This window comes from Cryobacterium sp. 10C3 (assembly GCF_034314285.1).
Taxonomy (GTDB): domain Bacteria; phylum Actinomycetota; class Actinomycetes; order Actinomycetales; family Microbacteriaceae; genus Cryobacterium; species Cryobacterium glucosi.
Genome location: NZ_JAVIWF010000002.1, coordinates 3,036,997 through 3,093,155 on the forward strand (window position 1 = coordinate 3,036,997; position 56,159 = coordinate 3,093,155).

The following is a 56,159-nucleotide window of genomic DNA, read 5'->3' on the forward strand; positions in this document are numbered from 1 at the left end:
TCGAACGCCCCGTGGCAGAACGGGACCCGCAGGAAGCGCTCGAAGGCGCCGTCGACGCCGAAGCGGGGACCGGCCGGCACGAGAAGGCCGTGGTTGCGCGCGGCGAGCGCGAGCTGGGAGCTCACGGGTCGCCCGAGGTTGACCCACGCCGTGAGGCCGCCGTCGACGTGCGGCACGGTCCACTCGGGGAAGCGCGCGGCGAGGAGCGCCTCGAGGTGGTCGCGCCCGGCCCGGAGCTCGCGGCTGCGGCGCTCGAGTATCGCCGGCATCTCCGGGAGCATCCGGGTGACGATGAGTTGCTCGAGGATCGGCGTGCCCATGTCCGTTGCCGTGCGCGCGGCAACCAGCCGGCGGATCAGCGCGGGCTCCGCCCGGATCCAACCGATGCGCAGGCCGCCCCAGATGGTCTTGCCCACCGAGCCGACCGTGACGACCGTGGCGGGGACGCTGGCGCCAGATCCGCTTCCATAGCCGTTCATTCCTGCATTTCCCGGCTCGCCCTGCGCGTATGCCGCGAACGGCATGAAATCGTCGGTCCGGTCGATGCTGAGCTCGCCCATGGTCTCGTCCGCGATGAGGACCGTACCCTGCCGGGCGGCGGCCTCGATCACGCGGGTCCGTTGCTCGGCGGGCATCGTCTGCCCGGTCGGGTTGTGGAAGTCGGGCATCAGGTAGCCGAGCACGGGATTGCTGCCCCGGAGGGCCTGGAGCAGGGCGGGCTCGTCCCAGCCGGACGAGCCGTCGCCCACGCGCGCCGTCACGCTCACCGGCACGAGCCGCGCCCCGGCCGCGCTGAGCGCCTCAACCGCGTGCGGGTAGCTCGGCTGTTCGATCAGCACCCGGTCGCCGCGGCTGACGAACACCCGGGCGAGCAGCGAGATCGCGTGCTGGGCTCCGATCGTCACCATGATCTGGTCCGGGTCGGTCGGGAGCCCCCGCTCCCGGTAGCGTTCGGCGATCGCGGCGCGCAACTCCGGGATGCCGACCGGATCGAAGCCCGGACCGTTCAGGTGACGCGAGAGGTCCTCTGCTGCCCGCGCGGCGACATCCGCCAGCCCGCCGAGGGCCGACATCGTCGCCTTGCTGAGATCGAGGACGCCGCTGTCGCCCGACGCGCTCCCTGAGCCAGGGCCGGCCGCCGCGCCGGAGCCCGCGCCGGAGCCCGCGCCGGAGCCCGGCAGCCGCACCACGCTGCCCGAACCGCGCACGCTCGAGAGCAGCCCCGCGGCGCGCAGCTCGCGGTAGGCGGCCGTCACAGTCGTGCGGCTCAGCCCGAGGCGCACGCCCAACTCGCGTTCGGCGGGCAGGCGGGTGCCGGCGGTCAGGCGGCCGTCGAGGGCGAGCAAGCGGATGCGATCGGCGAGCCCCCGGTATGCGCTCCCGCCGGTGCGCCACTCGCCGAGCTTCGACTCGAGGGCACGGGCGCTGAGCTGAGTGTCCGACATGAGGCCACTCTAGACAGATTGGCTACTTGATAACAGTCCACTCGTGCAATTGGATTGGTTTCCATGACCCGTCGTCTCATTCAGCTGCTTATTGGCCTCTTCCTGTACGGCATCGCGATCGCGCTGATGGTGCGCGGCGCGATCGGCGTCGCTCCCTGGGACGTGCTCACCCAGGGCATCGACGGCCACACCCACCTCGGGTTCGGCCTGCTGACCGTCATCCTGAGCGGCGTCGTGCTGCTGTTCTGGATCCCGCTGCGCCAGAAGCCGGGCGTCGGCACCGTGATCAACGCGCTCCTCGTCGGCCCGTCGGTGGATGTCGGCCTCTGGCTGGTGCCCGCCGGCCTCGACCTGTGGCTGCGCGCGCTGCTCTTCGCGGCAGGCGTGCTGCTGCTCGCCGTCGCGACCGGCCTCTACATCGGGGCGCACCTCGGCCCCGGACCCCGCGACGGCCTGATGACCGGCCTGCACCGGCGCACCGGCTGGCCGATCTGGATCGTGCGCACCGGCATCGAGGGCACCGTGCTCGCGCTCGGCTGGGTGCTCGGCGGCAACGTCGGCATCGGGACCGTGCTGTTCGCGGCGCTCGTCGGCCCGCTCTGCCAGTGGACCATCCCCCGCCTCGCGCTGCCGCTCCCCGCGCCTCGGACGCCCTCGCCCGCTTCGGCCCTGGCCGACGCGCGCTAGAGGTTGCGGTCGGCGTAGGCCAGGAGGGCCGCGCGGACGAAGGCCGCCCCGGCAGGGCCGCCGTAGTTCGCGGCGAAGCGCTCGTCGGAGACATACATCTCGCCGAGGCCCGTGAAGTACTCCTTCGAGGGTCCCGCGCCGCCCGGCCCGCCGCCGGGGACGCCCGGGATGGCACGCAACCAGTCGAACTGCCGCTGCGCGAGGGCCTGGGCCTCGGCTCCCGCCGGGTCGAGCCGGCCCGATGCTCCGGAGGCTCCGGAGAAGGCGGCCGCCGCGCGCCAGTCCGCGAGGAGCTGCGCCTGCCGCTCCTGCCACGCCGCCTTCTCCGCGGCGCTCATCCCGCGCCACCAGGAGTCGCCGCTCGCCCAGGCCGCGGCTCCCCAGCGCTGCTCGACCTCCTCCTTGTGTTCCGTGGGATCGAATCCGTCGAACATGTTCTCTGCCATGAGTTGTTCCTTTCTGTTCAGGGTGGTGATGGTGTCCTCGACCGAGCCGATCTGGCGATCGAGGCGGTCACGCTCGCCGCGCAGCCAGGCGAGGTGCGCGCCGAGGGCGCGGGCGGCATCCGTTTCGTGGTCGAGCACCTCGCGAATGGCGGGCAGCCCGAGCCCGAGGGCGCGCAGCATCAGGATGCGCTGCAGGCGCACGAGCGCCGCCGCGTCGTAGTAGCGGTAGCCGTTGGCGCCGATCCGGCTCGGCGGGAGCAGCCCGAGGTCACCGTAGTGCCGCAGCGTGCGGCTCGTCGTCGACGCGAGCCGCGCGATCTCCTGGATCGACCAGTCCATGTTCAGTCCCCGTCCGTTGTGATCTCCACGATAATTCTTGACGTTGCGTCAAGGTCAAGCGGGCTCCCGAATCCGATTCGGTACCATGTGGCATGCACGACACGACCGAGGCAACGGATGCCGCGGCGCGGCCCCGCGCGCGCCTGGCGCTCCGGCTCGTGCCCGCGGCCCTGATCTCTGCGTCCGCGGTGCTGCTCTTCGGACTGCACACGCCGGTCTCGATCCCCGCGGGCTACCTGCTTCTCGGACTCGCCCTCGCGACGGCCCTCGTCATCGACCGCCCGCTCGCCCGCGACCTCGCCCTCATCGCCCTCGGCCTGCTCCTGATCAGCACCATCTCGCTCGCGGCCAACATCGACTACCCGAACATGGCGCTGATGGGGGCCGTGCTCACGCTCGCGGTACTCCTGCCGTACCTGGTCTCGCGCTACCTCTACCGCGAGCGGGCGATCCGGTTCCCGATCCGCACCGGGCGACCCTGGACATCCGCAGCGCTCGGGTACCTCGTCGTCGTGATCGCGCTCGGCTATGCGATTCTGCCGACCTATTTCATCCGCTCCGGCGCCTTTCACAACTGGCCGACCGTCACCGCGCCGGACGAGATCGGGCGGCTCTTCGTCGGCGTCGGTTTCGTCGGAATCTGGGACGAGCTCTTCTTCATCTGCACCGTGTTCGCCCTGCTGCGCCGGCACTTCCCGGACTGGCTCGCGAACCTGCTCCAGGCGGTGATCTTCACCTCATTCCTCTGGGAACTCGGCTACCGCAGCTGGGGCCCGCTGATCACCTTCCCCTTCGCACTCCTGCAGGGCTTCACCTTCGCGCTGACCAGGTCACTCGGCTACGTCATCGTCGTGCACCTGCTCTTCGACCTCGTCGTCTTCCTCGTGATCGTGCACGCACACACCCCGGCCTGGCTGCCGATCTTCCTCTACTGACGCGCACCCGCCCGCGCGCGCCCGCGCCCGCGACCGCGACCGGGAAGGTGCTCGGGGTTGCGCACCGCCGAAACGCGATATATCGTGAATCACACCAGACGCGATATAACGCGAAAAAGTTTCCGGCGTCCGCAACGGACGCCCACAGAAGGAGCACACAATGGCACTCGAAAAATGGCTGGTCGCCCCCGGGCAGACCCGGGTGATCGACGTCGAACTCGTCAACCGGCTCAAGGTCGGGCTGATCGGCGGCAAGGTCGACATCATCGGCCACGACGAACCGTTCACCCGCGTCGAGGTGCACAGCGTCAGCGGCAAGGACCTCCGCATCTCCCTCGACGGAGACACCCTCGAGGTCGACCACCCGCAGCTGCGCTGGGACAACTTCATCGAGGTCTTCGCCTCCTTCCGCGGCAGCGCCCGGGCGGACGTGAGCATCACCGTCCCGCGCGACGTCGCCCTCAAGCTCGGCGTGGTCTCGGCCGGCGCGCTCATCACGGGCCTCCGCAGCGACCTCAAGCTCAACACCGTCTCCGGTGACCTCGTCGTCGACGGCGTCACGGGCGACATCGAAGTCAACGCGATCAACGGCGAGATCTCGGTCAGCAACCACTCCGGCGACATCACCACGCACACCGTTTCCGGCGATGTCACCGCGAGCGGCAGCATCCGCCGGTTCAGCGTCGACGGCGTCGCGAGCAACGTGTTCCTCGACCTCGAGGGCTCACCGGACACCGTCAACACGAACACCGTGAGCGGCAACCTCACCGCACGCGTCGAGGCCGGCCTCCCGATCAAGTACCACCTCAACACCATCTCGGGGGTCCTCCAGCTCGACGACCAGACCGTGAAGGGCACCCTCGGCAAGGGCTACGAGTCGAGTACGGGCGTGCTCGCGGGCAGCTGGCTCGAACTGCACGCGAACTCCGTCTCCGGTGACATCTCGATCGTCCGGCGTCCGGCCGCGGCGGCGGATGCCCCGGCGAGCGCCCCGAGCGCAGCCGCCGGGTTCGAAGCGCCGGGCGAGGCCCCGGCGGACACCGCAACGGGGGCCTCGGCATGACTCCCGTCTTCGCCCACGGCAGCCTGCGGCTCTACCTGCTGAGCCTGCTCGCCGAGCAGCCGCGGCACGGTTACGAGCTGATCCAGGCGCTCAGCGACCGGTTCGGCGGCACGTATATCCCGAGCGCGGGCACGATCTACCCGCGACTGGCCAAGCTCGAGGAGGAGGGCCTCGTCACGAAGTCGACGGACGGCCGCAAGACCGTCTACGAGATCACCGACGCCGGACGCGCCGAGCTCCTCGCGCGCGGGGGCGACCTCGACGCACTCGAGGACGAGGTCACCGACTCGGTGCGCCGGCTGGCAGACGAGGTCCGGTCCGGGGTCGCCGCGGCGATGACGAGCCTGCGCACCGATCTCGCAGCTGCCGCCAGGCGGGCCAGGGACGACGCGGGCTTCGGAGCGGGCGGCCGGGCACGTGGGGGTTCGAGTCCCACCACCGGTTCCGCCGTTCCGGGCACGGCCGCGGGTGCCGATGCCAGTGCCAGTGCCAGTGCCAGTGCGAGCTACCCGGGCGCGGACGGCCCAGCGGATACCGCCGGTTCCGCCGGCGCGAGCGCGGGCTCGGCGGCTCCAGGCGGCCAGACCCCGCCGGCCGGGACCACGTCGGGCACCTCGACGGACCGTCGCCTCGAGTCCAATCGCGCCCTGCACGAGGCCGATCTCGTGCTCAACGAGTTCCGCCAGCAACTCCGCGCGGACCTGCGCAAGCAGGCCGTGCACGCCCGGGTGCCCGCCGCGACCGTCTCGGACCTGCGCGCCCGCCTCGCCGAGGTGCGCGCCGGCATCCTGGACGCCCTGCCCCGCTGACCCCCGCCTCGCCCGTCCGCGAGAGCGTACTTTGGCCCTTAAACCAGTGTCTTAAGGGCCAAAATCGTACTCTCGCGGAAGGGTACGCACGTTTCTGGGGAAGGGTCGGGGGCGGCGTGCGGGATCAGGGGGCTGCGGGGGCGGGGTGGTGGATCTGGGTGCGTTCGCCCGAGCGGTCGATCTCGTGCCGGCTCATCAGCTCGCCGCAGATCGGGCAGGTCGCCTCGGCGCGCTCCGCCTGCTTCTGCTCGGTCGTCTCCGTCGTATACGGGCCGAGCGGCGGCGGCCCGATCCAGGGCAGCAGCGTGCGATTCAGCCAGGACACGGCGCCCGCGAGGCCGTGTTCGCCCGACGGCCTGTCGTCAGAATCGCCCGGTTCGCCGGTTCCTCGTCTCGATGCGCGTGTCATAATGGTTAGTGTACTAATCAATTACGATTAGTGCACTAATCAATTCCGTCGAGACGGTCGCGACGGGGAACAGCAGAGGCGCGGGACCAACCGATGACAGACGATTCCCCGGGCACGACCGGTTCCGCGACAGTGCCCGCGTCCGCGCCCGACCTGCTCCGCCTCGAGGACCAGGTCTGCTTCGCCCTCGCGATCGCGTCCCGCAGTGTGATCTCGGTGTACCGGCCGATCCTCGAGCCGTACGGCCTCACGCATCCGCAGTACCTCGTGCTGCTCGCCCTCTGGGAACGCAGCCCGCGTTCGGTCTCTGACCTCAGCGCCGAGCTGCGCCTCGAACCCGCGACCCTCTCCCCGCTGCTGAAGCGCCTCGAGACCGCCGGCCTCGTCGGCCGCAGTCGCAATGCGCACGACGTACGTGTGCTCGACATCACGCTGACGGATGCCGGTCGAGCACTCCGCGAGGACGCCCTCACGATCCCGCCGCGCATCATCGACAAGCTCGGCATGAGCCTGGATGAGCTCACCGCGCTGCGAACCTCGCTCTGGCGGGTGATCGACGCGGCACAGTCCCCTGACCCGCGAAAGCGGGTGAATCGTCGCTTTCGCTGCGGCATACCGACGATTCACCCGCTTTCGCGGAAGGTGGGGATGCGCGGGGTGCGGGAAGCGGGGGTAACCCAACTCGCGGGCGGCTCGGCTTATTCCCGGAAGTTTGACAGTCGTGTCCAACGGAGTAGTGTCATCCCTCGTGACACCAGACGGCTCCCAAGCGCCAGAAACTCGCTCCGCGAAGCGGTGGATCATCGGCGAACCACTCTCGACCGAGCATCTCGAGGGTCAGCTGCTGCCCAAGCACCTCGCCCTGCCGATCTTCGCGAGCGACCCGCTGTCGAGCGTCGCGTACGCCCCGCAGGAACTCCTGATGATCCTGACCCTGGGCGGGCTCGCCTTCCTGAGCTTCGCGCCCTGGGTCGCGGCCTGCGTCGTGCTCCTGCTGGTCGTCGTCGTCGCGTCCTACCGGCAGCTGATCAAGGCGTACCCCTCCGGTGGCGGGGACTACGAGGTCGCCTCCAAGAACCTCGGCGAACGCGCAGGCCTGCTCGTCGCATCCGCCCTGCTCGTCGACTACGTGATGACCGTCGTCGTCTCGGTCGCGAGCGGCGTGGACAACATCATCTCGGCCGTGCCGCAACTCGTGAACTTCCGGGTCGAACTCGCCGTCTTCTTCGTCGTGATGCTCGCCGCCGTCAACCTGCGCGGCGTGCGCGAGTCGAGCAAGGCCTTCGCCTTCCCGACCTACCTGTTCATCGCGAGCGTGATCCTGATGGTCGTCGTCGGCCTCGTGCGGGTCATCTTCGGTGATGCGCCCGTCGCGGAGTCCGCGAGCTACGGCGTGCACGCCGAAAACCTTGCCCAGTCGGCGTTCATCCTGCTGCTGTTGCGCTCCTTCGCGAGCGGATGCTCCGCCCTGACCGGCGTCGAAGCGATCGCCAACGGTGTTCCGGCCTTCAAACACCCGAAGGTCAAGAACGCCCAGCGCACCCTCGTGCTGATGGGCGGCATCGCGATCGTGATGTTCATCGGCCTCACGACCCTCGCGCTGATCGCGAAGGTGCACTACGCGGAGAACCCCTGCGACCTGATCGGCTGGGCCGAGTGCGCCACGTCGCCGCAGCGAAGCCTGATCGCCCAGATCGCCGCGGCGACCTTCGGGAACAACTCGATCATGTTCTTCGTGCTGCAGGCCGCGACCGCCGCCGTGCTGCTGCTCGCCGCAAACACGGCGTTCAACGGCTTCCCGCTGCTCGGCTCGGTGCTCGCGAAGGACTCCTACGCACCGAAGTCGCTCAGCACCCGTGGCGACCGGCTGATCTACTCGAACGGCGTCGTACTCCTCGCCCTCTTCGCCTGCCTGATCCTGGTCGTCTTCCAGGCCAACCTGACGGTGCTGATCCAGCTGTACATCATCGGCGTCTTCGTATCCTTCACCCTCGGCCAGACCGGCATGGTCAAGCACTGGCTCACCCTGCTCAAGACGAACCCGCCGAACCGGGCCTCGATCATCACGAGCCTCTCGATCAACGGCTTCGGCGCCGCCCTGACCGGCGTGGTGCTCATCGTCGTGACGATCACCAAGTTCACCCACGGCGCCTGGCTCGTCTTCGTGATGATGCCGGTTCTGTTCACCCTGATGCTCGGCGTGAACCGCTACTACCGGGACGTCGCCAAGGAGATCGAAGTCGACCCTGACACGACCTTCGGCTCCACCGGTGACCACGCGATCGTGCTCGTCGGCAAGATGCAGAAGCCCGTGCTCAAGGCACTCGACTACGCGATCGCCGCCCGGCACGAGGGCATCGAGGCCGTGCACATCTCGATCGACGAAGAAGAGACCAAACAGTTGCAGCGCGACTGGGTCCGGCAGAACATCCAGGTGCCGCTGCGCATCGTCGAGTCTCCGTACCGGGACATCAGCTGGCCGTTGATCAGCTACATCAAGGAGCGCCGCGCCGCGCACGGCTCCGAGGTCGTCACCATCTACACCCCGATCTACATCGTCGGGCACTGGTGGGAGAACCTGCTGCACAACCACAAGGCCCGTCGCCTCCGCCAGAAGCTGATGCTCGTGCACGGTGTCACGATCGCGCTCGTGCCCTGGCTGCTCGACTCCTCCGAACTCATCTACGGCCGCCGGTCCCGCCCGATCCCGGGCCAGGACCGTCGCGGCGAGCCGGTGCGCCCGCGCCCGATCCCCCGGCGCCCGCTCGCCCCGGCGACCTCTGCTCTCGAGATCCAGGCCGCTGCCGCTGCGGCGGCAGCGGCGAAGAACGGCTCGGGTGCGGCATCCGCTGCCGGAGCCTCTGGCAAGGCGGGAGCCGCCGCGGGTCGCCCTGGGCAGCCCGCCCGCCCCGGCGCCCGGCGCCGGAAGCGCAAATAACCCGGTGCGGAACGCACTGGCCGTGTTCGCCGGCGGCATCATCGGCACGGCCCTGCGGCTCGGCATCGACCGTGCGCTGCCGCACAGCGACACCCAGTTCCCGACCAGCACCCTGATCATCAACACCGTCGGGGCGTTCGTACTCGGCTGGCTCGTCGCCGGCCTCTGGACCCGCCCCGCGGTTCCAGCCTGGCTCAAGCTCCTGCTCGGCCCTGGCGTGCTGGGCGCCTTCACGACGTTCTCGGCCGTGATGGTGTCCCTCGTCTCCCTCGGCGCGGCCTCGTCGTGGCCGCTCGCTGGGCTGTACCTGCTGGCGACGTTGCTGCTGGGGTTCCCGGCGGCCGCGCTCGGCGTCTGGCTCGGCGGGCGCATCCGTCACCACCCCGCAGCGGATGCAGGGGCCCGGTCATGAACGCCCTCGTCTTCGCCGCCGTGCTGTCGCCGGCGGCGGTGCGGCAGCCGTGGTGCGGTACTTCGTATCGCGCGCCCTCCCGGTGGGACCGGGCCGCCTGCCGATCGGCGTGCTGATCGTCAACGTGGCCGGGGCGCTGATCGGCGGCGTGATCCTCGGGCTCGCCGAGCGCGCCGTGCTCAGCAGCGACCTCCGGCTCGTGCTCCTGACCGGGGTCTGCGGCGGCCTGACGACGTTCAGCACCTGGAGCGTCGAGACGATCGACCTCGCACTCAAGGGCCGCTGGCGCTCGGCCGTGCTCAACCTCGTCGGCACCCTGCTTCTCGGCATCGCGGTCTGCGCCGCCGGCTACCTCCTCGCCCGCTGACCCTGCCCCCTCCCGACTCCCGCCCACGTCGCACCCGCCGTCAGGGAGGGTGCTCAGGGGGCGAGCAGGAGGGCGGGTCAGAGCAGGGCGACGACCTGGCGGGCGATCACCCGGCCGGCCCGGTGCGCGCCGACCGTGCTCGCCTGCGGCCCGTACCCGGCGAGGAAGATCCTCGGGTCGGTCCAGCTCGCCCCTGATCCGACGACGAGCCCGCCGCCCTTGGCGCGGAGTTTCAGCGGGGCCAGGTGCCGCACCTCCGGACGGAACCCGGTCGCCCAGATGATCACGTCCGCTTCCGTGAAGCTGCCATCGGCCCAGCGCACCCCGGTCGGCTCGATGCTCGCGAACATCGGCCGGGCGGTGAGCACCCCGCGCTCGATCCCCGCGGCGATCCGGCGACTCACGGGCACGCCGGTCCCGCTCACGATGCTCGGCAGCGCGCGACCGGACCGGGCGGCCTCGTCCTGGGCGGCGACCGCGGCCGACGCCCCCTCGAGGTCGAGCTGATCGGTGTGCACCCAGTCGATCGGGCGCCGTGAGGCCCAGGTCAGTTCGGCGGCGACGTGTTCGAGCTCGAGCAGGAACCCGATGGCGGATGTCCCGCCGCCGACGACGACGACCCTCCGGCCGGCGAAATCCTCGGCCGCCCGGTAGCCCGAGGTGTGCAGCTGCTGTCCGGCGAAACTCGCTGCTCCCGGATAGTGCGGCACGAACGGGGCGCCCCAGGTTCCTGAGGCGTTGACGAGCAGGCGGGCGGTCGTCTCGTGGTCGCCGAACCCAGGCGACGCGCTTCGGATCACGAGGTCGGCACTGCGATTGAACACGGCGGTGACAGTGACGGGTCGAACGACCCTGAGGTCGAAGTGCTCCTCGTACCTGCGGTAGTACTCGGTGACGACGTCCCTGGCGGGGCGGTCACGGTCGGCCGTCGCAAAGCTCAGGCCGAGTTCGCTCATGCCGGGCAGGTCGTTCACCCGGTGCGCCGACCCGAGACGGAGTCCCGCCCAGCGGTGCTGCCACGCGCCGCCCGCGTCCGGGCCGCGGTCGAAGAGCACGAAGTCGCGCCCCGGGATCAGCTCGAATTTGCGCAGGTAGTAGGCGACCGCGAGGCCGGCTTGCCCCGCTCCGACGATGACGACGGGAACGCTCGCGTCACTCGACATCGCGTCCCCCTCTTCACCAGCGTACGTCCGGCGTAAGATCACTGTGTGCGCCGCGGTTCGCCCTCCGAGCCACAAGCGGGCCTTCAGGCCCACCATGCTAAACTAGCGCCTAGTTTTCACCATTCCGTTCGGCAACTCCCGGGTGACTCATTCCTCACCTGGCCTGGCATCGTTAGGGGGTCTCGCATGGGGCGCGGCCGTCAAAAAGCAAAGCACACCAAGGTCGCCCGTGAGCTGAAGTATTTCAGCCCGGACACCAACTACAACGCGCTCGAACGCGAGCTCACGGGGCATCCCGTGGACGACGAGCGTCTCGACGAGGATCTGGCCAAGTGGCCGGAGTACGAGCCGGGTACCTCCGAGGAACCCGACCGATACGTCGACACCTACGCGACCGAAGACGAGCAGAAGCGCGCCTGACCGCCGTTCCCTGTACCGGGCGCCACTCTCGGCGCCCGTTTTGTCTGTGCAGGCATCCGCACCGCGCTGACCGCGCGGTACCCAGCGAGTTGGCAGCATTCGCTCATAGGCGCTGCGCGAAAGTGACCTTTCCGGTCGAGATTTCCCGCTCTACCGGTCGCTCTCGACCGGAAAGGTAACCCTCGGCACCGGCGGATGCCGCGGCGCGGGCGCGTCAGGCCGCGTAGCCGCCGACCAGGCGCACAGCGCCGCCGTTGACGCCCTTGGCACCCTGCACGAAGCCGGTGAGGTCGTGCGGGGCCGTGGACACGCGTCCGGCGACCCAGGCCGGGATGCCGTCGGCCGCGAGGCTCGCGATGACCGAGGACGCGGCATCCGCTGCGACGACGGCGAACATGCCGACGCCGAGGTTCCAGGTGCCTTCAGAACTCTCGAGGGTGCTGCCCGCGAAGGCGCTCAGCACCCGGAACACGGGGGCGGGCGACCAGGTCGACCTGTCCACTTCGACCCACGCGCCGATCGAGAGGACCCTGGCGAGGTTCGCGGCGATGCCGCCGCCCGTGACGTGGCTGAGCGAGTGCACCGCGCCGGCGAGTTCGGGGTCGGCGAGCACGCTCAGCAGCGGTCCGGTGTAGAGCCGGGTCGGCTCGAGGAGGACTTCGCCGACGACCCCGCCGAGTTCGTCGGACGTGTCGGTGTAGCCGATGCCCCGTTCGGCGAGGATGTGCCGGACGAGCGAGAAGCCGTTGGAGTGCAGGCCGGAGGAAGCGAGCGCGACGACGACGTCACCCGCGCGAACGCGCTCGGCGCCGAGCACCTGGTCGCCCTCGACGACACCGGTGGCCGCTCCCGCGACGTCGTAGTCGTCGGGGCCGAGGAGCCCCGGGTGCTCCGCGGTTTCTCCGCCGATGAGGGCGGTGCCGGTCTCGGCGCAGGCGCGGGCGATGCCGCCGACGATCTCGGCGATGCGCTCGGGCACGACCCGGCCGCAGGCGATGTAGTCGGTCATGAAGAGCGGGCGGGCGCCGACCACGACGATGTCGTCGACGACCATGCCGACGAGGTCCTGGCCGATGGTGTCGTGCTTGTCGATGGCCTGGGCGATCGCGACCTTGGTGCCGACGCCGTCGGTCGAGGTCGCGAGCAACGGGCGCTTGTACGCGGTGAGGAACGAGGCGTCGTAGAGCCCGGCGAAACCGCCGAAACCGCCGAGCACCTCTGCGCCGTGGGTGCGCGAGACGGCCGCCTTCATCAACGAGACGGCGAGGTCACCCGCCTCGGTGTCGACTCCGGCTGCCGCGTACGATGCGTTGCTCATTCTTGTCTTCCTGGATCGCCGATCATGAACTGTCCCTGGGTGCCGCGCACGGGGTTCGCGTGCTCGCCCGCATCGAAGCCGGGTCGAGGAGCGGTTCGTATTCCGCGTCGGGGCCCGGGTCGCATCCGTCTGATGTGCGGGAGGCCTCTGCTGCGGCGACGGATGCGTCGCTCGCGACAACCGGCGACCCTGCGGACGCCGTCGACCGCGTCGAATCGGTCGACCCGACCGGGGCGGTGCGCTCGAGCAGGTTCTTGCCGAGGTGCAGGGCGTCGGGCAGCGGGATCGGGTAGACGCCCGTGAAGCACGCGGTGCAGAGCCGCTCGCGCGGCTGCTCGGTCGCGGCGATCATGCCCTCAGGCGAGAGGTAGCCGAGGGAGTCGGCGCCGATGGCCTGGCGCACCTCGTCGACACCGAGGCCGGTCGCGATGAGTTCGGCCCGGGAGGCGAAGTCGATGCCGTAGAAGCACGGCCAGGTGATCGGCGGGCTCGAGATGCGCACGTGCACCTCGGCGGCGCCGGCCTCGCGGAGCATGCTGACCAGGGCGCGCTGGGTGTTGCCGCGCACGATCGAGTCGTCGACGACGATGAGGCGCTTGCCCTTGATCACGGCCTTGAGCGGGTTGAGCTTGAGCTTGATGCCACGCTGGCGGATCGTCTCTGACGGCTGGATGAACGTACGGCCGACGTAGGAGTTCTTGACGAGGCCCTGGCCGAACGGGATCCCGGATGCCTGGGCGTAGCCGATCGCGGCCGGGGTGCCGGACTCGGGGGTCGGGATCACGAGGTCGGCCTCGACGGGGTACTCGGCGGCGAGGCGGCGGCCCATCTCGACCCTGGCCTCGTGCACGCCGCGGCCGGCGATCGTGGTGTCCGGCCTGGCGAGGTAGACGTACTCGAAGACGCAGCCGGCGGGCTTGGACTCGGCGAACCGCTGCGAGCGGAGGCCGTTCTCGTCGATCGTGATGAGCTCGCCGGGTTCGACCTCGCGGACGAAGCTCGCCCCGACGATGTCGAGGGCAGCGGTCTCCGAGGCGACGACCCAGCCGCGCTCGAGCCGGCCGAGGACGAGCGGGCGCACGCCCTGGGGGTCGCGGGCGGCGTAGAGGGTGGTTTCGTCCATGAAGACGAGGCAGTAGGCGCCTCGCAGGCGCGGGAGCACCTCGAGCGCGGTGGCCTCGAGGGTGTGGTCGAGGTCCCCGGTGAAGAGGGCGGTGATGACGGCGGTGTCCGTGGTGTTGCCGCGGGCGAGTTCGCCCTCGACCTTCGGGTAGCGCTCGTGCACGAGCTGGAGCAGCTCGGCCGTGTTGGTCAGGTTGCCGTTGTGCGCCAGAGGGCGACGGTTCCGCTCGAGGTGCGGCCGAGGGTCGGCTGGGCGTTCTGCCAGCTCGAGGATCCCGTTGTCGAATAGCGGGTGTGCCCGACCGCGATGTGACCGATGAGGGTGCTCAGCGCCGCCTCGTTGAAGACCTGGGCGACGAGGCCCATGTCCTTGTAGATCAGGATCTTGCTGCCGTCGCTCGTCGCGATTCCGGCCGATTCCTGGCCGCGGTGCTGCAGGGCGTACAGCCCGAAGTAGCTGAGCTTGGCCACCTCTTCACCGGGAGCCCACACGCCGAAGACGCCACAGGCATCCTGTGGCCCCTTCTCGCCCTGCAAGAGATCGTGACCGAGAAGTCCGTCGCCACCAGCCAAATCGATGCCTCTTAACTATCTTTACAGCGTATTAGCGCTGGATGTTGGGGGGTCGTCTGCCTCGGAGGGAGCGTTCGTCTCGCTCACGCCGTAGACGCCCAGTCTATCGACGACGACCGTCTGGACCGAGCGAACGGTGAATCGGTCGATCACGATCGCCACGAGCGCACCGAGGGCGAGGCCTACGACGACCCCGACGAGGAGGAGGAATCCGAAGACCTGGAGGAGTCCGAATTCGGCCGTCTGGGGAAGCCGACGGTGAGGATCAGCGCGGTGACCGCCCCGAGGACGGCGCCGACGATCATGAAGTTGAGGTAGCGCGGGGAGCGACGCACGGTCGCCGCGGCCTGGCCGACGAGGATCTCGGGGACGGCCGTGCCCGGGGCGGGCTGCACGGGGGCGATGTCGTTCCCTGGCTGCTCGGTTGCGCTCATGGGGACATTCTCGCACGCGCGCCCCGGGAGTGCGCCGGGAGCCGGCACGGGGCGGGACGTGGCGCGGGTGCGACACTGGACGGGTGAACAGGATTGCGGTGCTCGGAAGCGCGAACATGGACCTCGTCGTGCGCCAGCCGCGACTTCCCCGGCCGGGCGAGACGATCTTCGGCCACGACTTCGCCCTTGTGCCCGGGGGTAAGGGACTCAACCAGGCGGTCGCTGCCGCCCGGCAGGGTGGCGCTGTCGACTTCCTCGGCGCGGTCGGACGCGATGCCTACGGGACGGAACTCCGGGCGCTGCTCGTGGCCGAAGGCATCCGCGTGGACGGTCTCGACACAGTCGACGGGCCGACAGGCACCGCGCACATCACGGTGCTCGATTCCGGCGAGAACTCGATCGTCGTCGTCTCCGGCGCGAACGCCGCCGTGACGGTGCTCGACCCGGGGCAGCGCGCGGTCATCGCGGCGGCGGACTTCCTCGTGCTGCAGTGCGAGCTTCCGGTGTCAGCGCTCGTTGAGGGACTCGCGGTCGCTCGGGCGTCGGGCACGTTCACGGTTTTCACGCCCGCTCCGGTCGTGCCGCTGCCTGCGGAGTTCCTCGCGGGCGTCGACCTGGTCGTGGCCAACCGTCTCGAGGCCGAGGAGCTCACGGGTGAAGCGGATGCCGCGCGCGCGGCAGAATCCCTGAGCGCGCGCCGCGGCTGGGCGATCGTCACCCTCGGCGACGAGGGGTGCGTTGTCGCCCGCGGCGGCGTCGCACTCGGGCTCGCGCCGGCCCGGCCGGTGCGCCCCGTGGACACCACCGGGGCCGGGGACACCTTCGTCGGCGCGCTCGTCGCCCGGCTCGCCGAGGGTCCCAGGGGTGCTGTGGCTGCTGCAGGTGCTGAAGTGGCTCCGGATGCCGCGGTCACGGGCGCCGCGGAATCCGGTACCGGGGGTGCTCGCGTCGGGGTTTCGGAGGAGGCGATGATCGACGCCATCCGCTGGGCGACGGTCGCGGCATCCGTTTCGGTCACCCGGGCCGGCGCGACGGCATCGATGCCGACCCGGGCCGAGGTGGCCGCGATCCTCGCCTGACCCCTCGCGAGAAACGCGGGAGGCGCGGTTACGGGGTGAGGCGCAGCGGCAGGTGCGCGGCGAGGTCGGCGCGCTGTCCGCTCGCGTGGATGCGCCCACTCGCGAGACCGTCGGACCAGGCGAGCTCGCCGGTCGCGAGGGCGAGCCAGGTCGCGGCATCTGTTTCGACGACGTTGGGCGGGGTGCCCCGGGTGTGCCGGGGGCCCGCGATGCACTGCACGGCGCCGAACGGCGGCACGCGCACCTCGAGGGTGTTGCCGTTGGCCTCTTCGGAGAGCAACTGCAGGGTGTAGCGCACGGCGAGCGCACGGATGTCCCTGCTCGCGCCCGCCGGGTCCGCCGCGTAGCCGCGCACCGCGGCGCGGCCCACCCCGTCGTCGATCCTCGCCTTGGCCATCCCCCCATTCTGCCGGTTTCCCGGCCAGGGACGCCCCGCGCCTAGTGGCCTAACTCCAGTGACCGGCATCCGGTAGCCTGAACCGGTGAGAATTCTGGTCCTCGGTTCCGGTGCCCGCGAGCACGCCATCATCACCGCGCTGCTCCGCGAGGAGCCCCGCCACGAGGTCGTCGCCGCGCCCGGCAACGCCGGCATCGCCGCCGCGGTGCCCGTCGTCGCCCTCGACCCGAACGTGCCCGGCGCCGTCACGGAGTACGCGATCGAGCACGGCGTCGACCTCGTCGTCATCGGCCCGGAGGCTCCCCTCGTCGCCGGCGTCGCCGATGCGCTGCGTGCGCAGGGCATCCCGGTGTTCGGCCCCGGCCGCGCCGCCGCGGCCCTCGAAGGCAGCAAGACCTTCGCCAAGCGCATCATGGACGAGGCCGGCGTCCCGACCGGCCGCGCCGAGCGCGCCGGCACCCTCGCCGAGGCGACCAGCGCCCTGGACGCCTTCGGGGCGCCATACGTCGTCAAGGCCGACGGCCTCGCCGCCGGCAAGGGCGTGCTCGTCACCGAGGACCGCCTCGCCGCCCTCGCCCACGCAGAATACTGGCTACAGCACGGCGGCGTGCTCATCGAGGAGTTCCTCGCCGGCCAGGAGGTCTCCCTGTTCTTCCTGAGCGACGGCCACACCGTGCTGCCGCTCTCCCCCGCGCAGGACTACAAGCGCCTCGCCGACGGCGACCTCGGCCCGAACACCGGCGGCATGGGCGCATACTCGCCGCTGCCCTGGCTCGACGCCGGCTTCGGCAGCGAACAGGCCTTCGTCGACGAGGTCCTCGATACGATCGCCCTGCCGACCGTCCGCAGGCTCGCCGCCGAGGACACCCCCTTCATCGGGCTGCTCTACTGCGGGCTGATTCTGACGGATGCCGGCATCCGGGTCATCGAGTTCAACGCGCGTTTCGGTGACCCCGAGACCCAGGTCGTGCTGCCCCGGCTGTTGACCCCGCTCGCGGGGCTGCTGCTCGCGGCGTCCACCGGCGGGCTCGGCGGGATGGCGCGGCCGGTGTTCTCGGCAGAGTCCTGCGTGACCGTCGTGCTGGCGAGCGAGAACTACCCGGAGACCCCGGTCACGGGGCGGGCGATCACAGGGCTCGATGCCGCATCCGCCGTCGACGGCGTCACGGTCGCGCACGCCGCGACGGCCCTCGTCGACGGAAGACTCGTCTCCACCGGCGGCCGGGTGCTGAGCGTTGTCGCGCTCGGCGACGGGTTCGCCGAGGCCCGCAGCCGCGTGTATGCCGCCCTCGCCGAGATCGCCCTCGAGGGTGCGCAGTTCCGCACGGACATCGCCGCCCGCGTCGTCGCCTGACCTGTAGCTCCGCGAAACGGCCTCCCCGCAGGCACGGCCGGAGGGGCGGGTTTGGCGCGCGGGCGGGCCGGTGCGGGAGAATGGGGCCGTGACCGCACTCGACCAGCCGACCGCATCCACCCCTCTCGACCTCCCGGGCTGGCGCCACGCCTATTCCGGCAAGGTCCGCGACCTGTACGTCCCGGCCGATCCGGCAGCGGATGCCGCAGCCCCCGACCTGAACGCCGCCTCCCGCGTGCTCGTGGTCGCGAGCGATCGCGTCAGCGCCTTCGACCACGTGCTCGAGCCCGGTATCCCGGGCAAGGGCGTGCTGCTCACGACGCTCAGCCTCTGGTGGTTCGGGCAGCTCGCCGGGATTCCCAACCACCTGCTGGCGAATACTGCCACCGCTGGTACAGACGACGCCGCGGGCATCCCGGCCGCCGCCGCGGGCCGCGCCATGCTCTGCAGGACCCTCGACATGTTCCCGATCGAGTGCGTCGTGCGCGGCTACCTCACCGGCTCGGGCTGGAAGGAATACCAGGCCAGCCAGACGGTCTGCGGCCTGCCGCTCCCGGCGGGGCTGCAGAACGGCGACCGCCTGCCCGAACCGATCTACACGCCCGCGTGGAAGGCCCCGATGGGCGAGCATGACGAGAACATCTCCTTCGAGCGCACCGTCGAGCTCGTCGGCGCCGACGTCGCCGCCGAGCTGCGCCGCCTCTCCCTCGAGATCTTCCGCCGGGCATCCGTCATCGCCGAACAGAACGGGGTGATCCTCGCAGACACCAAGTTCGAGTTCGGCGCCGACCGGGCGACCGGAGAGATCACCCTCGCCGACGAGGTGCTGACGAGCGACTCGAGCCGCTACTGGGACGCCGTACTCTGGCAGACCGGCACGACCCCCGAACAGCGGATGTCCAGCTTCGACAAGCAGATCGTCCGCGACTGGCTGAGCGCGCACTGGGACCAGACCGGCACACCCCCGGCGCTCCCGGAGGACATCATCGAGCGCACCGCCGCCCGCTACCGCGAACTGCTCACCCGGCTCGCCGGGGACACCCCTGTCGCCTGACCGACGCGCGCGGTCACAGGACTCGGCGCCCGGCGCCGCCGAATGTTACGCTCCCGACATGCGAATCAAGATGTGCAGCGTCCACGTGAAAGACCCCGCCACCGCGTTCGATTTCTACACGTCCGTCCTCGGATTCGAGAAGCTTCTGGCCATGCCGGAGCACCAGCTGTACATCGTCAAGTCCACGGAGGACCCGGACGGCGTCGGCCTCCTGCTCGAGCCGAGCGACAACAAGGTCGCCGCGAAGTACGCCCAGGGCATCCGTGCCCTCGGCCTGCCCGCGATCGTCTTCGGCAGCCCCGACGTCCGCGCCGAATACGAGCGCCTCGGCCGTCTCGGCGTGCAGTTCACGAGCGAACCGTACACGGATGCCTTCGGCACCTCCGTCCTCTTCGACGACACCTGCGGCAACCTGATCCAGCTGCACCAGGACTGACTTCCCCCGCCCGTCGTGGGCGGAATACCGGGGCGGGGGCATCCGTTGACGCAGGTGTGACCAGATCTGCATCAGAACTCCTGCCCGCGGCGACCGGAATGGGCGCCGTCACCCTGCGCGTCGGCAACCTCGACCGCATGATCGCGTACTACCGCGACGCCGTCACGCTGAGCCCGCTCAGCCAGGACGGCCCCATCGCCGTGATGGGGCGCGGCACGACCCCGATCGTGATCCTCCAGCACGCGCCGGAACTCGCAGCCCCCGAGCCCCGCTCGAGCGGCCTGTTCCACACCGCGATCCTGTTCGAGACCCAGGCGCAGCTCGCCGCGGCGGTCTACTCGGTCGCAACGAAGCATCCGGGCACCTTCACCGGCAGCGCCGATCACCTCGTCAGCCAGGCGTTCTACTTCACCGACCCCGAGGGCAACGGTATCGAGCTCTACTGGGACCGCGACCGCACCGAGTGGAGCTGGGCCCACGGCCAGGTCGAGATGGCCACCCTCGCCCTCGACCCCAACGTCTTCATCGGCGAGCACCTCACCGAGGAGGGCGTGTCCGATCCCGGTGCAGGCAACGCCATCGTGGGTCACGTGCACCTCTCCGTCGGCGACGTGCCCACCGCCCGCGCCTTCTACGTCGACCGGCTCGGCTTCGAGGCGACCGCGAACTTCGGCCCGTCCGCGCTCTTCGTCTCGGCCGGCGGGTACCACCACCACATGGCGATGAACACCTGGAACAGCGCCGGCTCGGGCAGGCGCCGCCTCGCCCTCGGCCTCGGCGAGGTCGACATCGTGCTGCCCGGTGCCGACGGCCTCGGTGCGCTCACCGAGCGGATGTCCCACTTCGGCATCGCGACCCGGCACGACGGGCAGACCCTCGGCTTCGACGACCCCTGGGGCAACCAGATCGTGGTGCGCACGGCGCTCCCCGCCTGACGAAGGCGGGCGCGCGGCCTACTGCTGGGGCTCGACCGGCGGATGCGCGCGGTCGCGACCCCAGAACTCGTCGAGCAGGTCGGCGGTCGCCTCCGGATTCTCGAGCTGCGGCGAGTGCGCGGCCTCCGGGATGATCGCATACCGGGCATCGAGCAGGCCGGCCATGCTCGCCTGCCAGTCCTGCGGCCAGGCCGGGTCGTCGACTCCGTGCGCGACGAGGGTGTCGAGACCGGTCGCGAGCAGCTCGCCGGTGGTGTCGTTCTCGTCGCTGAGGATCGCTGCCGCACCGAGCAGCTGGTCGTCGCTCGTTGCCCCCATCCGCAGACGGCGGAACGCTTCGTCGGCGGTCAGGGCTGCGTCCGGAAGACCGACGGTGTGCGGGTTGTCCTCGTTCCACCACGCCGCCGAACCGCGCTCGCGGACGATCGCCGCCTCGCGCTCCATCCGCCCCGCCCAGCCGTGCGGACCGGAGCAGAGCAGGGTGACGTCGAGGAAAGCCCCCGGCGCCAGGATCGCCGCGGCCCGGGTGACGACCCCGCCGAAACTGTGGCCGAGCAGGTGCACGGGTTCGCCGCCGCCGACGAGTGCGGCCACGGCGACGACGTCCCTGGCGAAAGCTTCGAGCGTGTAGTTCTCGGCGCCGGCGGGGGCCGCGGAGTCCGCCTGCCCGCGCTGGCTGTACGACCAGGCGTCCCAGCCGCGCTCGGCGAGCAGCGGCAGGAAGCCGCCGAAGTCCTCCTTCGAACCGGTGAAACCCGGCACGAGCAGCACGACACCGCGAGCGGATGCCTCCGGCCGCGCATGCAGGGCCGTCACGCGCCCGACGGGAAGGTCGATGCCGACGTTGGCGACCGCATCCGCCAGCGGGACCGGCAGGGTGCCGAACCGCGGGACCCCTGGCCACCCGTCGAACGACCCGGCGGACGACCCGGCGGACGGGCTCGTACGGGCCTCGGCCGAATGCCGCCCGGTCACGGACGGGCCGGCGGACGGGCCGGCAGTCGGGTCGATCGTGCTCATGGTGCGCTCCATTCCGGCCTGACGGCCGGGCTGCCGCCGTGCTGCCGCGGATTCCCAGCCTAGGCGACGCGGGTCAGGACGGGAGGGTGCCCTCCGAGCTTTCGCGGAGCAGGACCTTCACGGGCAGGCGCGCCGTGATCGGCGGCTGGTCGGGGTGCTCGATCCGGCTGAGCATCGCCCGGATCGCCGTCCGCCCGAGCTCGACCATCGGCTGGTACACCGTCGTGAGCCGCGGGGTCGACAGGCGGCCGGTCTCGATGCCGTCGAAGCCGGTCACGATCACGTCCTCCGGCACCCGCACGCCCGCCGGCACGAGCACGTCGAGCATGCCGAGCGCGGTCCGGTCGTTCGCGCAGACGAGGGCCCGCGGCATCCGCCCGGTGGTGAGCAGCGTTTCGGCGAGCCGGCGGGCACGGATGCGGGAGAAGTCGCCCTGCAGGATCGTCGCGGCGGCGGGGTCGAGGCCCGCCCCCTCGAGAGCTTCGACGAAGCCCTGGTACCGCTCGGAGCTGTCGGGTGAGTCGGCGGGGCCGGCGACGAAGGCGAGGTCGGTGGTGTCGCCGCTCTCCAGGAGGTGCGCGGTGAGCGCCCGCATGCCTTCCCGGTTGCTGACGCTGACGTGGTCGAAGTCCATCTCGGCGCATCGGCGCGGGCCGCCGATCAGTACGACGGGGATCCGCCGCGAGACGTGCTTGAGGAGTTCGTCAGGGACGCTGCCGGCGAGCACGGCCACCGCGTCGACCCGCCCGGCGATGTCCCGCAACATGTCGGCGGGATTGGCATCCCTGCCGACGCCGACCATGAGGGCGAAACCGTGGCGCCAGGCCTCGCGCTCGCTGCCGCGCAGCACCCCGTCGAAGGAGAGGTTCGGCGGGGCGACCTCGCTGCCGCCGGCCCTGTCGACGACCATCGTGACCGACAGGTCCTGCACGAACGGGGCTTCTCCCCGGTCGTCCTCGTCGTCGATGCCGGGGAAGAACAGGCCGAGGACGCCGGTGCGCTGGGCCGCGAGGCACCGTGCACTGGCGCTCGGCACGTAGCCGAGGGCCTGCACGGAGTCGAGGACCCGCTCCCGGGTCGACTCGCGCACGTCATGCGGACGGCGCAGCACCCGGGACACCGTCGCGATCGACACCGCCGCGTGGGCGGCTACGTCGTAGACGGTCGCAATCTTCACTCAGCGTCCGGAACCGGCACCGGATGCCGCGCGCTTGGCGCGCCGGGTGAGCCCGTGCACCGCGGCCTGGAACTCGCGGGCGGCGAGCGGCCGGCCGGGCAGCCGGGGCCGGTCCGTGGCCGGCAGCCGCAGGCCGTCGAGCACGATCGCAAGCTGCCTGCGCCACTGGCCGGTGTGGCCGCCGCCGTGCGTGCCGAGGGAACCGACCATGGTGACCAGAACCGCGAGATCGACCGCGTCGACATCCGCCCGGAGTGCACCGTCCTTCTTGGCGCGGGCGACGAGGCCGGCGATCACGGCCTGGAACTCGGTGCCCTTGCCGCTGCCCGGGTCGATGACCTCCATGCGCTTGAGAATGTGCGGGAGCGCCGGATCGGCGACAAGCCACTCGGCGACACGCTCCATGTAGAGCTCGATGCCGGCCCAGGCCGTCGGAGCAGCGGCGATCTCATCGCGGACGGTCGCGAGTTCGGCAAGCGCGATGTCGTAAAGAGCGCGCACGAGGTCGTCCCTGGTCGGGAAGTTTCGGTAGAGCGTGGCCACGCCGACGTCTGCGCGGCGGGCGATCTCCTCGAGCGAGGCGTCGACCCCGTTCTGCGCGATGAGAGCCCGCGCCTCGACGATCAGGCGCTCTCGGTTCTGCCGGGCGTCGCGCCGACGCGGTTGAGCGCCGTCCTGCGGGGTCGGTTCGGACGAAGTCATGGAGACGATTGTAAGTCCCCCAGCTATGACGAGTCGGAGGGAATCCTCCACGTCGCCTGTGCCTGCGCCCGGAATCCCTCGTCCGGGATAGAATCTCGCCGGAGAACCGGGTCTCACATGCGAACCCGTGAATCTCGCCGGAGAACCGCAGTGGTCCGACCGACGGCCCGCAGCATCCCTGAGAACCGAGGACTCCCGATGACGCCTCCCCCGATCCGAGCCGCACCGCCGGCGAGGGCACGGATGCCCACCTCGTCTTCGCCCGCCGGATGGACCGGATCGACGGGCTGGCCCACTACCGTCGGCAGTTCGTGGGCACCGAAGCCGGCACAGCGGCGGGTGCCGCGGCCGATCCGTTCGTCTACCTCGACGGCAATTCGCTCGGCCGGCCGACCCTCGCGAGTGTCGGGCGGATCACCGAGTTCCTGACCCACAACTGGGGAACCCGGCTGATCCGCGGCTGGGACGAGGAGTGGATGGAGCTTCCGTTCCGGATCGGCGACGAACTCGGGCGGGTCGCGCTCGGCGCGGCGCCTGGCCAGGTCTTCATCGGCGACTCGACGACCGTACTGCTCTATAAACTCGCACGGGCCGCGGTGGACTACCGCAGGGTCGGCTCCGAACCGGCGCGCACCGAGATCGTGCTCGACACCGACAACTTCCCCACCGACCGGTACCTGATCGAGGGCATCGCCGCCGAGCGCGGCCTGACCCTGCACTGGATCCACTCGGATCCCGCAGGCGGGGTCTCACTCGACCAGGTGCGCGCGGCGATCGGCCAGCAGACGGCGCTCGTCCTGCTCAGCCACGTCGCCTACCGCTCCGGGTTCCTCGCCGACATGCGCCGGATCACCGCGGCGGCGCACTCTGTCGGCGCCCTCGTGCTCTGGGACCTCAGCCACTCTGTCGGCTCCGTTCCCGTCGAGCTGGACCTCTGCGACGTCGACCTCGCCGTCGGCTGCTCGTACAAGTACCTGAACGGCGGGCCGGGGGCGCCTGCCTTCGGCTACGTGCGCCGCGACCTCCAGGACGTGCTCACCCAGCCGATCCAGGGCTGGATGGGCACGAAGGACGTGTTCACGATGGGGCCGGGGTATCACCCGGCCGACGGCATCCGCCGGTTTCAGAGCGGGACGCCGCCGGTCGTCGGCATGCTCGCGATGCAGGACACGATCGCGATGATCGGCGAAGCGGGCATCGAGGAGGTGCGGGCCAAGTCGGTCGCGCTCACCGAATTCGCGATCACCCTCGTCGACGAGTGGCTCGTACCGCTCGGCGTGCGGCTCACGTCGCCGCGCGACCACACCCACCGCGGCGGCCACGTCACGGTCAACCACCCGGCGATGCGGCAAGTCACGACGACACTCTGGGAACACGACTTCATCCCCGATTTCCGCGGGCCGGAAGGCTTGCGGATCGGGCTGTCGCCGCTCAGCACGAGCTTCGTCGAGACGCTCGAGGGGTCGCGGCGATCCGCGACGTGCTGCGCGGGGTCCTGCTCGGGCAGGCAGGCCTCGCGCCGGGGACCGGGATCGCGGCGGGGTTCGGGCAGAGTGGCCCCGGCAACGGGCGGTAACAGCCGACCCGGGCCCGGGCCGTGTGGACTGTAGAATCGAGGCATCCACGCCCCCGACGTCTCGGAGTGAACCATGCCAACCATCGTCGTTGAAGTTATGCCCAAGGCCGAGCTGCTCGACCCGCAGGGAAAAGCCGTCGCCGGCGTCCTCGGCCGCCTCGGCAAGACCCGCTTCACGAGCGTTCGCCTCGGCAAGCGTTTTGAACTCACCGTCGACGGGCCCGTCGACGAGGCCGTGCTCGCCGAAGTGCGCGAACTCGCCGACTCCGTGCTCTCCAACGCCGTGATCGAAGACGTCGTCGGCATCCACGTCGTGGGCGCAGACAGCACAGTCGGGGTCTCCGCCTGATGCGCATCGGCGTCGTCACCTTCCCCGGATCGCTCGACGACCGTGACGCGCAGCGCGCGATCCGGATCGCGGGCGCCGAACCCGTCGCGCTCTGGCACGGCGAGCACGACCTCCGCGGTGTCGACGCGATCGTGCTGCCCGGCGGCTTCAGCTACGGCGACTACCTGCGCGCGGGCGCGATCGCGAGCCTCTCGCCGATCATGGCCGAGGTCATCGACGCCGCGAACAGCGGCATGCCGGTGCTCGGTATCTGCAACGGTTTCCAGATGCTCACCGAGGCGCACCTGCTCGAGGGCGGGCTGATCCGCAACGACCACGGCTCGTTCATCTGCCGCGACCAGCAGCTGCGCGTCGAGAACACCGACACCGTCTGGACCAGCGGCTTCGCGAGCGGCCAGGAGATCACCATCCCCCTGAAGAACGGCGAGGGCGGCTTCATCGCCTCCGCCGAGACCCTCGCAGAGCTCGAAGGCGAAGGCCGCGTCGTGGTGCGCTACGTCGGACTGAACCCGAACGGCTCCCTCAACGACATCGCCGGCATCACCAACGCCCGCGGCAACGTCGTCGGCCTGATGCCGCACCCCGAACACGCGGTCGAGGCCGGCTTCGGTCCCGACACCGCGTCCGCGATGCGCAGCGGCACCGACGGGCTCACGTTCTTCACCTCGGCGATCGAGCGGATGCTCGCGAGCGCGTAACCCGCACCCCGCAACGCCCGGTCCCACAACACCCGGTCCCGCGAAAGCGGGTGAATCGTCGTTTCCAGTGCCGCAGAACGACGATTCACCCGCTTTCGCGAACAGAGGCCTCGGTTTAGACGGCGGCGGATGCTTCCCACAGGTTGATGCCGGCGTCGACGGCGTGAGCGTCGATCGCGTCGAGCTCCGCGGCGGTGAACTCCAGGTTCTCCACGGCGGCGACGTTGGCCTCGAGCTGCGCGACCGAGGACGCCCCGATCAGCGCCGACGTCACCTCCGGGCGCCGCAGCACCCAGGCGAGGGCGAGCTGGGCGAGCGACTGCCCGCGCTCCCCGGCGATATCGGTGAGGGCACGGATGTGGACGAGCGTCTCGTCGCTGACCATGTCGCGTTTCATCGACCCGGCCCGCGCCGCCCGCGAGTCCGCGGGCACCCCGTGCAGGTACCGGTCGGTGAGGAGTCCCTGGGCGAGCGGAGAGAACGCGATGCAGCCGACACCGAGGTCTTCGAGGGTGATCAGCAGGTCGTCCTCGACCCAGCGGTTGAACATCGAGTACGAGGGCTGGTGGATGAGCAGCGGCGTGCCGAGGTCGGCGAGGATCGCCGCGGCCTGCCGGGTGCGCTCTGGCGAGTACGAGGAGATCCCGGCGTAGAGGGCACGGCCGCTCGTGACGGCGGTGTGCAGCGCGCCCATGGTCTCCTCGAGCGGGGTGTCCGGGTCGGCGCGGTGCGAGTAGAACACGTCGACGTAATCGAGGCCCATCCGGCCGAGCGACTGGTCGAGGCTCGCGAGCAGCGACTTGCGGGATCCCCATTCGCCGTACGGGCCCGCCCACATGTCGTAGCCGGCCTTGGTCGAGATGACGAGCTCGTCGCGGTGCGGCCGGAAGTCCTGCTTCAGGTGAATCCCGAAGTTGCTCTCGGCGCTGCCGTACGGCGGGCCGTAGTTGTTGGCGAGGTCGAAGTGCGTCACGCCGAGGTCGAAGGCGCGGCGCAGGATCGCTCGCTGCGTCTCGAGCGGGGTGACCCCGCCGAAGTTCTGCCACAGCCCGAGCGAAACGGCCGGGAGCTTGAGGCCGCTCTTCCCGGTGCGGCGGTAGGGCATGGACTCGTATCTGGTGTCAGCCGGAAGGTAGGTCATCCCTTCATCGTGCCACGGTGCATCCGCTCGCGCAGGGGTGCCCGCCGCGGAGGTCAGGACCCACCCTGTGCGTTGCCTCTTACAACGGATGCCGACGGTCCAGCAGCCGGAGCTGGGCCGCGGATCCGGTGAGCTCGCGTGCCACGAGGGCAGCAGCGCCGGCCTCCGGGTGACGCCCCAGTCTGCGGAGCAGCTCGGCCCGGGTCGCGTGGAACCAGAAGTAGTCGTCGAGGCCGCCGATCCGGTCGACCACGGCGAGCGCCGCGGCCGGGTCGCCGCTCTCGGCGAGGGCGGCCGCCCGGTTCAGCCGCACGACCGGGCTCGGGTCGAGGGCGAGCAGCACGTCGTACCAGGCGATGATGGCGTCCCAGTCGGTGGTCGCGGCATCCGCGGCCAGGGCGTGGCAGGCGGCGATCGCGGCCGTGACCGCGAACCGCTCCGGGCGGATGCTGCTGCCGCGGATCGCGGACGCGGCGAGCTCGATGCCTTCCGCGACGCGGGAGCGATCCCAGAGACTCCGGTCCTGGTCGGCCAGGAGGACGATGTCGCCGTCGCCGTCGAACCGGGCGCGTAATCGGGAGTGCTGGAGCAGCATCGTCGCGAGGAGTCCCTCGAGCACGGGTTCGCCCGGCATCAGCTCGACGAGCAGCCGCCCCAGCCGGATCGCTTCCTCTGCAACGGATGCGCCGGGCGGCCCGGATGGCGCGGTCGGCGGGGGCAGCGCAGCCGAGCCGGGCGGCGCCTGCGAGCCGGGCGGCACGGAGGACTCAGGCCGCGCCGACACGGGGGCAGGGGCATCCGCCGACCGGGAAGCGTAGCCCTCCGTGAACAGCAGGAACACGGTCGTCGCGACCGCGCCGAGCCGGCCGGGCAGTTCCCCCGCGTCGGGCACGCGGTAGCGGATGCCGGCGTCGGCGATCTTGCGTCGCGCCCGGGTGAGGCGCTTGGCCATCGTCGCCTCTGAAACGAGGAGCGCCCGGGCGACCTCTGCGACGCTCAAACCGCAGAGCACGTGCAGGCTGAGCGCAACCTGGGCCTCCTGCGCGAGCGCCGGATGGCAGCAGGTGAAGATCAGCCGGAGCTGGTCGTCGCGGACGATGCCGGGCGGGGTCTCGTCGGGTGCCCGTTGCACGGCCAGGATGATCGCCTCACGTTCCTTGTTCGGCCGCGCGCCCTCCCGCCGGAGCAGGTCGATCACCCGCCGCTTGGCCGCAAGGGTGAGCCACGCGCGCGGATTCGGCGGCACGCCGAGTCGACGCCAGGTCTCCAGGGCGCTGATGGCGGCGTCCTGGACGGCGTCCTCGGCGAGGGCCAGATCACCGGTCAGACGGATGACGGTGGCCAGCACCGGACGCCGCTCCGCGACCAGGAGCGCGGCGAGGGCCCCGGCCGGGTCGGTGCCACCGGCATCCGTCGCCGTCATCACATCAGGGTCGGGACCGTCGGACGCACCTCGACGACGCCGTTCCAGGCGGCGGGGATCGCGGCCGCGTGCCGGATCGCCTCGTCGAGGCTGTCGCACTCGAGCAGGTAGAAGCCGGTCAGGGCCTCTTTGGTCTCGGCGTACGGGCCGTCGCCGATCACGACGTCGCCGCCCTTGCCGCCGGTGACCCGCACGGTCGTCGCGGTCTGGGTCGGGTAGAGCGCGGCACCGCCGCGGATCACCGCCTCGGCATCGCGGCCGAAATCGCGGTACTCCTGCATCTCTGCCGCCTGCTCCGGGGCGGTCCAGTCGACGTCACGGGTGTAGGTCAGGGCAACATAGCTGGGCATGGTGACTCCTTCATCGGGGATTTCATCGAATGACCCATCGGGAACGGTGGGATCTACTCTAGGAACGAACGGGGCGGTCCCGAAAGGACATCGCCGGCCGAATCTCCGACAACTGTTTCCGCTGCGGTGAGAGCGGGATCGGAACGGGGGTGCAGGGGAGGCAACCGGTAGACTGGGCGCGCCAAGCATCCGCTATCTCTGGGAGAACGCCACGTGACCGCAGTTACCACCACCCCCTCCCGCGGCGTCGCCGACACCGTCGCGAACGCGATCGCCACCCCGGACAAGGACCAGCCCTTCGGCGCCCTCGGGCTGACCGAGGGCGAGTACCAGGAGATCCGCACGATCCTCGGCCGCCGCCCCACGAGCGGCGAGCTCGCGATGTACTCGGTGATGTGGAGCGAGCACTGCTCATACAAGAGCTCGAAGAAGTACCTGCGCCAGTTCGGCGACAAGGTCTCCCCCGCCATGAAGAAGAACCTCATGGTCGGCATGGGCGAGAACGCGGGTGTGCTCGACGTCGGCGAGGGCTGGGCCGTCACCTTCAAGATCGAGTCGCACAACCACCCCTCCTACATCGAGCCGTTCCAGGGCGCCGCGACCGGCGTCGGCGGCATCGTGCGCGACATCATCTCGATGGGCGCCCGCCCGGTCGCCGTGATGGACGCCCTCCGCTTCGGCCGCATCGACGACCCGGACACCGCGCGCGTCGTGCACGGCGTCGTGTCCGGCATCTCGTTCTACGGCAACTGCCTCGGCCTGCCGAACATCGGCGGCGAGACCTGGTTCGACTCGGTCTACCAGGGCAACCCGCTCGTCAACGCGCTCTCGGTCGGCGTGCTCCGCCACGAGGACCTGCACCTCGCCAACGCCCGCGGCGTGGGCAACAAGGTCGTGCTCTTCGGGGCCCGCACCGGCGGAGACGGCATCGGCGGGGCATCCATTCTCGCCTCGGACACCTTCAGCGCCGACGGCCCGACCAAGCGCCCCGCGGTGCAGGTCGGCGACCCCTTCGCCGAGAAGGTGCTCATCGAGTGCTGCCTCGAACTGTTCCGCGACAAGCTCGTCGAGGGCATCCAGGACCTCGGCGCGGCCGGCATCAGCTGCGCGACCTCGGAACTCGCCTCGAACGGCGACGGCGGCATGTACATCCAGCTCGAAAAGGTGCTGCTGCGCGACCCGACGCTCACCGCCGAGGAGATCCTGATGAGCGAGAGCCAGGAGCGGATGATGGCCGTCGTCACGCCGGAGAAGCTCGAGGGCTTCCTCGCGATGACCGCCAAATGGGACGTCGAGACGAGCGTGCTCGGCGAGGTCACCGACACCGGCCGGCTCGTCATCGACTGGAACGGCGAAGAGATCGTCAACGTCGACCCGCGCACGGTCGCGATCGACGGCCCGGTCTACGACCGCCCGGTCGCCTACCCGACCTGGATCGACGCGCTGCAGGCCGACTCGGCCTCGGCTCTGCCCCGGTCGACGGATGCCGCGGACCTGCGCGCGCAGTTCCTCTCGCTGCTGGGCTCGCCCAACCTCGCAGACCCCAGCTGGATCACCGACCAGTACGACCGCTACGTGCTCGGTAACACCGCGCTCTCCTTCCCCGACGACGCCGGCATGATCCGCATCGACGAGGAGTCTGGCCTCGGCTTCGTCATCGCGACCGACGCCAACGGCCGCTACTGCCAGCTCGACCCGTACCGCGGCGCCCAGCTCGCCCTCGCCGAGGCGTACCGCAACGTCGCAGCGACCGGAGCGGTGCCGGTCGGCATCAGCGACTGCCTCAACTTCGGCTCCCCGGAGAACCCCGAGGTGATGTGGCAGTTCGAACGCGCCGTCACGGCCCTCGCCGACGGATGCCTCGAGCTCGAGATCCCCGTCACCGGCGGCAACGTGTCGTTCTACAACCAGACCGGCGACCAGCCGATCTACCCGACGCCCGTCGTCGCCGTGCTCGGCGTGATCGACGACGTCGCCCGCCGCGTGCCGAGCGGCTGGCAGGACGACGGCCACAACATCTACCTGCTCGGCATCACCCGCGAGGAACTCGACGGCTCGGCCTGGGCCGATGTCGTGCACGGGCACCTCGGCGGTATGCCGCCGGTCGTCGACCTTCCCGGTGAGGCGCGGCTCGCCGGCCTGCTCAACGCGGCGTCGATCGAGGCGCTCATCGACAGCGCACACGACCTGTCTTCCGGCGGGCTCGCGCAGACACTCGCCGAGGCCGTGCTCCGGTTCGGGGTCGGAGCCCGCGTGTGGCTCGGCGACATCTGCGAGCGGGACGGGATCGACGCATCCGTCGCCCTGTTCTCGGAGTCGGCCGGCCGCGTCATCGTCTCGGTGCCGCGCGAGGACGACGTGAAGTTCCTCGGCCTCTGCGAGGGCCGCGGGTACCCGGTGCTGCGCATCGGCGTCACCGACAACACCCTCGACGCTCTTGAGGTGCAGGACGTCTTCACGGTCTCCCTCGCGGACCTCCGCTCCCGCCACAGCTCCACCCTCCCCGCCCACTTCGCCTAGCCCGGGCCTCCCGCCCCCGCCGCTCCCCCCGGGAACGGGCGTGTCGTGCGCGAGAGTACGAAAATGGCCCCTTCACGACATCCGAAGGGGCCATTTTCGTACTCTCGCGGTCCCTGGCCGCCGGACTGTGGATAGAACGCTCGCTCGTTCGTGGGAATCGGCATCATCGGGGGATGAAACGACGTCGCGAACTTCCCCCGCGTTGCGTGGCCGACACTTCACCACCCGCAGTGGACGCCACGAGGGCGTATCGCGGAAGCGAATGAGGGGCGCGGACCTTGAGCAGCCGTTTCACGGCATCCGCTCACCACGATTGGGACCGGCAACGATCGCGACGCTCATAGCGGCATACTCCGAGCGGATGTCGACGGCCCAGTTCTTCAGTCACGTGACGGCAGCGCACCTGCACGGTCTTCCCCTCCCCGGAGGTTCGCGACGTCCGGCGTGATTCATATCTGCGTCGACGACCCGGCGGAACGGCAGAGAGTGAGAGGGACCGTCGCGCACCACGCGCGACCAGGCACCGTACGCCTGGTCGATATCGGCGGTTATCGCGTGGCCGCACCGGTCGATGTCTGGCGCCAGCTCGCTGCCGTGCTGAGCCTGGATGAACTCATTGTGATGGGAGACGCCCTGGTCGGAGGGAGGCGACCGCTCGCGACCATGGCCGAGCTGCGTACCGGCGTGGCGCGTCACGCAGGCAAGCGCGGCGCACGGCGGCTCAGAGAAGCGCTCGGCTGGGTCCGCCCCGGCGTGCTCTCACCGCGGGAAACCGAGATCCGGCTCCTCCTGGTGCGGGCCGGCCTTCCCGAGCCGGAAGTGAACGCTCCCCTAACGGATAGGTCGGGACGGAAGATTGCGACGGGCGACCTCGTCTACCGGGAATATCGAGTGCTCGTTGAGTACGACGGCGAGCAGCATCGAACGGACGAAGAGCAGTATCACTGGGACATCGATCGGCTCGATGCGATCATGGAAGCCGACTGGCGGGTGGTTCGCCTGAACAAGACACATCTTCGACTCAAGAGCGTGTCGGCCGTGCGCAAGGTCGACACCGCACTTCGGGACCGCGGCTGGCGCCCCTGACCCATCCGGCCGTCGCATTCGCGCCGACCCAGCCCCCGGCATCCCTCACCCCTCCCGCGAGAGCGGAGAAACGGCCCCTTGGTGCGCCCTATGAGGGCACAATTCGTACTCTCGCGGCTGGCTGCAGACCGCACGGGTCGTCAGGCGGCAGGGTACAGGCGGCAGGTCAGAGGGGGAAGGGGAGGGCCAGGAGGGACTCGGTGCGGGACCAGAGGTGGGCCGCGACCTGCGGGTCGAGGCTCGTGGTCGTGGGGCGCTGACGAGTAGGCAGGCCGCGGGTCAGGAAACGGGGGCCGTAGTACTCGCCGCCGCGGGCATCCGTGTCGAGGGTCGCGCGCACCGTCGGCCAGGCGCCGCGGTCCTTGCCCTGGGCGCCGATCAGGCCCTGCAGGTTGTCGGCGAAACGCTGCGGCCAGCTCGGCTCATTGACCCCGCGGATGCCCGGCGTCAGCCCCGACACCGAGTAACCGGGGTGCGCAACGAGGCTCTGCACCCCGCCGGGGCCGCCGAGTCCGGCACGCCGGAGCCGCCGGTCGAGCTCGAAGCCGAACACCTGCATCGCGATCTTCGACTGCGCGTACGCGACCCAGCCGCTGTACCCTGTCTCGAGCTGCAGGTTGTCCAGGCGCGAGGCGACGAGCCGCGTCGCGAGCGAGCCGAGCGCGACGACCCGGCTGCCTGGCGTGCGCAACAGGGCAGGCAGGGTGAGCGCGGTGAGGTGAAAGTGCCCGAGGTAGTTCGTCTCGAGCACGATCTCGTTGCCGGCCGCGCTCGACTCGCGGGTCCGGGGCGGGTGCACGATGCCGGCGTTGAGCACGAGTCCGTCGAGGCGGGGCAGCTCGAGCAGCAGCACGGCGGCCGCGCGCACACTGTCGGCGTCGGCGACGTCGAGGTTGATCGTCGAAACGGATGCCCCGGGTACCCGTCCGCGGATGGCCGCGATCGCGGCATCCGCCTTCACGGGATTGCGGCAGGCCAGCACGACGTGCGCACCGGTCGCGGCGAGTTGTTCGCTTGTGAAATAGCCGAGGCCGGCGTTGGCGCCGGTGACGACGAAGGTCTTGCCGGACTGGTCGGGGAGGTGGCGCGGGTCCCAGCTCACGACGCCGGGCCTGCGGGTTCCGCAGTCGCAGGCGCCGGTGCACCGATCGCCGAATCGGGCATGACCCCGATGGCAGCGCCGGGTGCCTGCCCGTCTCCTACGCCCGGCTGGCCGCCCGCGATCGCCACGTGATGGTGGATGACCTCGGCGACGATGAAGTTGAGGAACTTCTCGGCGAAACCGGGGTCGAGCCTGGCCTCCTCGGCGAGCGCGCGCAGCCGCTGGATCTGTTGCAGCTCCCGCGCGGGGTCTGCGGCGGGGAGACCGTGCCTGGCCTTGAGTCGTCCGACCTGCTGGGTGAACTTGAAGCGCTCAGCGAGCATGTGGATAAGGGCGGCATCGATGTTGTCGATGCTCTGGCGGATGCCGTTCAATTCGTCGATCGCATCCCGCCCCGCACCGGCGGGCAATTCCTCGTGTTCGGCCATGACTGAACGATACCGTGCGCACCCCGGCGCGAAAGCGGGTGAATCGTCGTTATGGCTGCCGCAGACCGACGATTCACCCGCTTTCGCGGGCAGTGGTCACGCGGCTAGGCGAGGGCGCGGCGAGGCAGGGGCAAGCGGATGCGCTTCTGCGCGAGCAGGATGCCGAGCAGCACGAGGAGCGCGCCCAACGGCTCGTTCCAGGACAGCGTCTCGCCGAGCAGCAGCACCCCGAGCACGACGCCGACGACGGGCGTCACGTACGTCACCGTCGACGCGTTCGTCGGGCCCCAGGCGCGGAGCACGTTGATGTTCCAGATGTAGGCGAGCCCGGTGCCGAGGGCGCCGAGAGTGAGCAGGCTCAGGACGATCGCCGGGTTGAGCGACACCGGGTGCCAGGCCAGCACCGGCGTGAGCAGCAGCATGATCGCCCCGCCGAGCCCGATGTTGAGGAACGCGAACGTCGCCCCCGCGATCGGCCGCCCGCTCAGGAACCGGCGGGTGTACCCGAACGTGAAGCCGTAACACACCGCCGCGCCGAGGCAGGCGAGCTGGCCCCAGAGGTCCCCGGTGAGCGCCGCGTAGCGCCACGGCCCGATGATCACGAGCACGCCGGCGATGCCGACGACCACCCCGAGCACCTGCCCGCGCCCGAGCCGTTCGACGCGGAAGGCGAGGGTCGCCATCAGGGCCGTCATGATCGGTGTCACGGCGTTGTAGATGCTCGCGAGGCTCGAGGACACGTACTGCTCGGCCCACGCGAAGAGGAGATGCGGCACGACGCATCCGCTCACCGCGATCACGAGGAAGTGCAGCCACACGGCCGCTTCGCGCGGCAACACGGGGCCGTTGTTCACCCGGGGCCGGGTGATGAGCACGATCAGGCCGAGGGTGAGGCCGCCGAGCACGAGGCGCGACCAGGCGACCTGCCCGAAGCTCACTCCGGCGAGGGCGACCTTCATGAACAGGAAGCTCGAGCCCCAGACGACGCCCATGCCGAGGAACTGCAGCGCGACGACGGCGCGACGAGCAGGCTCGGCGGGAGCGGGTACTGCAGAAGTGGGGGCGTCGCGCGGGGCGGTGCTATCGGTCACCTGCCGACTGTAACGTGTGCGGCCGTCGGCGTCGGCCCCTCTGAGCGCAACGTCTGGAACCCGCCGGTGAATGGCAGCATCCGCTCGTTCGAAGCGGCGCGCGACGACGTGAGACGACAAGAGACGACAAGAGCGGATGCGCCCCGCGCATCCGCTCTTGTCGGTTCAGACCCTTGCGGCCCGGCTCAGCTCAGCTCTCAGTTGATCAGGTCGTGGCGGGACACGATCGCTTCGCGGCCGGGGCCGACGCCGATCGCGGAGATGCGGGCGCCGCTCATCTTCTCGAGCGCGAGCACGTAGTCCTGGGCGTTCCGCGGCAGCTCCTCGAAGGTGCGGACGCCGGTGATGTCCTCGGTCCAGCCGGGGAAGTCCTCGTAGATGGGCTTCGCGTGGTGGAAGTCGGACTGCGAGACGGGCACCTCGTCGTGGCGGACGCCGTCGACGCTGTACGCGACGCAGACCGGGATGGCGGCGAGGCCGGTGAGCACGTCGAGCTTGGTGAGCACGAAGTCGGTGACCCCGTTGATGCGGGCCGTGTAGCGGGCGACGGGTGCGTCGTACCAGCCGCAGCGGCGCGGGCGGCCGGTCGTGGTGCCGAACTCGAAGCCCTTGGCGCGCAGGAACTCGCCGGATTCATCGAAGAGCTCTGTCGGGAACGGGCCGGCGCCGACGCGGGTCGTGTACGCCTTGACGACGGCGAGGACGCGGTCGATCCGGTTCGGGCCGATGCCGGATCCCGTGACCGCACCGCCGGACGTCGCGTTCGAGGACGTGACGAACGGGTACGTGCCGTGGTCGACATCCAGCATCGTGGCCTGGCCGCCCTCGAAGAGCACGGTCTTGCCCGCAGTGAGCGCCTGGTGCAGGAGCAGCGCGGTGTCTGCGACCATCGGGCGGAGGCGCTCGGCGTAGCTGAGCAGGTCGGTCACGATCTCGTCGACCGAGATCGCGCGACGGTTGTAGACCTTGACGAGCAGGTGGTTCTTCTGGGCGAGGGCGCCCTCGACCTTCTGGCGGAGGATGTTCTCGTCGAAGAGGTCCTGCACGCGGATGCCGACCCGGTTGATCTTGTCGGCATAGGTCGGGCCGATGCCGCGACCGGTCGTGCCGATCTGGCGCTTGCCGAGGAAGCGCTCGGTGACCTTGTCGACCGTGCGGTGGTACTGGGTGATGATGTGCGCGTTGGCGCTCACCTTCAGCCGGGACACGTCGACGCCGCGGGAGATCAGCGCGTCGAGCTCCTCGAAGAGCACCTCGATGTCGACGACGACGCCGTTCGCGATGATCGGCGTGACGCCGGGGGTCAGGATGCCGGAGGGCAGCAGGTGCAGCGCATACTTCTCGCCGTCGATCACCACGGTGTGCCCGGCGTTGTTGCCGCCGTTGAACTTGACGACGTAGTCGACGCGGCTACCGAGGAGGTCGGTGGCCTTACCCTTGCCCTCGTCGCCCCACTGGGCTCCGACCAAAACGATCGCTGGCATTAGTTCTCTCCTCGGATGAAAAACGCCTCGGTGATCGGGGCCGGGTCATCGGCCCGGTAGCCGTCTGGCGTGATGGTTTCCTGGTCGATGCGCGCGATCGCGGTCGGATCGGCGTCGTTCAGGAAGACGGTGAGACGGTCGAACTCGTCCTGCTCGTTGATCTCGGCGGCGGAGCGGCGCAACGCATACAGGGCGCGCAGCACCCCGCGGTTGGGCTCGTGGGTCCACGGGATCGGGCCGTGTCCGCGCCAGCCGGCCTTGCGGAGGGCGTCGAGGCCGCGGTGGTAGCCGACGCGGGCGAAGGCATAGGCCTCGATGGTGCGGCCTTCGAGGTGGGCGACATCCGCCAGCACCGCCCAGGCCAGGGAGGACGTCGGGTGCGCGGCGACGAGGGACGGCAACGCGTGGCTTTCGGTACTCCGGAGCGCCGCGATCACCTCCGGTTCCGCGGGAAGGAGGGTCTCGGGCTGGTCGATCAAGTTTTCGCCGGTCACACTCGATCCTAACGCGATGAGCACTCTGAGCCCCACGGAACCTGCCGCCACCCCCGGGCTGATGCCCGGAAATGTCCCGGTTTCGCCATCGCGTCGCCGCGGCCGGGAGTGCGAACCGGAGTGCGACCGGGCGCGGGATCAGGCGAGCAAGCCGCCCGAGAGCGACTCGAGGATGGCCCCGGAGACCTCGTCGCGGTCGCGGTCGGGATCGAACACCAGCCATTCGAGGCCTGCCATGAGCACGGCGCCGAAGACGCTCGACGCCATCAACCCGCTCGTTCCCGCTGCCGCCGTGGCCGGACGGGCCTCGGCGATCGCCTCCGCGAAGACGGCGAGGGCCTCGTGCCGCAGGGCGAAGAGGGTCTTCTGCCAGGCCCGGTCGGTGCGGAAGATCTCGGCCGCCATGAGCTTGGCGAGTCCCGCGTTCGACTCGATCAGGTCGAGGAGCACCGCGATCAGCGCGACGAGCGCCTCCCGCCCGTGCAGCCCGTCACGCGCCGCCCGGAGGGAGTCGGAGAGCGAGCCGACCCCTCCTCCAGCAGCGCCTCGAAGAGCTTGTCCTTCGAGCTGAAGTTGTAGTACAGGCTGCCCTTGGCCACGTGCGCGAGCTCGGCAACGTCGTCCATCGTGGTGCCGGTGATCCCGCGGGTGGCGGCCAGCTCCAGCGCGGCGTCCAGGATCGCCCGTTTTGTTCCCGTCGCACGTGGCATAGTCGGTCCCTTCGTCGCACTCGGTTCGGGTCGCAACCCTAGATGGTCAGTTCCGGGTGCAGCCGGGTGATCGTCCACATCCGCTGCCGAGACGCGCTCCAGGCGCTGATCGCGATCGAGCCGACCAGGATGCCTACGAGAACGAGCACGGAAAGCCACAGTCTAGAGTCGATCCCGCCCGTGATGAGCTGCCGCAGCCCGGTGACGACGTAGGAAGCGGGCATCCACGGGTGCAGGATCTGGAAGAACTCCGGCGTGGTCTCGACGGGATAGGTCCCGCCGGAGGAGCTGAGCTGCAGCATGAGCAGCACCAGGCTGATCACGCGGCCTGCCGCCGTGCCGAACAGGATGATGAACATCTGCTGCAGCGCCAGGAACGCGAGCGTTGTGAGGTAGATGAACGCGGACATGCCCAGCCAGTGCGCCGGGGTCAGCCCGATGCCGTAGACGAGCACCAGGACCATGATGATGACCTGGCTCAACCCGATCGCCATGGCCGGCAGGAAACCGGTCATCGTGGCACGCAGGCCCGAGGCGGCGCTGGCGAGCGCGCGGGTCGGCAGGGCACGCAGGATGAGCCAGGTGATGAGTGCACCGACGAAGGTGGCCAGGGCGAGGAAGAAGGGCGCGAAGCCCTCGCCGAAGCTGTCCGAGGCATTCTCCCACCGTTGATCGAGGTCGACGGGGTTCGCGATCACCGCGGCCTTCTCGGAGATCTGCGCGTCGGTGAGGCTGGGCGCGTCCGCGGCTCCGGTCGCGAGGGCATCGGCCAGGGTGTGGCTGCCGTCGGCGAGTTGCACGGTGCCGGACTCCAGGGCGGTGCCGCCCGCGACGAGCTGGCTGCTGCCGTCGACGAGGGTGCCGGTTCCGGCGGCGAGGCTGTCCGCACCGGTGGCGAGCGTGGCAGACCCGGTCGCGGCGGTGGCCGCGCCGGTGGCCAGCTGGCCTGCTCCGGAGGCGAGGGCCGCCGATCCGGAGGCCACCTGCGCCGATCCGGCTGCCACCTGGGCGGCCCCGGGTGCGCCGGCGGTCAGCGCGTCGGAGAGCGTCCCCATGCCGGTGGCGAAGTTTCCGCTCAGCGTCGCGTATCCCGAAACCTGGGTGGCGGCGCCCTGCGTCTTCGTGTTGAGGGTGTCGGCTCCGGTCGCGAGCTTCGTCACGGTCGGCAGGAACGCGGATACCGGCGTACCGGTCGGGGCAGCGGCCATGGCCGCCTCCAGTTTCGCGAGGCCGTCGTCGAGGTCCTTCGTCCCGGTTGCGAGTTGTCCGGTTCCCGTCGCGATCGAGGTCGCCCCCGCGGCGAGCTGGTCTGAGGAGTCCGAGAGGGTGGCTGCCCCCGTGGCCGCCGAGGCGAGTCCATCGGACACCTTCTGGGTCCCCGCGGCGACAGTCGACGCGCCGTCGGAGAGCTTCAGCGAGGAAGAGGAGAGCGTTGCCGCGCCCGAGGACAGCGTGCCGATCCCCGCGGCCAGCGTCGACGATCCGTCGGCCACCTGTGCCGCGCCGTCGTCAAGGGTGGACGCGCCGGCGGAGAGGTCGTTCAGCCCGGCGACGAGAGTGCCTGTGCCGGATTCGGCCGTGCTGAGGCCGTCTGCGAGCGTTCCGGCACCGGCCGCGGCGGTGCGGATGCCGTCACCGGCCTTGTTCACGGCCACGAGCATCGTGTTGACGGTCTGGTCCCCGATGTTCAGGGACACGGCGTCCCGCAGCTGGATCATGGCCTGCTTGCCGAGGGTGGAGGCGAGGAAACTGTTGCTGTCGTTGTAGTCGACGAGCACCTCGGCAGCGGTCGGGGTGTCTGTGCCTGCGGAGATCGCATCCGTGGAGAAGTCTGCGGGGATGGTGACGGAGAAGTAGTAGTCGCCGTCGGTCACCCCGGTGGCGGCGTCGGCCGCGCTGGTTTCGACCCAGCCCAGGTCGTGACCGTCGAGGAGCTTGCCGACGAGGTCGTTGCCCGCGGTCACGTCCGTGCCGTCACGGACGGCGCCCGTGTCGGAGTTGACGAGGGCGACGGGGAGCTTGCTGAGTTCCTTGTCCGGCGCCCAGAAGGCCCACAGGTAGAGGGCGCCGTAGATCAGGGGAATGAACATCAACACGACGAGCGCGATCTTGGGCAGGGTGCCCTTGCCGAATCGGCGCAGTTCGGTGCCCGTGGATAGGAAGGCGAACATCTAGCGAATCTCCTGGTTCATGTACTGGACGATCGGTTCGAGTCCGAGTTCCGCCCACATTTCGTAGTCCGGTGCGATGGCCGAGGCGATCACGGGAGTGCCGGCTGCGACGATCGCGCCGAGCCGGGCCCAGAGCAGGCGGCGTGCCTCCGGGGAGTGCACCTGCTCGACCTGGTCGAAGAACAGCACGCTGGGCCGGCTCATCATGGCCAGCGACGCGCGGAGGAGCACCATCTCGACCTCGTCGAGGTCCCAGATCATCGTGCTCGCGGCCGGAACCGGGATGTCACCGAAGACCGGCGCGCAGATGCGGACGACCTCGGCGTCGTCGACCGCCCGGATGAAGGACCACCAGGGGGCGAGCCAGGCGTGGCGCTCGCGGATGGCCGCCCCGACGGTGACCGACTCTTCGAGGGAGTCGATGCCGTGGAACCCGGACACGCCGGTGCGGCGCTGGACCCGGCGGGCGCGGCGGGGAAGGTCTTCGCCGAGCACCGACAAGGTTCCGGAGGTTGGCCGCATCCGCCCGGCGAGGGTGAGGAGCAGGCTCGTGCGCCCACTGCCGGCCGGGCCGCAGATGACCGTGAGGCCGTCGTCGGCGCTGAAGCTGATCGGCCCGTAGACCAGGCCTCGTTTGTAACTGACAGTCAGTTCGTCCGCTACCAGTGTCGCCTGCACGTCGTTCCTTTCGTGGCGGTACTCGTTTTGTACCGACTAGTCAGTATAGATCCGTCGAACGCCCCGCGCAAGCAGGTCCGGCTTCGTCCACCTCGATCACCCGACGACCCCGCGTCTGACCAGAACTGACTAGTCAGTAAAAATCACGTGCTGGTGAATTAGAGTGGCCTCAGTCCCAGCGCCGCGATGCCTCTTCCTTCCCCCCCCCCCCCCCCCCCCCCCCCCGGAACCCGTGCCGACCTCGTATGGGTTTCCTCTCACCTCCGGAGGCGCTCGCATGCGCGTTAACCTCTCGTCCGTCACCAAGGGCCCGAGAGACTCTGCCCTTCCGTCGACGACCCTGGAATTCAGCAGTGGCGCGGTCGCCTTCGCCCGGGCCGAGACCGAACGCCGTCCCACGGTCCTCGGCCTCATCGCCTCCGGCCGGATGCGCCCGGACAGCGGGACCGTCACGATCGACGGCCACTCCGACTACGCCGCAATGCGTCGCCAGATCGCTCTCGTCGACGCCCTCGGCGTCTCGGAGCCCGCCGCGGACGTCATGGTCGAAGACGTCGTCGCCGAAGAGCTCATGTTCGCCGGCCTCCGTCGCAAGTCCACCCAGCACCTGCTCGCCGGGCTCGGCCTCGCCGACCGGGCGCGGAGTGACATGGGCGACCTCGCGCCCGACGACCGCATCCGCTTGTTGACCGAACTGGCCGTGCTGCGCGACGGCGTGCTCGGGCTTGTGCTCACCTCTCCCGACCGCCACGGCGGCGATCCGCTCGGCTGGTGGGACATCGCCGGTGGACTGGCGGCGCGTGGCTATGCGGTGCTCGTCATCGCCGGCGACGCCTCGGCGCACGCCATCGCTGACCTCGAGCTCGCCAACCTGGAGCCGGACGGCATGCTGCCCGCCGGACTCACCCGCTTCCCCGTCACCATCCCCGGAGCCGATGTCCTGTGAAAGTTTTCGCCATGATTCGCGCCGAACTGGCGCGACTGACCGCAACCGTGATGTCCCGGGTCGCCCTCGCCGCCCTGCTGCTCGTGCCCGTGCTCTACGGCGGCCTGTACCTGTGGGCCAACCAGGACCCGTATGCGGGTCTCGACCGCGTGCCGGTCGCCCTCGTCGTCGCCGACACGGGGACGGTCATCGACGATGTGAGCCATAACTACGGCGACGACATCGCAACGCAGCTCACCGACGCCGGAGCCTTCCAATGGCACCGTGTCTCCGCGGCCACGGCCGCGGCCGGCGTCGCCGACGCGAGCTATGACTTCAGCGTGACCATTCCGGCCGACTTCTCCGAGGGCATCGCATCCTCGGCCACGTCGACACCGCGGAAGTCGGTGATCACCCTCACCACGAACGACACGAACAGCTATCTCGCCTCGACGATCGGCGGCCAGGCCGCGACGAAGATCCGGGAGGCCATCGTCTCGAAGGTCAATGAGGAAGCGGCCGACCGGCTCCTGATCGGCTTGTCCGACGTGCGCTCGAGCCTCGTCACGGCCGCGGACGGCGCGACCAAGCTGACGGATGGCGCGACGACCGCATCCGACGGGAGCGCAAGCCTCGCAACCGGTGCCGCCCAGCTCTCGAGCGGCGTGGGCGTGCTCGCCTCCGGCCTCGGCCAGCTCGCGACCGGAACGAGCCAGCTCTCGAGCGGGGCAACGAGCCTTGCCACCGGGACTGCGACGCTCGCGACCGGCGCCAGCCAGGTGTCTGCAGGGGCGACGAAGGTCTCCGGCGGCGCTGCAGACCTCGCGGCCGGAACGAAGAAGCTTGCCGACGGGACAGTCCCGCTCTCCACAGGAGCGGCCTCCGTGTCGGCAGGGACCAAGGCGCTGCTTGAGAAGGGCGTGCCTGCCCTTTCCGCGGCTACTGGCGATGCAGTCACGACACTTAACGCGACGACGACGACAGCTCTCGAATCGAGTCTGACCGCTATCAGGACACAGCTGACGTCGGCCAATCTCAGCACCGCCGATGTTGACGCTGCGCTCCTCCAGTTGACAACCGTCACTACCGGTATGAAGACCGCCAGCGCGCAGGCAGCCGGAGTCCAGGCCGGCCTCGACGGCCTCATCACGAAGGACGGAAAGCTCACGGCCCTCAACGCGGGTGCGGGTGGCGTCGCCACCGGCGCGGCAACCGTCGCTGCCGGCGCCGCCGCCGCCGCAACCGGTGCGGCAACCCTCGCCGCCGGCGCCGCGCAGACGGCCGCCGGTGCAAGCAACGTCGCGAGCGGCGCGACCGACGCCGCTACAGGGGCCGCAACGCTTGCGGCCGGGGCCGGAACGGTCAACGACGGTGCAGCATCCGCCGCCACCGGCGCGAGTACCGCGGCGACCGGCGCCGAAAGCATTGCGACCGGCGCGACGAGCCTCAACAGCGGGCTCGTCACCCTGCAGTCCGGCGCGGGCGTACTGCGCGACGGCCTCGCGAACGGGGTGACGAGCATCCCGAATTCGGACGCCCAAACCCGCACCCTGCAGGGCTCGACGATCGCCGACCCGGTGTCGCTCACGACCGCTGCCGTCACCTCCGCCGGGACCTACGGCGCCGGCATGGCCCCGTTCTTCGCAAGCCTCGCCGGCTGGATCGGCATCTACGCGCTGTTCCTGATCGTGAAACCGGTGTCACGCCGGGCGATCACGGCCCTGCACTCCCCGCTCAAGATCACCCTCGCCGGCTGGCTCACCCCCGGCCTCCTCGGCCTCGTGCAGATGGCGGCGCTGTTCGGCATCCTCGCCGGAATCCTGCACTTCGAGGTGCACAACCCGGTCGGCACCTACGGGATGATGGGGCTCGCCGCCCTCGCGTTCGCGGCGATCATCCTCGCGCTCAACGTGTGGCTCGGCAGCGTCGGCCAGTTCGTCGGCCTCGTGCTCATGGTGATCCAGCTCGTCACCGCCGGCGGGACCTTCCCGTGGCAGACCCTGCCGGCGCCGCTCGCCTGGCTGCACCACGTGGTGCCGATGAGTTACGCGGTCGACGGCATCCGCCAGTTGATGTACGGCGGCAACCCGGCCACGGCCTGGGCGGATGCCGGGGTGCTGCTCCTCTGGGTCGTCGGCGGCCTCGTGCTGGCCGCGGTCGGCGTCACCCGGATGACGCACTTCCGCACCCTGCGCGACCTGCGCCCCAGCCTGATCGGCTGATCGGCTGACCGGCCGGCTCAGTGGGTCGAGAGGGTCGACCAGCGGAGCAGCGCGGCGGCCCCGCTCCCGCCGGGCAGCTCCCCCGGCGACACCACGACCACGCGCGCGTCGGTGAGCAACGCGGCACGGACGAGCGCGTCTGCGGCAGGCACGGCTCCGAGAACGGCCGCGCCGAGGGCATCCGCTTCCGTCGACGCCACCCAGGGCTCACGGTCGAGCGCGAGCAGGGTCGCCTCGGGCAGCGCTCCCGAAGCGAGCAGCAGCACCTCGACCTGGCCCTGCTGCAGCTCACGCACGACGGCGGCGAAGTCGGCCTCGGCGAGGCCTTCGCCGCGCCCGGTGTCGAGACGTTCGAGGGCGTCGTACTCGTCCTGGGCGAGGATCGCGGCAAGGTGCCGGTCGAGGTCGGCTTCGAGCTCATCGGTCGTAGCGCCGCCGGGGCGGGTGTTGGTCGGCACCACGGCGAGGATATCCCTGCTCGCGGGGGCGAGCTGGGCGACCAGCAGCTGCCGCGCGCGCACGTCCCCGGTGAGCATCAGCAGCTCCGCACCGCTCGTGCGCACCATTTCGTCGATCGCGTCGGCGATCTGGCCCTCGTTGCGCTTCCAGATCTCCTCGGTGTCGCGCTGGTACCGCGAGTTGGACAGGAATCCTCCCTGCACCTTGGTGATGTACTCGGTGTCGCCCTCGATCTCCTCCTCGGCGACCGCGCCGGTGCGGCTGAGCCGGAACTGCCGGATCTCGCCGCCGTCACGCCCGACCTCGGCGATGATGTAGGTCAGGTCGCGCGGACGCTGGATGAGCAGCGGCAGCAGGCACGGCACCGGCCCGTGCGAGACGATCAGCTCGCCGAGCGGTTCACCGGGCAACAGCTCGTCGAGTTCGATGAGGCCGTCCCGCACCACGAGCAGCCGACTCACCTTGCCCGGCCTGCCGGGCGGTTCCTCGATCCGGTCGATCACGACGTCGGCGTCGGCCTCGGGGGCACCGGCATCGGCCAGTGCCTCGCGCACGGAGCGATGGCGCAGGCTCGAGGTGCGTCTCGGATCCTCACGATCCTGGGTGACGTCGACGTAAACGGTGGATGCGCTTCCGGGCCGGCGGTAAAGCTCCGCGAGGCCCTCGTTTCCAAAGTCAGCCATTGACCCGGGTCCCTTCTCGCTACCCGGGTTCCCCACATGCGGGAACCCTGTCTCGTCACGGTAGACCCGCCCCCGTGTACCCACAAGACACCCGGCATCCGCTCGCGAAAGCGGGTGAATCGTCGGTCTGGGCAGGCGGAACCGACGAATCACCCGCTTTCGCGGACGGACTTCGGGGCTAGACGGGGCTTTGCTGGTGCAGGGCCACGCACCAGCCGCCGTTCTGGAACACGTAGGTGGTCGCGGCGGACGTCTCGACGGTTTCGTCGCCGCGGTGGGTGACGAGCCGGTAGACGAGGATGCCCGCGCGATCGTTGATCCGGATCACGGCGGGGTCGTGCAGCTCGTAGCTGTCGAGCGGCGCGAGGGCCTCGAAGAACGCGGCCACCGCCTCTCTGGCGACCACGTTCCCCGGGAGCACCAACAGGGCATCGCGCGTCATTGTGCGCCAGTAGTAGTCCCCGGCGCGGCGGGCAAGGATCGCGTCCCAGCCCTCGTGCTCTTCGTGCAGCAGGCGGGCGGGCAGATCGTCAGTGATCGCAGTCATACTGCAACGCTAGCCCCTATTCGGCACGCTGGGCGCGGCGTCGGCGACTCGTGAGGACGAGCGCGGCACCGAGCAGGAGAGCGAGGAGGGCGAGGAGGGCGAGGAGCTCAACCGGAAGGTCGATTCCGGTGTGCGCGAGGGCCTTCAGAACGGTCGCGGAGTCGCTCGCCTGGGCCGCCGGGGCGGCCGGGTCGGCGTAGAGGCTGTGCGCGGTGACCGTGTTGACCACGGTCGGGAACGCAGTGGCCAGCACGGACACCGTGATCGTGACCGTGCGGGTCGCCCCGACGGCCAGCGCGCCGGCGAAGGTGCATGTGACCAGCGCCGCGTCGGACCCTGCGGCGCAGGTCACGGCGTCGCCGTGGCCGGAGACGTAGCTGAGCCCGGCCGGGAGCACGTCGACCACGGTGAATCCACCCGGGTCTGCCGTGGCTCCGGTGTTCGTGACCGCGACGAGGTAGTCCAGGTTCGATCCGATGATGGCCTGCCCGGTGTGGTGCTTCGTCACAGCGAGACTCACCAGCGGGGCGACGACGAGCGGATCGGTCGCCGAGTTGTTTGCCGGGTCCGGGTCGGGGGTGACCGCGGTGACGGCGGCGGCGTTCGTGACCGTCGGGAACGACCGTGCGTCGACGAGGGCGTTCACGACGAGGGTCGGCGCGTCCGCACCGGCGGCGACGGGCGTCGCGAGGGCGCACGAGACATCCGTCGAGCCGACGGGGGTCGACGCCGCAGCCGAGCACGACCACGCCGGGTCACTACCCGCGCTGTCGACCCAGGTGAGCCCGACCGGGAGGGTGTCGACCACCCGGACCCCGACGGCGCTGGACGGTCCCGCGTTGGAGACCGTGAGGGTGAAGGGGTCGGAGCGCCGATCGCGCCTGAGCCGAAGTGGGTCTTCACGAGGGACAGGTCGGCGCTGCGGGCGAAGAGCACCCGCACGGGGCTCGGGTTGTTGACGAGCGTGGACTCCGTTGTCGGTGTCGCGGCGATCGCGGGGTTGTCGAGCGTGACGGCACCGAGAGTCGGGTCAGTGCTCACCGTGATCGAGAGCGCGGTCGCCGTGCCGCCGGCGGCGAGGCCGGTGCTCCCGTCACCGAGGGTGCAGGTGACGACCTGCGGGGCGCTGGCGGCAACGGCACTCGCGACACAGGTCCAGCCCACCGTGTTCGAACGGAACCGGAGCCCGGCCGGCAGGGTGTCGGTGATCGTGATCGGACCGATGGCGTCCGAGGTGCCGACGTTACGCAGCGCGAAGTCGAAGACGACGTCAGCGCCCGCGAGGGGGTCGCCGTCGCGGTCGACTGGTTCAGCTCGAGGTCGGCGATCGCGACAACGGTCACGGGCACGGTGTCGGTGTCGGTGTGGGCGGATGAGCGACTGTCGGTCCAGCCGACGGTCGCGGTGTTGACCGCGCGGGTGCCGTCAGGCACCGCTGCGGCAACGGATGCCGTGACACTGATCACGGAGTTCGTCACGCCGAGCTGGGCGCGGGTGCAGCTGAGGCTGGCCAGGACGCAGGTCCAGCCGGCACCGCTGATCGCGGTGGCGGTGAAACCGGCCGGCAGAGTGTCGGCGACCGTGAGCGCATCCGCGGTCGACGGACCGGCGTTGGTGACCGTCAGGGCGTAGCCGATGCTGCCACCGGCGGTGACGGTGCGAGCGGACGGCACGATCGTCTTGACGATCGTGACGTCGGCGTGCGTGGTCACGTCGGTCGGGTCGCTCGCGGTGTTGGGGTGCGCGTTCGGCGTTGGCTCGTCGAGAACCCCGGTCACGTCCGCGACGTTGGTGAAGCCGGCGGGCCCGGCGTTCGCCGGGATGCCGACGGTCACGGAGACGACGCCTGCCGTGGCTCCCACGGGAAGGATGCTCGTGCTCGTGCACGTCACATCCTGTCCGACGGGTGCAGCGCAGGTCCAGTCGGTGCCGCCGTCCGCGCCCTGGGCGACCAGCCCTGCCGGGATGTGGTCCGTCACGACGGTGCCTGCCGGGGCGTCCGACGGACCGTAGTTGGTCACCGAGAGGGAGTACGTCAGGTCGGTGCCTGCCGTCACGGCGCCGGCGGGGTGGGTCTTGGTGATTCCCAGATCGGCCTTGCCGATCAGTCCCGTGTTGGTGTTGTCGCTCGCGTCGGGGGCGTTGTCTGCTCCTGCGGTCGCGGTGTTGACGACGGAACCGGTGAGGCCGCTCGGCACCGCGACCACGACGTCGACGGTCTGGGTGGCCCCGGCGCCGGGCTTCAGGGTGCCCGTGAGGACGCACCCGATGGTCGAGGGAGTGGTGCTGGTCTCGGTGCAGGTCCAGGCGCCGGGGGTACCGGCCGCGAGCCGCACGAAGGTCAGGCCGTTGGGCAGCGCGTCAGCGATCCGCACGTTACGGGCGTCGGCGCGGCCGGTGTTCGCGACGACGAAGCGGTAGGTCGCATCCGTTCCGGGCACGAGCTGGGCATCCTGCAGGGTCTTCGCGATCGAGAGCGTTGTTGCGCTCCCGACCGGGGTCGTCGGTGCGGAGCTGTTATTGGCCGGGTTCGGGTCGGGCGTCGTCCCGGTGACGGCAACCGTGTTGGTGAGGCTGCCGGTGAAGTCGGAGTCGATCGTGGCGGTCACGGTCAGGCGCGAGGTCGCGGAGAGCGCGAGGCCGCCCGCGGAGACACAGCTCACCGGGGTCGCTGCGGTGGTGCAGGTCCAGCCGGTTCCCGTGACCGAGACGGCGGAGAGGTGCCCGGGCAGGGTGTCGGTCACGGTGATCGGTCCGACAGAGGTCGACGGACCCGCGTTGGTGACGTCGATGGTCCAGGTCGCCGTGTCGCCGGCGGCGAAGACGCCACTGGCGAGCTTCGTGATGCCGAGGTCGGCGCTCGTGGTCACCGTGTTCGTCGCGCTCGCGGTGTTGTTGCCGAGGAGCGGGTCGAAGGTTCGGGCGGAGACGGTGGCGGAGTTGACGACGGCCGTGCCGTTCGGCACACCGGATCCGGCGAGCATGGCGACCGTGATCGCCGGGAATGCGGCGTTTGCGGCGAGGGTTTCGTTCGCGTTGACACGTTCACAGCTGAAGGCGCCGGTCACGGCGTTCGGAACCGTGCAGCTCCAGCCGGTGCCGGTCGCCCCCGTGACGGTGATGCCGGTGGGCAAGGGCTGGGTGGGGGTGTCCGTGACCGTGAAGTTGTGTCCGGCGACGGCCCCGACCGCGGTGTCCGGTCCGGTGTTGCTGACGGTGATGCTGAAGGCATCCGGCGTGCTGCGCCCGGCGACGAGGGCCGAGCCGGCCGTCTTGGCCAGGGTGACGTCGGCCGCATCGATGTGCGCGTCAGCGGTCACCGGGCTCGCCGCGTACGGGGCGGGGCCGGCGTGACCGGTCGCACCGGTGGCATCCGTCGCGGAGGCCGAGAGGGTGTTGGTGTGGCGGATGCCCGCCCCGGCTCCCGGAGTGACGGTTGCCGCAGCGGTCGGCTGCGCGCTGTAGCGGATGCTGATGACGGTTCCGGGGGCCACGGCCGTGAACGCGGGCCAGGCCAGGGTCTGCACTCCGCTCGCGGTGGTCACCGTCGGGTCGCCGAGGGGCCCGGCCGCGCCGCTCCCGATCGAGACCGTGCCTGAACCGGCGAGGTACACCCAGTTCGCGGGAAGGACATCCGTCGGGGTGACGGTCGCCGCGGTGCCCGCTCCGGTGTTCGTGAGCGTCAGCGTCCAGCCGAACGGGGTGTTCACGTATGCGGTCGCACCGTTGGTCGCGGTCTTGGCGAGGTCAATGTGCGGGAAGCGCGGGGTGACCGCCGCCGTCGCCGTCGGCGGGTTGGCCGTGTAGACCCGGCCGCCGGCCGCCAGGGAGGCGTAGCTCGTCACGCTCACGCTGTTCACGATCGCGCTGCCGGTGAGGCTCGGTGACGCGGCCAGCCTGGCGTCGAAGGTCAGGGTGACGGACGCGTTCTTGGCGATGGTCGGCATCGTCCAGGTGATGGTCGTGCCGGAGAGCACACCATTGCCGGAGATATTCGTCACGCTCGCAGGGTCGATCCCGGCGGGAAGGGTGTCGACGATGGACACGGCGAACGCGTCGGACGTCGTTGCTGTGTTCGCGTTGGTCGCGGTGACGGTGTACGTGAAGGCCTGGCCGGGTTCCGGAGTGGCGTTGGAGACGGTCTTGGCGATTCTGAGCACCGGTTCGAGCACGGTGACGCCCGCGGATCCGGCCGGGCCGGTGCGGTCGAAGCCCGCTGCGGCATTGGCCGGATCGGACTTGGCCGTGTCGTTCCAGCGCGGAGCGGCCGTGTTGGTCAGCAACGTTCCCGCGGTGTTGGCGGGCGCCGTGGTGACGGTGCCGGTGACCGAGACGGTGACGGTGCGGTCCTCGGTCGCAGCGACGACGTCCCCGAGGAGCCAGCCGATCTTCTGGCCGGACGGGGCGAGGGTGAACCCGGGGCCCTTGGGCAGCGTGGCGATGCAGTCGACGGCGGTGGCGGTGCGGCAGGCGACCGTGGCGGAGCCTGCGTTCGCGGTCACGCCGGCTGGCAGGGTGTCGATGATGGATGCGTTGTAGAAGTTGACGTTCTTGGGCAGGGTGACGGTGATCGTGTATGCGACCGCGCCGCCGACCGCAACGGCATTCGGGGTGGCCGTCTTGACCGTCGTGGCGCCTTCGACCGTGACGACGGCCGACGCGGCGGCAGAGACGACGCGCTCGACGAGGGCGTTGTTCGCCCCGTTGCTGCTCAGGGTCGAGCCGGTAACGCTCGCCGTGTTGGTGTACGTGACGAGCCCGGCGGAGTTGGGTGCGACCCGTGCCGAATAGGTGAGCACGGTGGTGGCGGGGGCCAGGAGTGCACCGGTGCCGGGGAGCACCCAGCCGAGCCTGGTGGTTCCGGTGGCGCACCCGTTGGTGCCGTCCCCGGGCACGCTCGTCGTCGTCGGCGAAGCGGCAGGGGAGAGGAAGGCAGTCAGGGTCAGTCCCGCGGGCAGGCAGTCGACGACGACGGAGTCGTAGGCTGCGGGGCGGCCGGCGGTGTTGCCGGCCGTGAGAGTGAAGGTCACGATGTCATTGCCCTGGGCGGTGGGCTTGTCGACGATCTTGGCGAGGGTCGGCAGTGGAGTCACGACCGTGATGGCCTTGGCCGCCGTGCGCGGGGTCACCGCGGTCCCGCCGAGGGTGGCGTTGCTCGCGAAGGTCGCGGTGTTGGTGAGCGTTCCGGAGGCCAGACCGACGCCGACGAGCACGCCGGGCAGCGTCACCGTGAAGACCTGGTCCACGGCGGTGGTGTTGTCGAAGGTTGCAGGGAAGGTCAGGGCGCCGTTCGTCGGGTCGAATGAGCCGCCGGCCGGCACGCTCGACACTGTCGCGACGGTTCCGACCGGAATGGTCAGTCCGGCCGGGAGCGCGTCGGAGAGCTTTCCGTTGTACACGGTCGTATGAGCAGGCACCGTGACGGAGAAGGTGTAGTCGACGAGCTCCCCGCGACGGCCTGGTTGGCGGTGTTGCCGGTCGCCACGATCCGGGACACGCCGGTCTTGGCCACGGCGGCGTCGGCGAGGCGGATCTGCGCGGTGCTGTTGGCCGGGAGCGCATTCCCGTCGGTGTCATGGGCAGGGTTCAACGAGCCCTTCGGGAAGTAGACCGTGTCGCCGCCCGCGGTGTTCGGCGAGGTGAAGGCGACAACGGATGCCGTATTCGGGAATACCGTCGACACGCTCACGCCGGTGGGAACCGTCACCGCATAGCTGAGCCGGGTAGCTGCCGCTCCTGGGGCGAGTGGACCCGGAACGGTCCAGACGATGACGCTGCGAGCGTTGGCCGGCACGGCATTTGTGGTCGGGTAGCCGGAATCACCGGGATTCAGACAGCTGCCGGCGGGTGTGATCGACGCGACGATCCACGTGGTGCAGGTGTAGCCGGCGGGGAGGGCGTCCCAGACCTGTACGGCAGCGACCGGCACATCGGTGCCAGCGGCGGCCGTTCCGGTGTTCGCGACGTCGAGGGCGTACGTCACGACGTCGCCCTCTTTGACCTTGACGTCTGTTGCCGGCGCGGCCGGGGCTGCACCGTTGACGGCGGAGATCTTCTTGGCGAGGGAGACGGTGGGGGCAGGGGCGATCGCGTAGTCGACCTGGTCACGGAGTGCGAGCACGGCCCCTGCCGTGGATTCCTGGCGGTACTTCATCAGGTTCGCGGTGATGTCGACGACGGCGGTCGGCGACGTCGACGTGACGATGGCGCTCACGAAGAGGGTCAGGGTTGCGCCCTTGGCGACGTAGAGGTCGGTCGATCCGTTGTCCGGCGTGCCGAGGTTCCAGGCGGCGGGCAGGGTGCCTGCCGGGGTTGCCGACTCCGTGCCGGTTGCGGGGTTCACGGCGACGGTGCTTCCTGACGCGGGCGCGAAGCCGTCGAAGCTCGTTCCGACCGGGGTGAAGTCGGTGATGCGGGCGTTGCGGGTGCGGGTTGAGCTTGCGAACGCCACGGTCAGCTGGAAGCAGACCTTGTCGCCGAGGTGGTAGGTCGGCACCTGGGTATCTGTGTAGTTGGGCGCGTTGACCGCGGCGGCGCAGTCAACGGCGGTGCCACCGGCGGCCGGGCGGGGAAGCACCTTCTTGGTGATGGTCGGGCTGGATGACGCGAGGCCGGCCGACGAGTCGTCTGTGACCGGCGTGCTGCCGAGGCCGGCGGTGACGTCGGTTGTCGTGCCGGTGATCCCGACGGTGTTGAGGAAGCTGTCTCCCGCGACGGTCGGCCCGCTTTGGCTGTCTCCGGCGTAGGTCGAAGACATCAGGGCGTCGTAGCCGATCGTGCGACTCGTGTTCACCGGGAGGCTCGTCGGGTTCGGCGTGAGCACGACCGTGAAACTGCCGTCGGCGTTGGCGACGACGCTGTTGACGGTGGCGCCCGTCACCGTGCCGCCTCCGGTGCAGCCGGCCGGCAGCTGACCGGCCCGCGGACCGGTCACCACGACGGAAGCGGGCATGATCGGGCAGAGCCCGTTGGGAACGACGTCGGTGATCGTCATCGCGGAATCGGTGGTGTACTCACTCGATCGAAGCAGCAGGGTGAAGTGCGCGATGCCGTCGGCCACGAAGTCCGAGGAGTCCACGGATTTGACGATCGACAGGTCCATGGCTTTGACGGTCACGGAGTCGCTCGAGGTTGCGGCAGCATCCGCGGGAGTGGCGACGGGGCCGGTGTATGTGCCGGTGGCGACTGCGGTGTTCGTGAGGCCCTGGCCGGCGGCGGCTGGCGCCTCCTGGCGAGTCGATGCCCCGGTGTTGTTGTCCAGGTTGGCCGCCTGCAGGCGCGCGGCGGCGTTGGGCACCTGGCCGGCGGGCCACATCGTGTTGGCCTTCAGCGGGATCGCGGCCGAATAGGTGATGGTGCGGGTGGACCCGGCCGTGAGGGTGCCGAGGTTCCAGGTGACCTTCGTGAAGACCTGGCCGAGGAAGCCTGCTCGGTCGTTGACCGTTTCGACGAGCGCGGGAGTCGCGCAGGAGGGACCGCCGGTGGAGGAGCCGAGCGGGCCGCTGCCCGGGTACTCCTCTGTGCCTGCCGCACTGTTGTCGACACTGCCGCAACCGAGGAATTCGAGGCCGGCCGGGAGGTAGTCGACGAGCACGACGCCGGTCGTGGCGGCGACCCCGGTGTTCTTGGTGGTGATTGTGTAGACGGTGGCCTGGTCCTGTGCGCCGCGCATGAGTTCATGCTCGGGGCTCGGTTCGGTCTTGGTGACCTTGAGGGCGGCGACCTTCGTGGAAACGGGAGTGACGGCATCCGTGAATGCGAAGCTGCCTGCGACGACGACGCCGGTTGTCGGCGTGAACTTGGCGAGCAGTCGAGGGTCGGTCTGGCCGTAGACGGCGGCATTGCCGGGGATGGGAGATCCGACCAGGAAGACGGAGGGGTCTGGCGTGATCCCGAAGGTGAGGCCGGTGGTGCTTCCGTGCACGAGGTCGGCGATGTTCGGCCAGATCAGCACCTGGTGGGTGACCGCCGGCGGCCCCACGACGTCGGTGATCGTCACGATCGTCGGGTCAGGGAGGGCCGGGCCGCTTGCCCCTGCCGTACTGCCGGGGACATAGCTCGCTCCGGCGGGCAGCTGGTACCGGAATGCGAGGTTGTAGTAGTCCGTTGTGCCGCCGGCAGGAGCCGTCGCGGTGAGGCTCACGGTCGCGTTTTCGCCCGCGAGGATGGTCGGCGTGCTGCTGGCCGTGAGGGTGACGATCCCGGCAGCGGTCGCCGGGGCGACAATGGCGCCGACGGTCAGGCCGACGGCGACGAGCAGGCCGGCCAGGACGCTGGCCGTGATCCGCATGTGCGCCCGGGCCGGGGCGAGGAAACCGTGGTCGAAGAGGATCTGACGCTTTTTGTGGCGCGGCACGATGGCAGGGCGGAAAAGCGGCATGACGGGTACTCCAGGGTAAGCAATGCGAGCAGCGATGTTTCGGCGTACGCGGGGCATTTCGGGTGCCCGGGTACGCAGAAGCGTCCCTGTTGAGTACGTTTCCTAGAAGCTACCGGTTGCGCATCGCGCCGGTCAATCCCTCGGACGACCCCAGTGCGCGGCGGAGCCCACCCCAGAACGGGGCGGCACCGGTTCCGGCTCCGGCTCCGGCTCCGTGAGCGGGCTACTTGAAGCGGTGCTGAAGCACCCAGTCGTGCATTGCGACGGCGGCGGCAGCAGAGGCGTTGATCGAGCGCGTCGATCCGAACTGGCTGATCTCGAGCACGGCATCCGCCGCGGCGATCGCCTCGTCGGAGAGGCCGGGGCCTTCCTGGCCGAACAGGAGCACGCAGCGCTCCGGGATCGCGAAGGTTTCGATCAGCACGCTGCCGGGCACGTTGTCGATCGCGATGATCGGCAGGCCTTCGTTCGCCGCCCAGAGCACGAACGTGGCGACATCCGCGTGATGCAGCACGTGCTGGTACCGGTCGGTGACCATGGCACCGCGCTTGTTCCAGCGCTTGCGCCCGATGATGTGCACGGTGTCCGCGCCGAAGGCGTTGGCGCTGCGCACGATCGAGCCGATGTTCATGTCGTGCTGCCAGTTCTCGATCGCGACGTGGAAGGGGTGGCGCTTCTCATCGAGATCGGCGACGATCGCGGCCATCGACCAGTACCGGTACCGGTCGATCACGTTGCGGGTGTCACCGTGCTCGAGGAGCTCGGGGTCGTAGAACGCCTCCTCCGGTAACTCGCCCTGCCACGGCCCGACCCCGTTCGTCGACAGCTCCACGGTCGGTGCGGCGGTCGGTACGGAAGCGGGGAGCAGCGGTTCAGTCACCGCTCCACCGTATCCCGCGCAGCACCTGCCCCCGCCCCGCGCGCGCTCGTGCCCAGGGCAGGGCGAGCGCGCGTATGATTTCGGTATGCCTAAAAATGCTGGCGGCACGGTAGCGGATGCGGCGCGGACGCCGGCAGCACCCGCCCGGCTGGCGATGTTGCTCGGTCCCGCCATGGTCGCCGGCGTTGCCTACCTGGATCCGGGCAACGTGGCGAGCAATATGACCGCGGGCGCCCGGTTCGGGTACCTGCTGGTCTGGGTGGTGCTCTCGGGCAACCTGATGGCGTGGCTGATCCAGTACCTCTCCGCGAAGCTCGGGATCGTGACCGGGCAGAGCCTGCCGGAGATCCTCGGCAGCCGGTTCAAGCATCCGTTTCTGCGGCGGTTGTACTGGCTGCAGGCGGAGCTCGTCGCGATGGCGACCGACCTCGCGGAGATCATCGGCGGTGCGGTTGCGCTCTACCTGCTGTTCGGGCTGCCGCTGCTGCTCGGTGGCGTGATCACGGGCACGGTCTCGATGCTCGTGCTGACCGCGCAGGCCCGGCGTGGGGCACAGAGCTTCGAGCGGGTCATCGTCGCAATGCTGTGCGTGATCACGATCGGGTTCACCGCCGGGGTGTTCTTCGCCCCGCCGGACCCTGCGAGCGTGCTCGCCGGCCTCGTGCCGCGGTTCGAGGGCAGCAACTCGGTGCTGCTCGCGGCGTCGATCCTTGGTGCGACGATCATGCCGCACGCGATCTACGCGCACTCCGCCCTCGCCCGCGACCGGTTTCCCGGTGCCCACGACCGGCCGACCACGCACCGCCTGCTCTGGGCCACCCGCTGGGATGTGACCCTCGCGATGATCCTCGCCGGCACCGTCAACGTGGCCCTGCTCGTCGTCGCCGCCTCTGCGCTGCAGGGCATTCCGGGAACCGACTCGCTTCCGGGCGCGTATGACGCCCTGAAGTCGAGCCTCGGGCCGATCGTCGCGACGGTGTTCGCGATCGGCCTGCTCGCATCCGGGCTCGCCTCGACCTCCGTCGGCGCGTACGCCGGTGCCGAGATCATGCACGGGCTGCTGCAGCTGCGCTTGCCGCTGCTCGTCCGTCGCCTCGTCACGCTGATCCCGGCGCTCATCATCCTCGGCCTCGGCCTCAACCCGACCGAGGCCCTCGTGCTGAGCCAGGTCGCGCTCTCCTTCGGGATCCCGTTCGCACTGATCCCGCTGGTCTGGCTGACCTCGCGGCGGAGCCTGCTCGGCGAATACACCAACCGCTGGTTCACGACGCTGGCCGGGATCATCACCGCCATCCTGCTGGTCACGCTCAACGTCGTCCTGCTCGTGCTGATCTTCACCGGAGCATAGGGAGCGGCTCATGAAACACAACGGCACGAGCACCCCGGCGTCTGAGGACTACCTCAAGACCATCTATGCGCACACCGAGTGGCAGCCGGAACCGATCACCCCCTCGGCTCTTGCAGCCCGGCTCGGGATCGCTCCCTCCTCGGTCACGGAGATGGTGAAGAAGCTCGCGGCCGCCGGCCTCATCACGCACGTGCCGTACGGGCCTCTCTCCCTCACCCCCGTCGGGCTGCTGCGCGCGAGCGCGGTCGTGCGACGGCACCGCCTCATCGAGACCTGGCTCGTGCGCGAGATGGGCTACGACTGGGATGAGGTGCACGACGAGGCCGAGATCCTCGAACACTCCCTCTCGGACCGGCTGCTCGACGCCATCGACGAACGCC

Annotated in this window: 49 protein-coding genes and 6 pseudogenes (2 of these 55 only partly in view); 24 read left to right on the forward strand and 31 right to left on the reverse strand. The window is 70.2% G+C overall.

The genetic code is table 11. The annotated features are described in order from the left end of the window. Positions 1-1,445 carry the 5' portion of a PLP-dependent aminotransferase family protein gene (locus RGU41_RS15340; RefSeq protein ID WP_322136778.1) on the reverse strand. It extends 94 nt beyond the left edge of the window, so 1,445 of the gene's 1,539 nt are visible here — the first part of the coding sequence; it begins with the start codon at positions 1,443-1,445; its stop codon lies off the left edge, out of view. A gap of 63 nt (positions 1,446-1,508) precedes the next feature. Here RGU41_RS15340 and RGU41_RS15345 point away from each other — a divergent pair, with 63 nt between their 5' ends. Continuing rightward, positions 1,509-2,132: a hypothetical protein gene (locus RGU41_RS15345; protein WP_322136779.1), complete on the forward strand. Its 624-nt coding sequence runs from the start codon at positions 1,509-1,511 to the stop codon at positions 2,130-2,132. On the opposite strand, the gene RGU41_RS15350 is transcribed toward RGU41_RS15345, so the two are convergent. Continuing rightward, positions 2,129-2,917: a MerR family transcriptional regulator gene (locus RGU41_RS15350; protein ID WP_322136780.1), complete on the reverse strand. Its 789-nt coding sequence runs from the start codon at positions 2,915-2,917 to the stop codon at positions 2,129-2,131. The genes RGU41_RS15345 and RGU41_RS15350 overlap by 4 nt on opposite strands. A gap of 92 nt (positions 2,918-3,009) precedes the next feature. On the opposite strand from RGU41_RS15350, the gene RGU41_RS15355 reads away from it, so the two are divergent. The 3 genes and pseudogenes from RGU41_RS15355 to RGU41_RS15365 all read left to right on the forward strand — a co-directional run. Further along, positions 3,010-3,852 (forward strand): CPBP family intramembrane glutamic endopeptidase, encoded by an 843-nt coding sequence (locus tag RGU41_RS15355; RefSeq protein ID WP_322136781.1) that lies wholly within the window; start codon positions 3,010-3,012, stop codon positions 3,850-3,852. A gap of 160 nt (positions 3,853-4,012) precedes the next feature. Then, entirely contained in the window at positions 4,013-4,915 is a 903-nt protein-coding gene (locus RGU41_RS15360; RefSeq protein ID WP_134446242.1) for a DUF4097 family beta strand repeat-containing protein, read from the forward strand. Further along, positions 4,912-5,304, forward strand: a pseudogene (locus RGU41_RS15365) (PadR family transcriptional regulator); the annotation flags it as partial. The gene RGU41_RS15360 and the pseudogene RGU41_RS15365, both read left to right, overlap by 4 nt. A 544-nt stretch (positions 5,305-5,848) precedes the next feature. Here the strand turns inward: RGU41_RS15365 and RGU41_RS15370 are convergent. Continuing rightward, a complete protein-coding gene (locus tag RGU41_RS15370) occupies positions 5,849-6,133 on the reverse strand; it encodes a hypothetical protein (protein WP_134559284.1) in 285 nt (94 codons plus the stop codon). Between the two features lie 93 nt (positions 6,134-6,226). On the opposite strand from RGU41_RS15370, the pseudogene RGU41_RS15375 reads away from it, so the two are divergent. The 4 genes and pseudogenes from RGU41_RS15375 to crcB all read left to right on the forward strand — a co-directional run. Further along, positions 6,227-6,577 (forward strand): annotated as a pseudogene (locus tag RGU41_RS15375) (MarR family winged helix-turn-helix transcriptional regulator); the annotation flags it as partial. Between the two features lie 304 nt (positions 6,578-6,881). Next, complete coding sequence (locus RGU41_RS15380) at positions 6,882-9,071, forward strand: APC family permease (RefSeq protein WP_166790657.1); 2,190 nt, start codon at positions 6,882-6,884, stop codon at positions 9,069-9,071. Between the two features lie 4 nt (positions 9,072-9,075). Continuing rightward, the gene (locus tag RGU41_RS15385) at positions 9,076-9,483 is read left to right on the forward strand and encodes a fluoride efflux transporter FluC (protein WP_134446239.1); all 408 of its coding nucleotides are present in this window, start codon (positions 9,076-9,078) and stop codon (positions 9,481-9,483) included. Then, on the forward strand, positions 9,464-9,850 hold the full coding sequence (gene crcB, locus RGU41_RS15390) for a fluoride efflux transporter CrcB (RefSeq protein WP_322136782.1): 387 nt from the start codon (positions 9,464-9,466) through the stop codon (positions 9,848-9,850). Before RGU41_RS15385 ends, crcB begins: the two co-directional genes overlap by 20 nt. Before the next feature lie 77 nt (positions 9,851-9,927). Here the strand turns inward: crcB and RGU41_RS15395 are convergent, their stop codons facing one another. Next, the gene (locus RGU41_RS15395; protein ID WP_134446237.1) at positions 9,928-11,013 is read right to left on the reverse strand and encodes an FAD-dependent oxidoreductase; all 1,086 of its coding nucleotides are present in this window, start codon (positions 11,011-11,013) and stop codon (positions 9,928-9,930) included. 186 nt (positions 11,014-11,199) lie between these two features. Between RGU41_RS15395 and RGU41_RS15400 the strand changes: the two genes are divergently transcribed. Beyond that, complete coding sequence (locus RGU41_RS15400; RefSeq protein ID WP_134446236.1) at positions 11,200-11,433, forward strand: DUF3073 domain-containing protein; 234 nt, start codon at positions 11,200-11,202, stop codon at positions 11,431-11,433. A gap of 214 nt (positions 11,434-11,647) precedes the next feature. Here RGU41_RS15400 and purM read toward each other — a convergent pair whose 3' ends face one another. The 3 genes and pseudogenes from purM to RGU41_RS15415 form a co-directional block, all read right to left on the reverse strand. Then, entirely contained in the window at positions 11,648-12,751 is a 1,104-nt protein-coding gene (gene purM / locus RGU41_RS15405) for a phosphoribosylformylglycinamidine cyclo-ligase (protein ID WP_322136783.1), read from the reverse strand. A 22-nt stretch (positions 12,752-12,773) separates the two neighbouring features. Continuing rightward, positions 12,774-14,446, reverse strand: a pseudogene (purF, locus tag RGU41_RS15410) (amidophosphoribosyltransferase). 182 nt (positions 14,447-14,628) lie between these two features. Next, complete coding sequence (locus RGU41_RS15415) at positions 14,629-14,880, reverse strand: hypothetical protein (RefSeq protein ID WP_322136784.1); 252 nt, start codon at positions 14,878-14,880, stop codon at positions 14,629-14,631. Positions 14,881-14,963: 83 nt separating this feature from the next. Here RGU41_RS15415 and RGU41_RS15420 point away from each other — a divergent pair, with 83 nt between their 5' ends. Beyond that, the gene (locus RGU41_RS15420) at positions 14,964-15,959 is read left to right on the forward strand and encodes a ribokinase (RefSeq protein WP_322136785.1); all 996 of its coding nucleotides are present in this window, start codon (positions 14,964-14,966) and stop codon (positions 15,957-15,959) included. A gap of 28 nt (positions 15,960-15,987) precedes the next feature. Here RGU41_RS15420 and RGU41_RS15425 read toward each other — a convergent pair whose 3' ends face one another. After that, positions 15,988-16,356, reverse strand: a complete 369-nt coding sequence (locus RGU41_RS15425) for a sterol carrier family protein (RefSeq protein ID WP_134446233.1) — start codon at positions 16,354-16,356, stop codon at positions 15,988-15,990. Between the two features lie 85 nt (positions 16,357-16,441). On the opposite strand from RGU41_RS15425, the gene purD reads away from it, so the two are divergent. From purD to RGU41_RS15445, 4 genes are all read left to right on the forward strand, one after another. Beyond that, on the forward strand, positions 16,442-17,710 hold the full coding sequence (gene purD, locus RGU41_RS15430) for a phosphoribosylamine--glycine ligase (protein ID WP_134559276.1): 1,269 nt from the start codon (positions 16,442-16,444) through the stop codon (positions 17,708-17,710). 88 nt (positions 17,711-17,798) lie between these two features. Next, complete coding sequence (locus RGU41_RS15435) at positions 17,799-18,764, forward strand: phosphoribosylaminoimidazolesuccinocarboxamide synthase (protein WP_134446231.1); 966 nt, start codon at positions 17,799-17,801, stop codon at positions 18,762-18,764. Between the two features lie 58 nt (positions 18,765-18,822). Next, positions 18,823-19,200 (forward strand): VOC family protein, encoded by a 378-nt coding sequence (locus RGU41_RS15440; RefSeq protein WP_134446230.1) that lies wholly within the window; start codon positions 18,823-18,825, stop codon positions 19,198-19,200. Between the two features lie 98 nt (positions 19,201-19,298). Continuing rightward, complete coding sequence (locus RGU41_RS15445; RefSeq protein WP_134446377.1) at positions 19,299-20,135, forward strand: VOC family protein; 837 nt, start codon at positions 19,299-19,301, stop codon at positions 20,133-20,135. Positions 20,136-20,153: 18 nt separating this feature from the next. Here RGU41_RS15445 and RGU41_RS15450 read toward each other — a convergent pair whose 3' ends face one another. The 3 genes from RGU41_RS15450 to RGU41_RS15460 form a co-directional block, all read right to left on the reverse strand. Next, entirely contained in the window at positions 20,154-21,155 is a 1,002-nt protein-coding gene (locus RGU41_RS15450) for an alpha/beta fold hydrolase (protein WP_166787245.1), read from the reverse strand. Positions 21,156-21,228: 73 nt separating this feature from the next. Next, positions 21,229-22,332 carry a LacI family DNA-binding transcriptional regulator gene (locus RGU41_RS15455; protein WP_134446228.1) on the reverse strand — a complete coding sequence of 368 codons (1,104 nt, stop codon included), beginning with the start codon at positions 22,330-22,332 and terminating at the stop codon, positions 21,229-21,231. Then, positions 22,333-23,034: a TetR/AcrR family transcriptional regulator gene (locus tag RGU41_RS15460; RefSeq protein WP_134446227.1), complete on the reverse strand. Its 702-nt coding sequence runs from the start codon at positions 23,032-23,034 to the stop codon at positions 22,333-22,335. A gap of 269 nt (positions 23,035-23,303) precedes the next feature. Between RGU41_RS15460 and RGU41_RS15465 the strand changes: the two genes are divergently transcribed. The 3 genes from RGU41_RS15465 to purQ are packed head-to-tail and all read left to right on the forward strand — an operon-like array spanning position 23,304 to position 25,657. Next, positions 23,304-24,644, forward strand: a complete 1,341-nt coding sequence (locus RGU41_RS15465; RefSeq protein WP_322136786.1) for a kynureninase — start codon at positions 23,304-23,306, stop codon at positions 24,642-24,644. Between the two features lie 39 nt (positions 24,645-24,683). Beyond that, positions 24,684-24,959 (forward strand): phosphoribosylformylglycinamidine synthase subunit PurS, encoded by a 276-nt coding sequence (gene purS / locus RGU41_RS15470; RefSeq protein ID WP_134446225.1) that lies wholly within the window; start codon positions 24,684-24,686, stop codon positions 24,957-24,959. Next, the gene (gene purQ / locus RGU41_RS15475; protein WP_134446224.1) at positions 24,959-25,657 is read left to right on the forward strand and encodes a phosphoribosylformylglycinamidine synthase subunit PurQ; all 699 of its coding nucleotides are present in this window, start codon (positions 24,959-24,961) and stop codon (positions 25,655-25,657) included. The genes purS and purQ overlap by 1 nt, the downstream gene beginning before the upstream one ends. 115 nt (positions 25,658-25,772) lie before the next feature. Here purQ and mgrA read toward each other — a convergent pair whose 3' ends face one another. The 3 genes from mgrA to RGU41_RS15490 all read right to left on the reverse strand — a co-directional run bounded on the left by mgrA (position 25,773) and on the right by RGU41_RS15490 (position 28,571). Next, the gene (gene mgrA / locus RGU41_RS15480; RefSeq protein ID WP_134446223.1) at positions 25,773-26,798 is read right to left on the reverse strand and encodes an L-glyceraldehyde 3-phosphate reductase; all 1,026 of its coding nucleotides are present in this window, start codon (positions 26,796-26,798) and stop codon (positions 25,773-25,775) included. A gap of 79 nt (positions 26,799-26,877) precedes the next feature. Continuing rightward, positions 26,878-28,221 (reverse strand): RNA polymerase sigma factor, encoded by a 1,344-nt coding sequence (locus tag RGU41_RS15485; protein WP_322136787.1) that lies wholly within the window; start codon positions 28,219-28,221, stop codon positions 26,878-26,880. Next, positions 28,221-28,571 (reverse strand): YciI family protein, encoded by a 351-nt coding sequence (locus RGU41_RS15490; RefSeq protein WP_134446221.1) that lies wholly within the window; start codon positions 28,569-28,571, stop codon positions 28,221-28,223. Before RGU41_RS15490 ends, RGU41_RS15485 begins: the two co-directional genes overlap by 1 nt. Before the next feature lie 213 nt (positions 28,572-28,784). Between RGU41_RS15490 and purL the strand changes: the two genes are divergently transcribed. The 3 genes from purL to RGU41_RS15505 all read left to right on the forward strand — a co-directional run bounded on the left by purL (position 28,785) and on the right by RGU41_RS15505 (position 32,177). Further along, positions 28,785-31,091, forward strand: coding sequence for a phosphoribosylformylglycinamidine synthase subunit PurL (gene purL, locus RGU41_RS15495; RefSeq protein WP_322136788.1), 2,307 nt, complete (start codon positions 28,785-28,787; stop codon positions 31,089-31,091). Between the two features lie 262 nt (positions 31,092-31,353). Beyond that, positions 31,354-31,539 (forward strand): hypothetical protein, encoded by a 186-nt coding sequence (locus RGU41_RS15500; RefSeq protein ID WP_322136789.1) that lies wholly within the window; start codon positions 31,354-31,356, stop codon positions 31,537-31,539. Positions 31,540-31,646: 107 nt separating this feature from the next. Continuing rightward, a complete protein-coding gene (locus tag RGU41_RS15505; protein ID WP_322136790.1) occupies positions 31,647-32,177 on the forward strand; it encodes a hypothetical protein in 531 nt (176 codons plus the stop codon). 166 nt (positions 32,178-32,343) lie between these two features. Here RGU41_RS15505 and RGU41_RS15510 read toward each other — a convergent pair whose 3' ends face one another. The 9 genes from RGU41_RS15510 to RGU41_RS15550 form a co-directional block, all read right to left on the reverse strand. Continuing rightward, the gene (locus RGU41_RS15510) at positions 32,344-33,279 is read right to left on the reverse strand and encodes an SDR family NAD(P)-dependent oxidoreductase (RefSeq protein WP_322136791.1); all 936 of its coding nucleotides are present in this window, start codon (positions 33,277-33,279) and stop codon (positions 32,344-32,346) included. Next, positions 33,276-33,707 carry a chorismate mutase gene (locus RGU41_RS15515; protein ID WP_134446217.1) on the reverse strand — a complete coding sequence of 144 codons (432 nt, stop codon included), beginning with the start codon at positions 33,705-33,707 and terminating at the stop codon, positions 33,276-33,278. Before RGU41_RS15515 ends, RGU41_RS15510 begins: the two co-directional genes overlap by 4 nt. Before the next feature lie 104 nt (positions 33,708-33,811). Next, positions 33,812-34,699: a DMT family transporter gene (locus tag RGU41_RS15520; RefSeq protein ID WP_134558116.1), complete on the reverse strand. Its 888-nt coding sequence runs from the start codon at positions 34,697-34,699 to the stop codon at positions 33,812-33,814. A gap of 296 nt (positions 34,700-34,995) precedes the next feature. Then, complete coding sequence (locus RGU41_RS15525) at positions 34,996-36,282, reverse strand: adenylosuccinate synthase (RefSeq protein WP_134446216.1); 1,287 nt, start codon at positions 36,280-36,282, stop codon at positions 34,996-34,998. Continuing rightward, on the reverse strand, positions 36,282-36,776 hold the full coding sequence (locus RGU41_RS15530) for a DUF3151 domain-containing protein (RefSeq protein WP_134446215.1): 495 nt from the start codon (positions 36,774-36,776) through the stop codon (positions 36,282-36,284). Before RGU41_RS15530 ends, RGU41_RS15525 begins: the two co-directional genes overlap by 1 nt. A 138-nt stretch (positions 36,777-36,914) precedes the next feature. Next, complete coding sequence (locus tag RGU41_RS15535) at positions 36,915-37,226, reverse strand: hypothetical protein (RefSeq protein ID WP_322136792.1); 312 nt, start codon at positions 37,224-37,226, stop codon at positions 36,915-36,917. A 5-nt stretch (positions 37,227-37,231) separates the two neighbouring features. Then, on the reverse strand, positions 37,232-37,486 hold the full coding sequence (locus tag RGU41_RS15540; RefSeq protein ID WP_322136793.1) for a helix-turn-helix domain-containing protein: 255 nt from the start codon (positions 37,484-37,486) through the stop codon (positions 37,232-37,234). Positions 37,487-37,524: 38 nt separating this feature from the next. Next, on the reverse strand, positions 37,525-39,657 hold the full coding sequence (locus RGU41_RS15545; protein ID WP_322136794.1) for a YhgE/Pip domain-containing protein: 2,133 nt from the start codon (positions 39,655-39,657) through the stop codon (positions 37,525-37,527). Beyond that, on the reverse strand, positions 39,658-40,335 hold the full coding sequence (locus RGU41_RS15550) for an ATP-binding cassette domain-containing protein (RefSeq protein ID WP_322136795.1): 678 nt from the start codon (positions 40,333-40,335) through the stop codon (positions 39,658-39,660). Between the two features lie 277 nt (positions 40,336-40,612). Between RGU41_RS15550 and RGU41_RS15555 the strand changes: the two genes are divergently transcribed. Further along, a complete protein-coding gene (locus RGU41_RS15555; RefSeq protein WP_322136796.1) occupies positions 40,613-41,281 on the forward strand; it encodes a hypothetical protein in 669 nt (222 codons plus the stop codon). An 11-nt stretch (positions 41,282-41,292) separates the two neighbouring features. Further along, positions 41,293-43,482, forward strand: a complete 2,190-nt coding sequence (locus RGU41_RS15560; protein WP_241980933.1) for a YhgE/Pip domain-containing protein — start codon at positions 41,293-41,295, stop codon at positions 43,480-43,482. A 17-nt stretch (positions 43,483-43,499) separates the two neighbouring features. On the opposite strand, the gene RGU41_RS15565 is transcribed toward RGU41_RS15560, so the two are convergent. From RGU41_RS15565 to RGU41_RS15595, 8 genes and pseudogenes are all read right to left on the reverse strand, one after another. Next, the gene (locus RGU41_RS15565; protein WP_322136797.1) at positions 43,500-44,624 is read right to left on the reverse strand and encodes a Vms1/Ankzf1 family peptidyl-tRNA hydrolase; all 1,125 of its coding nucleotides are present in this window, start codon (positions 44,622-44,624) and stop codon (positions 43,500-43,502) included. Between the two features lie 178 nt (positions 44,625-44,802). Then, complete coding sequence (locus tag RGU41_RS15570) at positions 44,803-45,171, reverse strand: DUF4440 domain-containing protein (RefSeq protein WP_134446209.1); 369 nt, start codon at positions 45,169-45,171, stop codon at positions 44,803-44,805. A gap of 16 nt (positions 45,172-45,187) precedes the next feature. Then, positions 45,188-45,691 carry an LPXTG cell wall anchor domain-containing protein gene (locus RGU41_RS15575; protein WP_322137372.1) on the reverse strand — a complete coding sequence of 168 codons (504 nt, stop codon included), beginning with the start codon at positions 45,689-45,691 and terminating at the stop codon, positions 45,188-45,190. 36 nt (positions 45,692-45,727) lie between these two features. Further along, positions 45,728-46,018, reverse strand: a pseudogene (locus tag RGU41_RS15580) (hypothetical protein); the annotation flags it as partial. Between the two features lie 155 nt (positions 46,019-46,173). Beyond that, positions 46,174-46,563 (reverse strand): annotated as a pseudogene (locus RGU41_RS21040) (hypothetical protein); the annotation flags it as partial. Continuing rightward, positions 46,542-50,588, reverse strand: a pseudogene (locus RGU41_RS15585) (beta strand repeat-containing protein); the annotation flags it as partial. The pseudogenes RGU41_RS15585 and RGU41_RS21040, both read right to left, overlap by 22 nt. Beyond that, positions 50,528-53,551: a hypothetical protein gene (locus RGU41_RS15590; RefSeq protein WP_322136799.1), complete on the reverse strand. Its 3,024-nt coding sequence runs from the start codon at positions 53,549-53,551 to the stop codon at positions 50,528-50,530. The pseudogene RGU41_RS15585 and the gene RGU41_RS15590, both read right to left, overlap by 61 nt. A 223-nt stretch (positions 53,552-53,774) precedes the next feature. Next, positions 53,775-54,431 (reverse strand): TrmH family RNA methyltransferase, encoded by a 657-nt coding sequence (locus tag RGU41_RS15595; RefSeq protein ID WP_416172965.1) that lies wholly within the window; start codon positions 54,429-54,431, stop codon positions 53,775-53,777. 85 nt (positions 54,432-54,516) lie between these two features. Between RGU41_RS15595 and RGU41_RS15600 the strand changes: the two genes are divergently transcribed. Both RGU41_RS15600 and RGU41_RS15605 read left to right on the forward strand, forming a co-directional pair. Beyond that, on the forward strand, positions 54,517-55,779 hold the full coding sequence (locus tag RGU41_RS15600) for an Nramp family divalent metal transporter (RefSeq protein ID WP_134446207.1): 1,263 nt from the start codon (positions 54,517-54,519) through the stop codon (positions 55,777-55,779). A gap of 10 nt (positions 55,780-55,789) precedes the next feature. After that, on the forward strand, positions 55,790-56,159 hold the 5' portion of the coding sequence (locus RGU41_RS15605; protein ID WP_322136800.1) for a metal-dependent transcriptional regulator. Its footprint extends 320 nt past the window's final position; 370 of the gene's 690 nt are visible here — the first part of the coding sequence; it begins with the start codon at positions 55,790-55,792; the stop codon falls past the right edge of the window.

What these genes read in the sequence shown, in the direction of transcription:
- RGU41_RS15345 (WP_322136779.1), top strand. Translation starts at nt 1,509, where the DNA reads ATGACCCGTCGTCTCATTCAGCTGCTTATTGGCCTCTTCCTGTACGGC.
- RGU41_RS15350 (WP_322136780.1), bottom strand. Translation starts at nt 2,917, where the DNA reads ATGGACTGGTCGATCCAGGAGATCGCGCGGCTCGCGTCGACGACGAGC.
- RGU41_RS15355 (WP_322136781.1), top strand. Translation starts at nt 3,010, where the DNA reads ATGCACGACACGACCGAGGCAACGGATGCCGCGGCGCGGCCCCGCGCG.
- RGU41_RS15360 (WP_134446242.1), top strand. Translation starts at nt 4,013, where the DNA reads ATGGCACTCGAAAAATGGCTGGTCGCCCCCGGGCAGACCCGGGTGATC.
- RGU41_RS15370 (WP_134559284.1), bottom strand. Translation starts at nt 6,133, where the DNA reads ATGACACGCGCATCGAGACGAGGAACCGGCGAACCGGGCGATTCTGAC.
- crcB (WP_322136782.1), top strand. Translation starts at nt 9,464, where the DNA reads ATGCAGGGGCCCGGTCATGAACGCCCTCGTCTTCGCCGCCGTGCTGTC.
- RGU41_RS15395 (WP_134446237.1), bottom strand. Translation starts at nt 11,013, where the DNA reads ATGTCGAGTGACGCGAGCGTTCCCGTCGTCATCGTCGGAGCGGGGCAA.
- RGU41_RS15400 (WP_134446236.1), top strand. Translation starts at nt 11,200, where the DNA reads ATGGGGCGCGGCCGTCAAAAAGCAAAGCACACCAAGGTCGCCCGTGAG.
- purM (WP_322136783.1), bottom strand. Translation starts at nt 12,751, where the DNA reads ATGAGCAACGCATCGTACGCGGCAGCCGGAGTCGACACCGAGGCGGGT.
- RGU41_RS15415 (WP_322136784.1), bottom strand. Translation starts at nt 14,880, where the DNA reads ATGAGCGCAACCGAGCAGCCAGGGAACGACATCGCCCCCGTGCAGCCC.
- RGU41_RS15425 (WP_134446233.1), bottom strand. Translation starts at nt 16,356, where the DNA reads ATGGCCAAGGCGAGGATCGACGACGGGGTGGGCCGCGCCGCGGTGCGC.
- RGU41_RS15440 (WP_134446230.1), top strand. Translation starts at nt 18,823, where the DNA reads ATGCGAATCAAGATGTGCAGCGTCCACGTGAAAGACCCCGCCACCGCG.
- RGU41_RS15445 (WP_134446377.1), top strand. Translation starts at nt 19,299, where the DNA reads ATGGGCGCCGTCACCCTGCGCGTCGGCAACCTCGACCGCATGATCGCG.
- RGU41_RS15450 (WP_166787245.1), bottom strand. Translation starts at nt 21,155, where the DNA reads ATGAGCACGATCGACCCGACTGCCGGCCCGTCCGCCGGCCCGTCCGTG.
- RGU41_RS15460 (WP_134446227.1), bottom strand. Translation starts at nt 23,034, where the DNA reads ATGACTTCGTCCGAACCGACCCCGCAGGACGGCGCTCAACCGCGTCGG.
- RGU41_RS15465 (WP_322136786.1), top strand. Translation starts at nt 23,304, where the DNA reads ATGGACCGGATCGACGGGCTGGCCCACTACCGTCGGCAGTTCGTGGGC.
- purS (WP_134446225.1), top strand. Translation starts at nt 24,684, where the DNA reads ATGCCAACCATCGTCGTTGAAGTTATGCCCAAGGCCGAGCTGCTCGAC.
- purQ (WP_134446224.1), top strand. Translation starts at nt 24,959, where the DNA reads ATGCGCATCGGCGTCGTCACCTTCCCCGGATCGCTCGACGACCGTGAC.
- mgrA (WP_134446223.1), bottom strand. Translation starts at nt 26,798, where the DNA reads ATGACCTACCTTCCGGCTGACACCAGATACGAGTCCATGCCCTACCGC.
- RGU41_RS15485 (WP_322136787.1), bottom strand. Translation starts at nt 28,221, where the DNA reads ATGACGGCGACGGATGCCGGTGGCACCGACCCGGCCGGGGCCCTCGCC.
- RGU41_RS15490 (WP_134446221.1), bottom strand. Translation starts at nt 28,571, where the DNA reads ATGCCCAGCTATGTTGCCCTGACCTACACCCGTGACGTCGACTGGACC.
- RGU41_RS15500 (WP_322136789.1), top strand. Translation starts at nt 31,354, where the DNA reads ATGAGGGGCGCGGACCTTGAGCAGCCGTTTCACGGCATCCGCTCACCA.
- RGU41_RS15515 (WP_134446217.1), bottom strand. Translation starts at nt 33,707, where the DNA reads ATGGCCGAACACGAGGAATTGCCCGCCGGTGCGGGGCGGGATGCGATC.
- RGU41_RS15520 (WP_134558116.1), bottom strand. Translation starts at nt 34,699, where the DNA reads ATGGGCGTCGTCTGGGGCTCGAGCTTCCTGTTCATGAAGGTCGCCCTC.
- RGU41_RS15525 (WP_134446216.1), bottom strand. Translation starts at nt 36,282, where the DNA reads ATGCCAGCGATCGTTTTGGTCGGAGCCCAGTGGGGCGACGAGGGCAAG.
- RGU41_RS15540 (WP_322136793.1), bottom strand. Translation starts at nt 37,486, where the DNA reads ATGCCACGTGCGACGGGAACAAAACGGGCGATCCTGGACGCCGCGCTG.
- RGU41_RS15545 (WP_322136794.1), bottom strand. Translation starts at nt 39,657, where the DNA reads ATGTTCGCCTTCCTATCCACGGGCACCGAACTGCGCCGATTCGGCAAG.
- RGU41_RS15555 (WP_322136796.1), top strand. Translation starts at nt 40,613, where the DNA reads ATGCGCGTTAACCTCTCGTCCGTCACCAAGGGCCCGAGAGACTCTGCC.
- RGU41_RS15560 (WP_241980933.1), top strand. Translation starts at nt 41,293, where the DNA reads ATGATTCGCGCCGAACTGGCGCGACTGACCGCAACCGTGATGTCCCGG.
- RGU41_RS15565 (WP_322136797.1), bottom strand. Translation starts at nt 44,624, where the DNA reads ATGGCTGACTTTGGAAACGAGGGCCTCGCGGAGCTTTACCGCCGGCCC.
- RGU41_RS15570 (WP_134446209.1), bottom strand. Translation starts at nt 45,171, where the DNA reads ATGACTGCGATCACTGACGATCTGCCCGCCCGCCTGCTGCACGAAGAG.
- RGU41_RS15590 (WP_322136799.1), bottom strand. Translation starts at nt 53,551, where the DNA reads ATGCCGCTTTTCCGCCCTGCCATCGTGCCGCGCCACAAAAAGCGTCAG.
- RGU41_RS15600 (WP_134446207.1), top strand. Translation starts at nt 54,517, where the DNA reads ATGCCTAAAAATGCTGGCGGCACGGTAGCGGATGCGGCGCGGACGCCG.